Source organism: Arenibacter sp. ARW7G5Y1 (genome assembly GCF_003201775.1).
Lineage (GTDB): Bacteria > Bacteroidota > Bacteroidia > Flavobacteriales > Flavobacteriaceae > Arenibacter.
Genome location: NZ_QJJZ01000001.1, coordinates 647,948 through 705,618 on the forward strand (window position 1 = coordinate 647,948; position 57,671 = coordinate 705,618).

General features: G+C 40.3%; 49 protein-coding genes (2 of these 49 running past the window's edge). 23 read left to right on the forward strand and 26 right to left on the reverse strand.

Annotation, left to right across the window (positions count from 1 at the left end):
• Both C7972_RS02680 and C7972_RS02685 read left to right on the forward strand, forming a co-directional pair.
• Window positions 1–742 carry the 3' portion of a peptide MFS transporter gene (locus C7972_RS02680; RefSeq protein WP_110354642.1) on the forward strand. Its footprint begins 620 nt before the window's first position, so the window shows 742 of its 1,362 coding nt (coding positions 621–1,362); the start codon falls outside the window, past its left edge; it ends in the stop codon at window positions 740–742.
• A gap of 125 nt (window positions 743–867) precedes the next feature.
• A complete protein-coding gene (locus C7972_RS02685) occupies window positions 868–2,652 on the forward strand; it encodes a peptide MFS transporter (protein ID WP_110354643.1) in 1,785 nt (594 codons plus the stop codon).
• On the opposite strand, the gene C7972_RS02690 is transcribed toward C7972_RS02685, so the two are convergent.
• The 5 genes from C7972_RS02690 to surE all read right to left on the reverse strand — a co-directional run bounded on the left by C7972_RS02690 (window position 2,653) and on the right by surE (window position 7,676).
• Window positions 2,653–4,710, reverse strand: coding sequence for a ComEC family competence protein (locus C7972_RS02690; RefSeq protein WP_309148906.1), 2,058 nt, complete (start codon window positions 4,708–4,710; stop codon window positions 2,653–2,655).
• Window positions 4,679–5,239, reverse strand: coding sequence for a C40 family peptidase (locus tag C7972_RS02695; RefSeq protein WP_110354645.1), 561 nt, complete (start codon window positions 5,237–5,239; stop codon window positions 4,679–4,681). Before C7972_RS02695 ends, C7972_RS02690 begins: the two co-directional genes overlap by 32 nt.
• Before the next feature lie 193 nt (window positions 5,240–5,432).
• Window positions 5,433–6,557, reverse strand: a complete 1,125-nt coding sequence (gene lpxB / locus C7972_RS02700) for a lipid-A-disaccharide synthase (protein ID WP_110354809.1) — start codon at window positions 6,555–6,557, stop codon at window positions 5,433–5,435.
• Window positions 6,558–6,622: 65 nt separating this feature from the next.
• On the reverse strand, window positions 6,623–6,904 hold the full coding sequence (locus C7972_RS02705) for a hypothetical protein (protein WP_110354646.1): 282 nt from the start codon (window positions 6,902–6,904) through the stop codon (window positions 6,623–6,625).
• Window positions 6,897–7,676 carry a 5'/3'-nucleotidase SurE gene (gene surE, locus C7972_RS02710; protein ID WP_110354647.1) on the reverse strand — a complete coding sequence of 260 codons (780 nt, stop codon included), beginning with the start codon at window positions 7,674–7,676 and terminating at the stop codon, window positions 6,897–6,899. Before surE ends, C7972_RS02705 begins: the two co-directional genes overlap by 8 nt.
• Window positions 7,677–8,032: 356 nt before the next feature.
• On the opposite strand from surE, the gene C7972_RS02715 reads away from it, so the two are divergent.
• Window positions 8,033–10,201, forward strand: coding sequence for a carboxy terminal-processing peptidase (locus tag C7972_RS02715; RefSeq protein ID WP_110354648.1), 2,169 nt, complete (start codon window positions 8,033–8,035; stop codon window positions 10,199–10,201).
• A gap of 75 nt (window positions 10,202–10,276) precedes the next feature.
• Here C7972_RS02715 and C7972_RS02720 read toward each other — a convergent pair whose 3' ends face one another.
• The 5 genes from C7972_RS02720 to msrB form a co-directional block, all read right to left on the reverse strand.
• Window positions 10,277–10,495 (reverse strand): peptide methionine sulfoxide reductase, encoded by a 219-nt coding sequence (locus C7972_RS02720; protein WP_258364754.1) that lies wholly within the window; start codon window positions 10,493–10,495, stop codon window positions 10,277–10,279.
• 57 nt (window positions 10,496–10,552) lie between these two features.
• A complete protein-coding gene (locus C7972_RS02725; RefSeq protein WP_110354650.1) occupies window positions 10,553–12,121 on the reverse strand; it encodes a YdiU family protein in 1,569 nt (522 codons plus the stop codon).
• Window positions 12,122–12,128: 7 nt separating this feature from the next.
• The gene (locus tag C7972_RS02730) at window positions 12,129–12,425 is read right to left on the reverse strand and encodes a GNAT family N-acetyltransferase (RefSeq protein WP_258364755.1); all 297 of its coding nucleotides are present in this window, start codon (window positions 12,423–12,425) and stop codon (window positions 12,129–12,131) included.
• 172 nt (window positions 12,426–12,597) lie between these two features.
• Window positions 12,598–13,149: a peptide-methionine (S)-S-oxide reductase MsrA gene (msrA, locus tag C7972_RS02735; protein ID WP_110354651.1), complete on the reverse strand. Its 552-nt coding sequence runs from the start codon at window positions 13,147–13,149 to the stop codon at window positions 12,598–12,600.
• Window positions 13,139–13,603 (reverse strand): peptide-methionine (R)-S-oxide reductase MsrB, encoded by a 465-nt coding sequence (gene msrB, locus C7972_RS02740; protein WP_110354652.1) that lies wholly within the window; start codon window positions 13,601–13,603, stop codon window positions 13,139–13,141. The genes msrA and msrB overlap by 11 nt, the downstream gene beginning before the upstream one ends.
• Window positions 13,604–13,792: 189 nt before the next feature.
• On the opposite strand from msrB, the gene C7972_RS02745 reads away from it, so the two are divergent.
• On the forward strand, window positions 13,793–14,605 hold the full coding sequence (locus C7972_RS02745; RefSeq protein ID WP_110354653.1) for a DNA/RNA non-specific endonuclease: 813 nt from the start codon (window positions 13,793–13,795) through the stop codon (window positions 14,603–14,605).
• On the opposite strand, the gene rodA is transcribed toward C7972_RS02745, so the two are convergent.
• From rodA to C7972_RS02780, 7 genes are all read right to left on the reverse strand, one after another.
• Window positions 14,602–15,885 carry a rod shape-determining protein RodA gene (rodA, locus tag C7972_RS02750; RefSeq protein WP_110354811.1) on the reverse strand — a complete coding sequence of 428 codons (1,284 nt, stop codon included), beginning with the start codon at window positions 15,883–15,885 and terminating at the stop codon, window positions 14,602–14,604. The genes C7972_RS02745 and rodA overlap by 4 nt on opposite strands.
• Window positions 15,875–17,743: a penicillin-binding protein 2 gene (locus C7972_RS02755; protein ID WP_110354654.1), complete on the reverse strand. Its 1,869-nt coding sequence runs from the start codon at window positions 17,741–17,743 to the stop codon at window positions 15,875–15,877. Before C7972_RS02755 ends, rodA begins: the two co-directional genes overlap by 11 nt.
• Complete coding sequence (gene mreD / locus C7972_RS02760) at window positions 17,740–18,249, reverse strand: rod shape-determining protein MreD (protein WP_110354655.1); 510 nt, start codon at window positions 18,247–18,249, stop codon at window positions 17,740–17,742. Before mreD ends, C7972_RS02755 begins: the two co-directional genes overlap by 4 nt.
• Complete coding sequence (gene mreC, locus C7972_RS02765; RefSeq protein ID WP_110354656.1) at window positions 18,236–19,057, reverse strand: rod shape-determining protein MreC; 822 nt, start codon at window positions 19,055–19,057, stop codon at window positions 18,236–18,238. The genes mreD and mreC overlap by 14 nt, the downstream gene beginning before the upstream one ends.
• A 115-nt stretch (window positions 19,058–19,172) precedes the next feature.
• Window positions 19,173–20,201, reverse strand: coding sequence for a rod shape-determining protein (locus tag C7972_RS02770; protein ID WP_069858480.1), 1,029 nt, complete (start codon window positions 20,199–20,201; stop codon window positions 19,173–19,175).
• Between the two features lie 55 nt (window positions 20,202–20,256).
• Window positions 20,257–21,789 (reverse strand): bifunctional phosphoribosylaminoimidazolecarboxamide formyltransferase/IMP cyclohydrolase, encoded by a 1,533-nt coding sequence (purH, locus tag C7972_RS02775; protein ID WP_110354657.1) that lies wholly within the window; start codon window positions 21,787–21,789, stop codon window positions 20,257–20,259.
• Window positions 21,790–21,882: 93 nt separating this feature from the next.
• Complete coding sequence (locus C7972_RS02780) at window positions 21,883–22,335, reverse strand: GAF domain-containing protein (protein ID WP_110354658.1); 453 nt, start codon at window positions 22,333–22,335, stop codon at window positions 21,883–21,885.
• Between the two features lie 161 nt (window positions 22,336–22,496).
• On the opposite strand from C7972_RS02780, the gene C7972_RS02785 reads away from it, so the two are divergent.
• From C7972_RS02785 to C7972_RS02795, 3 genes are all read left to right on the forward strand, one after another.
• A complete protein-coding gene (locus tag C7972_RS02785; protein ID WP_110354659.1) occupies window positions 22,497–22,913 on the forward strand; it encodes a hypothetical protein in 417 nt (138 codons plus the stop codon).
• Between the two features lie 97 nt (window positions 22,914–23,010).
• Window positions 23,011–25,248, forward strand: coding sequence for a TonB-dependent receptor (locus tag C7972_RS02790; protein WP_258364756.1), 2,238 nt, complete (start codon window positions 23,011–23,013; stop codon window positions 25,246–25,248).
• 40 nt (window positions 25,249–25,288) lie between these two features.
• A complete protein-coding gene (locus C7972_RS02795; protein ID WP_110354660.1) occupies window positions 25,289–25,645 on the forward strand; it encodes a heavy-metal-associated domain-containing protein in 357 nt (118 codons plus the stop codon).
• Between the two features lie 87 nt (window positions 25,646–25,732).
• On the opposite strand, the gene groL is transcribed toward C7972_RS02795, so the two are convergent.
• The 7 genes from groL to miaB all read right to left on the reverse strand — a co-directional run bounded on the left by groL (window position 25,733) and on the right by miaB (window position 32,492).
• Window positions 25,733–27,361: a chaperonin GroEL gene (gene groL / locus C7972_RS02800; RefSeq protein ID WP_110354661.1), complete on the reverse strand. Its 1,629-nt coding sequence runs from the start codon at window positions 27,359–27,361 to the stop codon at window positions 25,733–25,735.
• Window positions 27,362–27,464: 103 nt separating this feature from the next.
• Entirely contained in the window at window positions 27,465–27,743 is a 279-nt protein-coding gene (gene groES, locus C7972_RS02805) for a co-chaperone GroES (RefSeq protein WP_072860635.1), read from the reverse strand.
• A 142-nt stretch (window positions 27,744–27,885) separates the two neighbouring features.
• Window positions 27,886–28,254, reverse strand: coding sequence for a preprotein translocase subunit SecG (secG, locus tag C7972_RS02810; RefSeq protein WP_110354662.1), 369 nt, complete (start codon window positions 28,252–28,254; stop codon window positions 27,886–27,888).
• Window positions 28,255–28,257: 3 nt separating this feature from the next.
• Window positions 28,258–29,187, reverse strand: a complete 930-nt coding sequence (locus C7972_RS02815; protein ID WP_110354663.1) for a hypothetical protein — start codon at window positions 29,185–29,187, stop codon at window positions 28,258–28,260.
• A 3-nt stretch (window positions 29,188–29,190) separates the two neighbouring features.
• Window positions 29,191–29,709 carry an LptE family protein gene (locus tag C7972_RS02820; protein WP_110354664.1) on the reverse strand — a complete coding sequence of 173 codons (519 nt, stop codon included), beginning with the start codon at window positions 29,707–29,709 and terminating at the stop codon, window positions 29,191–29,193.
• Window positions 29,710–29,771: 62 nt separating this feature from the next.
• The gene (locus C7972_RS02825) at window positions 29,772–31,043 is read right to left on the reverse strand and encodes a sigma-54-dependent Fis family transcriptional regulator (protein ID WP_110354665.1); all 1,272 of its coding nucleotides are present in this window, start codon (window positions 31,041–31,043) and stop codon (window positions 29,772–29,774) included.
• A 3-nt stretch (window positions 31,044–31,046) separates the two neighbouring features.
• Window positions 31,047–32,492, reverse strand: coding sequence for a tRNA (N6-isopentenyl adenosine(37)-C2)-methylthiotransferase MiaB (miaB, locus tag C7972_RS02830; RefSeq protein WP_110354813.1), 1,446 nt, complete (start codon window positions 32,490–32,492; stop codon window positions 31,047–31,049).
• A gap of 156 nt (window positions 32,493–32,648) precedes the next feature.
• Here miaB and C7972_RS02835 point away from each other — a divergent pair, with 156 nt between their 5' ends.
• The 8 genes from C7972_RS02835 (at window position 32,649) to C7972_RS02870 (ending at window position 43,750) form a co-directional block, all read left to right on the forward strand.
• Complete coding sequence (locus C7972_RS02835; protein WP_110354666.1) at window positions 32,649–33,896, forward strand: LVIVD repeat-containing protein; 1,248 nt, start codon at window positions 32,649–32,651, stop codon at window positions 33,894–33,896.
• A 117-nt stretch (window positions 33,897–34,013) separates the two neighbouring features.
• On the forward strand, window positions 34,014–36,503 hold the full coding sequence (gene topA / locus C7972_RS02840) for a type I DNA topoisomerase (RefSeq protein ID WP_110354667.1): 2,490 nt from the start codon (window positions 34,014–34,016) through the stop codon (window positions 36,501–36,503).
• 1 nt (window position 36,504) lies between these two features.
• On the forward strand, window positions 36,505–37,662 hold the full coding sequence (locus C7972_RS02845; RefSeq protein WP_110354814.1) for a formimidoylglutamase: 1,158 nt from the start codon (window positions 36,505–36,507) through the stop codon (window positions 37,660–37,662).
• Window positions 37,663–37,778: 116 nt separating this feature from the next.
• Window positions 37,779–39,134, forward strand: a complete 1,356-nt coding sequence (gene gldK / locus C7972_RS02850) for a gliding motility lipoprotein GldK (RefSeq protein ID WP_110354668.1) — start codon at window positions 37,779–37,781, stop codon at window positions 39,132–39,134.
• Window positions 39,135–39,220: 86 nt separating this feature from the next.
• On the forward strand, window positions 39,221–39,871 hold the full coding sequence (gene gldL, locus C7972_RS02855) for a gliding motility protein GldL (protein ID WP_110354669.1): 651 nt from the start codon (window positions 39,221–39,223) through the stop codon (window positions 39,869–39,871).
• A 58-nt stretch (window positions 39,872–39,929) separates the two neighbouring features.
• Window positions 39,930–41,498, forward strand: a complete 1,569-nt coding sequence (gene gldM / locus C7972_RS02860; protein WP_110354670.1) for a gliding motility protein GldM — start codon at window positions 39,930–39,932, stop codon at window positions 41,496–41,498.
• Window positions 41,499–41,601: 103 nt separating this feature from the next.
• Entirely contained in the window at window positions 41,602–42,504 is a 903-nt protein-coding gene (gene gldN / locus C7972_RS02865; protein ID WP_110354671.1) for a gliding motility protein GldN, read from the forward strand.
• Window positions 42,505–42,688: 184 nt separating this feature from the next.
• On the forward strand, window positions 42,689–43,750 hold the full coding sequence (locus C7972_RS02870) for an FAD-binding oxidoreductase (RefSeq protein ID WP_110354672.1): 1,062 nt from the start codon (window positions 42,689–42,691) through the stop codon (window positions 43,748–43,750).
• On the opposite strand, the gene C7972_RS02875 is transcribed toward C7972_RS02870, so the two are convergent.
• Window positions 43,734–44,126, reverse strand: coding sequence for a DUF983 domain-containing protein (locus C7972_RS02875; RefSeq protein ID WP_110354673.1), 393 nt, complete (start codon window positions 44,124–44,126; stop codon window positions 43,734–43,736). The two genes, C7972_RS02870 and C7972_RS02875, sit on opposite strands and share 17 nt — an antisense overlap.
• Before the next feature lie 65 nt (window positions 44,127–44,191).
• On the opposite strand from C7972_RS02875, the gene C7972_RS02880 reads away from it, so the two are divergent.
• The 7 genes from C7972_RS02880 (at window position 44,192) to C7972_RS02910 (ending at window position 54,299) form a co-directional block, all read left to right on the forward strand.
• Entirely contained in the window at window positions 44,192–46,108 is a 1,917-nt protein-coding gene (locus C7972_RS02880; protein ID WP_110354674.1) for an ABC-F family ATP-binding cassette domain-containing protein, read from the forward strand.
• 168 nt (window positions 46,109–46,276) lie between these two features.
• On the forward strand, window positions 46,277–47,155 hold the full coding sequence (locus tag C7972_RS02885; RefSeq protein ID WP_110354675.1) for a hypothetical protein: 879 nt from the start codon (window positions 46,277–46,279) through the stop codon (window positions 47,153–47,155).
• Between the two features lie 12 nt (window positions 47,156–47,167).
• Window positions 47,168–48,073 carry a hypothetical protein gene (locus C7972_RS02890; protein ID WP_110354815.1) on the forward strand — a complete coding sequence of 302 codons (906 nt, stop codon included), beginning with the start codon at window positions 47,168–47,170 and terminating at the stop codon, window positions 48,071–48,073.
• A gap of 165 nt (window positions 48,074–48,238) precedes the next feature.
• A complete protein-coding gene (locus tag C7972_RS02895) occupies window positions 48,239–49,378 on the forward strand; it encodes an efflux RND transporter periplasmic adaptor subunit (protein WP_110354676.1) in 1,140 nt (379 codons plus the stop codon).
• Complete coding sequence (locus C7972_RS02900; protein ID WP_110354677.1) at window positions 49,375–52,671, forward strand: efflux RND transporter permease subunit; 3,297 nt, start codon at window positions 49,375–49,377, stop codon at window positions 52,669–52,671. Before C7972_RS02895 ends, C7972_RS02900 begins: the two co-directional genes overlap by 4 nt.
• A 4-nt stretch (window positions 52,672–52,675) precedes the next feature.
• The gene (locus C7972_RS02905) at window positions 52,676–54,040 is read left to right on the forward strand and encodes a TolC family protein (protein WP_110354678.1); all 1,365 of its coding nucleotides are present in this window, start codon (window positions 52,676–52,678) and stop codon (window positions 54,038–54,040) included.
• Window positions 54,041–54,116: 76 nt separating this feature from the next.
• Window positions 54,117–54,299, forward strand: a complete 183-nt coding sequence (locus tag C7972_RS02910) for a CPXCG motif-containing cysteine-rich protein (RefSeq protein ID WP_110354679.1) — start codon at window positions 54,117–54,119, stop codon at window positions 54,297–54,299.
• Between the two features lie 212 nt (window positions 54,300–54,511).
• Here the strand turns inward: C7972_RS02910 and C7972_RS02915 are convergent, their stop codons facing one another.
• Window positions 54,512–57,226, reverse strand: coding sequence for a pitrilysin family protein (locus C7972_RS02915; RefSeq protein ID WP_110354680.1), 2,715 nt, complete (start codon window positions 57,224–57,226; stop codon window positions 54,512–54,514).
• 163 nt (window positions 57,227–57,389) lie between these two features.
• On the opposite strand from C7972_RS02915, the gene C7972_RS02920 reads away from it, so the two are divergent.
• Window positions 57,390–57,671: the beginning of an SUMF1/EgtB/PvdO family nonheme iron enzyme gene (locus C7972_RS02920; protein WP_110354681.1), read on the forward strand. 750 nt of this gene lie beyond the right edge of the window; 282 of the gene's 1,032 nt are visible here — the first part of the coding sequence; the start codon lies at window positions 57,390–57,392; the stop codon falls past the right edge of the window.

A 57,671-nucleotide genomic window follows, 5' to 3' on the forward strand; every position in this document is an offset into this window, starting at 1 on the left:
GGGTGTGGGCGACTTTCTTGGGAAATCTGCCAATGTGGAAGATCAAGAGGCTTTAACGAGACCACTTAATAAAACAGAAAAGGACAGGGTAATTGTTTTGATCCTCTCTTTCTTAATGGTAATCGTATTTTTTGGAGCGTTTGAACAAGCAGGTGGATTAATGAATATCTATGCTTCGGAGAAAACCAATAGAATGTTGATGGGTTGGGAGGTGCCTGCTTCATGGTTCCAATCTCTTAACGCCTTCTTTATTATTGTGTTAGGAGCCCTGGTGGCCAATTTCTGGGCGGGTCGTAAATTGAAGGGAAAGGAAGCGTCTTCCCTTTTTAAAATGATCGTTGGACTGATTATTATGGGCACTGGATTTTTATTTATGACGGCGGCAACTGCCCAGTTTGAAAGTTCTGGATCTTCTGCCATGTATTGGTTGGTGCTGGCGTATTTGTTCCATACTGTGGGCGAGTTGAGCCTGTCTCCAGTTTCGCTGTCGTTTGTAACCAAATTGGCTCCTGCCAAATATGCTTCCTTGATGATGGGCCTATATTTTGCAACAACAGGTTTTGGAAATAAATTGGCGGGATTGCTGGGAGAATCCGCTTCACATCTTGGAGAGTATACGGTATTTACAGGAATTGCCATTTTCTGTATTCTTTTCGGATTGCTTATTAGGGTTTTCTTGAAAAAATTGAAGGCGTTGACACATGGTGCAGAAGATAATGAGAAGAGAATTGTACACGAATAACATAAATCGCCAAATTGTATTTTGATCTTTTGGGTTTTTGAATAGAGGGATAAGGTTGTTGTATTGTTCAATACAGCTGTAAGTTGTCATTAATCCTAAATTAATAATTTGTAATACAGTGGTATATGAATACCGATATTGAAAATTTATTTAAGGACAAAGTTCTGGGGCATCCAACAGGACTATTTGTGTTGTTTTTTACCGAAATGTGGGAGCGTTTCTCCTTTTACGGGATGCGTATTTTATTGGTGTTATTTTTAACAGCACCCATTGTAAGTGACAATCCTGGGTGGGAATGGCCAAGGGAACACGCTCTGGCCTTAATTGGAACCTACGCTTCCCTTTTGTATTTAACACCTATAATTGGTGGATGGGTAGCGGATAAAATAACAGGTTACAGGGTGGCAGTCGTCATAGGATGTTTAATTATGACTTTGGGCCATGTTGCCATGACCATTGAAACTACGGCCGCTTTGTATCTTGGCCTTGCCCTGTTGGTTGTTGGTACAGGGTTCTTTAAGCCCAATATAACATCCATTATTTCTGAAATGTACCATGGTAAGGAATCTAAAAAGGATGGTGCCTATACCATATTTTATATGGGTGTTAACGCCGGTGCCTTTTTTGGAATGATGCTTTGTGGGTATTTGGCCGAGAATTATGGATGGTCATGGGGCTTCGGGCTAGCTGGGATTTTTATGATGCTTGGAATGCTCCAATTTTGGCTGGCCAAGGATTTGTTCGGGAATATTGGTGCTAAGCCCCTAAAGAAGGAGGAAATCTCGATATCTACAAATGCAGCAGAGAACGCGGGAAAGGAAGATGGGAATCATGAAATTGAAACCAAGTTGAACCCTTTTAGTCTTTTTGATAAGATTTTGATCGTTTTATCCTCTATTGGTGGATTACTCTATTTATTTAATGATCCCTTGGAAAAAATACAAGGTACCAATTTGGCGCCTTTTAACATAGGAGGCCTTAGTGGTACCAATGTAATTATCCTATCTTCCCTACTCCTGTTTTTAATCTTATTGGTTACCAGAATTGCCAGATATCTTCCTGTGGTAAGGGATAGAATTATAGCCGTATCAATTTTTGGGTTTTTTACGGTTTTCTTTTTCGCTTTTTTTGAACAGTCCTTGGGGTCTATGACCATTTTCGCTAGGGATTATACCAATAGGGAACTCGTTGGTCAATCGGCCATGGTCTTTAAGGTGGTAGATGCGTTGTTGACAACAGTACCACTGGCAATAATTAGTTGGGTGTTGATTTTATTGGCAAAAAAGACCTTTACCCGTATTGGCTTGTCCAATATTGTATTGGCCATCGCCTTTCTTGGCCTTTGGATACTAGTGATCTTTAGATTAACGGATAAATTTTCCCAAGAAGGCAATCAAGTAGATGCAACTTGGTTCGGGATTCTCAATTCATTTTTTATTATAACCCTGGCACCATTTTTTTCCAGATGGTGGGAAAGTAAATATAACCCTAGTGCTGCTATGAAATATGGAATAGGTCTTATTTTATTGGGGTTGGGCTTTGCCGTATTGTCATTTGGAGCATCGGGAATACCTTCTGGGGCGCAGACAGCTTCTGTTAGCATGATATTTTTAATTTTGGCGTATTTGCTGCATACCATGGGTGAACTGTGCATTTCCCCGGTTGGACTTTCCTATTTAAGCAAGCTTGTCCCGGCACGTATGATCGGTTTTATGTTCGGAATTTGGTATTTGGCCATTGCAATCGGGCAAAAGGCTGCAGGCACCATGGGAGGAATGATCGATAGGATATCCGAACAATATTCCATAGGGACCTTCTTTTTGATCTTCACCCTAGTTCCCGTGGGTGTTGGACTTATTTCAATTGTTTTAAACCCGCTTTTAAAGAAATTAATGCACGGTATTAGATAACTATTTCAAAGCGTAGTGAAAGGCACCATTTTCTCCCGTATAGTGAAAGGCTAGCTTTTTTTTGTGGCATGTAGCCTTCCATCGATGTATATAACTTCTATAGTTGCTGCCGTCTGCTATAACAATATTGGGCGCCATCGAATCCAAAAGCCTTTCCAAATTAATTTTAGGGGATTGGGTAAGTACTAAGGTAGAAACATCATGATTTATTGGAAGGGCTATAGTGGTACTATCCAATACAACCATTCTTTTCCCCTCTATGAGATAGCTGTTTTTTAATGGTAGATGTTCCATCGCCAAGATGTTATGGGCAGTGGCATAATCGTTGACCAGTCTTGTCGTGGCTTTGGGGTTGGTGGTATATACGGTTAGTTTTTGTCCTGTTCGGTGGATAATGGCACTATTGCGGGCAATATGGCCTATAACTAAAGTTACCTCGTTCCGAGCAAGATATCTTAAGCCAAAAACATAGGTTTGAAAACAAAGGATGAAGAACAAGGATACCATGACCCTTTTATAGGTTGCTTTCATAAAGACCGTTACCATTGTTATGATAATACCATAACTTAGGATCAATTGAATGCCATCAAAAGAAATATTTTTAAAAAGAAAGTTTTCCTGCTGTGCAAGAAGACCAATAATCCAATTCATCGCACCTATTAAAGTGTCGTACATAGTTACGAGAACTGATGGTAAACCGTTGGTCAGGGAGAGTGCTATTATCAATATTCCAAATCCCAAAACAAAGGTCAAAAATGGAAGGATCAATAGGCTTGAAATTAAAAACAAACCTGGAAATTGATGAAAGTAATATAGACTTATTGGGAATACACCCAGTTGAGCGGCAATGCTTACGGAAACCAGTTCCCATCCCTTTTTGACTATCCAATATTGGGGAATCCAAAGCTTTTGTAATAAGGGGTATATCCAGACTATGGCAAAAACAGCGGCATAACTTAATTGAAACCCCACCTGAAATAATAGTAGGGGATCCAGCAACAATAAAATAAAGAACAGTGACAATGCCAGGATATTAAAATGACTTGTAGGTCTGTTCAAGTACAGGGCATAGGCAACAAAAGTAAACATGGTTGTTGCCCTTAGGATAGAGGCGGAGAGTCCCGCCAAGAGGGCAAATGCCCATAAAAGTAATACGATGACAACCAATTTTATGGTTCTTCCTTTTGGAAGGATTTCCACTGGCCCCAATATAAAGTGGAGCAATCCCAAAAGAATTCCGATATGTAAACCGGACAATGCCAAGATATGATAGGCTCCCGCCTCTTTGTAATCGGTATCGATTTCTGAGGTAATTTCATTTCGCTGGCCAAGAAGAAGGGCCTGGATGACACCCAATTCTTCCGTGCCAAACTCCTCTTTTTTTAAATTTCTAATAATGTGCTCCCTTATCTTATAGGCTATTCCATTGATGGTAGCGGAGGCCTTGGGTTTTAGGTAGAAATTCTCCCCTTTAAGTTTTGCCTGATGCGCTATTCCAATATTGGACAGGTATTTTTGGTAATCGAATTGATGCGGGTTTAAGGGAGGGTTAATGGGATGGAGGGTAGTGAAGGCCAGTATTTCGTCATCGACCATAAGGGGGCGGATCGATGAATCAACAGCTATATTTAAAAGTATTTTGCCGGAAACCTTTAAGCTGTCCATACCGTTAACATGGGCCACGTACCTATCCGAAAAGCTATTGGGCTTTAATACTTCCCGAATTTTTAGGGTGTAGACCCTATCTTTGTCAAGATTATGTTGACTGTAGTGCCTGTCAAGATTCCTGGAATCATTAAGGGTTATGCTTAATATACCAATAGCAATGGTCAAAAGCCCAGCGAAAATTGCGAAAAGGGATACGGGCAATTTACGGTAGTATACAAATACAACTCCTAAAAGGATCAATGAAGCCACAGCTAGGAAAAAAGATATTGAAAGGGACGGACGTAGGTAATATCCAGTTAATATTCCAAAGATCAGGCATATAGTAAGCTTTACGGTTGTAAACTGCAGCAGGCGCATCCTACAGGACCCTGGTAGCCTTGATAAAGGCATAGTTCCAATAACCCTCCTGCAAAGAGGAAACGATAACACCTCGGGATGAGGTGGAATGAATGAATTTTATATCATCCCCATCTACCTGGACCACTAGGCCTACATGGTTTATGTTGTTTTTTCTTCTAGAGGTTCCAAAAAAAAGCAAGTCGCCCTTGCTTACCTCCTTTAAATTTATTTTTTGCCCTTCCTCAGCCATTTGATACGAGGCTCTTGGCAATTGAATATCGTGCTCCCCAAAGGCAACATAAAGCAATCCGGAGCAATCCATACCCTTTTTGGTGGTGCCACCAAATTTATAGCGCGTGCCCGAAAATGTCAGGGCGCTATTTATGATCCGTTCGGTTATTCTGCTCGCTGGTTTGTTTATGGATTCACCGCCTCTGGGTGTTTTACCTTTTATTTCGGTTGGTTTTTCTGAAGCTTCCACCGTTATTTTTCTTTCTACACGAGAGGTATTTTTCTTCTTGGCCGCACCGCATCCAACCAGTGAAACAATTAAGAATAAAGAAAGAAATCTTTGAATCATCCAAGTAAAGGTTAGTGCTCTTGGATATCAAATTTAAATAATTAATTTAAAATCCGTCATTTTTTTCAGAAAACCCTTATAGTTGCCTCAGGGTAAATCAACAATAAGTGCTTTTTTTAACCATAGGGTTATGGGTTGCTTTATGGTAAATAATAAAGTTTATAGTTGCTGTTCCACCGACCATTAAAATTTTTCAATGATCCAATTGGGCACTTTCCATAATTAGGGATGCCGCTTTTTCACTGGCACCCTTGCCCCCAAGTTTCTTTTCCAATTCGTAATAGGCCTCAAACTGTTTCTTTCTTTCGGGTCCGTTCAGGATTTTATCGAGCTCCTCGATCAGATTTTTGGTATTCAAGTCGCCTTGGATTAGTTCTTTTACAACCTCTTTGTCCATTATAAGATTTACCAAGGAAATAAACTTCAGGGTAATGATTCTTTTTGCAATTTGATAGGATATCCAATTGGCACGGTAACAAACTACCTGGGGTATTTTAAAAAGGGCCGTTTCCAAGGTGGCGGTTCCGCTGGTCACTAGGGCTGCATAGGACAGGCTTAATAGATCATAGGTCTTGTTGGAAATTAGACTTACTTGGGACGATTTTAGAAAAGGCTGGTAAAACTCCAAATCCAAACTGGGTGCCCCGGCAATTACAAATTGAAATTTTGGGAAAGATTTGGTAACCGATAACATTAGGGAAAGCATTTTTTGAACCTCTTGTTTTCTACTACCGGGTAAAAGCGCAATAATAGGTCTTTTCAAATCCAAATTATGCTCTTCCCTAAATTCCTGATCACTGGCCCTTGGAATATCCCCAATGGCATCTATAAGGGGGTGACCAACAAAATTAACGGGATAATGGTGTTTTTTTTCATAAAATTCCTTTTCAAAAGGAAGAATGACATGCATGGCATCTATATCCCTTTTTATTTTGTGTATCCGACCTTCCCGAGAGGCCCATATTTGTGGTGATATATAATAATTGGTCTTAAAATTATTCTTTTTTGCCCAAGAAGCTATTCTAAGGTTGAAGCCGGAATAATCTATAAAGACAATTACATCTGGATTAAAATTGCTTATGTCATCTTTGCAAAAGGCGATATTTTTGAAAATTTGATTGATATTCGATATCACTTCCAAAAAGCCCATAAAGGCCATTTCTTTGTAATGTTTTACCAAGTGCCCTCCTGCTGCTTTCATTAAATCGCCGCCCCAACAACGTATGTCGGCATCCGAATCCTTTTTTTTAAGGGCTTTTATGAGGTTGGACCCATGTAGGTCGCCCGATGCCTCGCCGGCTATGATATAGTATTTCATCCGTTTAGTTTCTGTGGTTTGTTGGTAATGCTGCCGTTGGTCGTTGGGTGGCCCCATCCCGCGGCCTAAAAGACTTTATAATACAATATTAGCATTGCGGTCAATAGGGTGGCGATCATTACACCCCTTGCCCTATAATCCCTACGAATTTTTAAAAAACCAAAAAAAGCAACCAAATTTAGAATGGCCCCTAGCGCCAATAAACTGCCTACATGTCCCTGTTGTACGGCGGCTTGGTACGTTTCCACTATTCCAAAGTCCGAGAAGAGCAATATATACAGTAAAGTTCCGATGGTATTGGCAATGATGCCAACGGTTATTCCGATTAATATTTCTTTTTTAATCATTTAGCTTCCAATTGTTAATATGTTGAATGGCATGGTGGGCCGTTAGGTCAAATTGGGTGGGGACTACCGAAACGTAATCTTGGGACAGGGCATATTCATCCGTATCCTCTCCCTTGTCCAAAAGTTCAAATTCTCCTGTAAGCCAGTAATATTCCTTGCCATTGGGATTGGTTCTTTTGTCAAATTTCTCTTTCCAGTTGGCCCTTGCCTGCCTGCAAATTTTTATGCCCTTGGGTGTTTTCTTGTCGGTTTTGGGAATGTTAACGTTGAGCACAACCCCCTTGGGGATACCATTTTTTAAGGCTTCCCGGACTATTTTTTGAATAGCTTCCTTGCTGGCTTCAAAGTTGGCGTTCCAGGAATAATCGCAAAGGGAAAAGCCTATTGCCGGTATTCCTTCAATCCCAGCTTCAATAGCGGCACTCATAGTGCCAGAGTAAATGACGTTGATAGACGAGTTGGATCCATGGTTTATGCCGCTAACACATAGGTCCGGTTTTCTGTCCAAGAGTTCCTGCAAGCCAAGCTTAACACAGTCGGCCGGTGTTCCGCTACAACTGTATTCTTCGTTTGCGCCGTTTTCCAGATCTACTTTAATCTTTTTTATATACAGGGTGTTGTCTATGGTTATTGCATGTCCCATTCCCGATTGTGGACTGTCCGGGGCCACTACGATTACCTCTCCCAATTCCTTCATAAATTCAATCAACGCCCTTAATCCGGGAGCTGTAATTCCGTCATCGTTGGTGACAAGGATCAAAGGTTTCGCCATGGTATATAATTTATACTGCAAAAATACGTTTTTAATCTATTATGGCTTTTCGAATTAAGCCGAGCGGACACCGAAATTTTACGTTTAAATTGTGAAAATGATAAATTACATCCCAGCTTTGCCACCTGTCCTTGGCAATTGGGATATTAACAAAAGATTAATGGCATATTGGTATAATATGGCACGATTTTTTCGTTATCTTAAGGTAAATGGCATAATAGACCACTTTTAAAAGTCAAAACTTGGATTGCAGTGGTGGTTTGATTAATTTTAGATGATTGTAAGAGTACAAAAAGGAGGGGTGATTACGGTTTTAGAAATTACTCCAAATGTGGAAAAAAAATAAAAAAGAATAGATGAAAAGAAATTTAGCCTACGCATTGATTGTCATGCTTGTTGCAGTAGCTTCATGCAGTTTTACCAACAAATCATTTGAAACCGATGATAAGGACAAATTGTTGTTGGATCTAATTACCTATGTATTGGAACGTGGCCATTACCAGCCAAAGGACATTGACGATGATTTTTCCATTAGTGTTTTTGAAGGATTTTTGGATATTTTGGATCCCACAAAGCGTTATTTTTTGGAAAGTGACATTCAGGAATTTGAAAAATATAAGTTTCAGTTGGATGATCAGATAAAGAATACCGATATAACTTTTTTCGATATGGTCTACCAGCGCCTATTGGAGCGAATGGATGACGCCAAAGAAATTTATAAAGAGGTTTTGGATGAACCTTTTGATTACTCAGTGGATGAATCCATAGAGATCAATTACGATGAACAAGGATATGTGGCTTCTCGCAAAGACTTGAAAGAGCGGTGGAGAAAACAATTGAAATATGCCACTTTGGGAACGTACGATTCCAAATTGAATTTGAACAAGGAATCAGACAAGGCCGGTACAGAAGGGGATATGGCTGATGCCTTTGAAGATGACAACAGTACAACCGGACCATTAAGTCCGGAGCAGGCTGAAAAGGCGGCAAGGGAATCTACCAAAAATACCTTGGATGATTATTTCGATTTCGTGGATGATTTGGAACGCAAGGATTGGTTTGTGCAATACCTGAATACCATAGTGGAAGTATTTGACCCACATACATTCTATTTTGCTCCGGATGACAAAGAAAAATTTGATACCAGTATGTCTGGTAAATTTGAAGGTATTGGCGCCCGACTTCAAAAGAAAAAGGATCAGACCAAAATAGTGGAGATTATATCTGGCGGCCCCGTATGGAGAGATCAGCAATTGGAAGTTGGGGATGAGATATTAAAAGTTGGGCAAAACGGGGAAACACCAGTGGATATTGTGGGTATGCGTTTGGATGATGCCATTAAGTTTATTAAAGGTCCCAAAGGTACCGTCGTAGATTTGACTGTTAGAAAAGTGGATGGTTCCCTCGTGGTAATTTCCCTTACCAGGGATGTTGTGGAATTGGAAGAGTCCTATGCCAAATCTGCAGCCGTAATAAAGGGCAACCAAAAATTTGGACTTATCAATCTACCCAAGTTTTATGTGGATTTTGAAGACTATAATGAGAGAAACGCAGCTACGGATGTGGCAAAAGAAGTAGAAAGACTAAAACAGGCCGGAGCTGAAGGCCTAATCCTGGATCTTCGTGATAATGGGGGTGGATCCCTTAAAACAGTTGTTGAAATGGCTGGATTATTTATTAAGGACGGACCCATTGTACAGGTAAGGTCTACCGATAAAAAACCAGAAGTTTATAACGATAAGGACGAGCGTATTCAGTGGGATGGACCTTTGGTGATTTTGGTAAATGAATTATCGGCTTCTGCATCCGAGATTTTGGCCGCGGCCATGCAGGATTATAAAAGGGGAGTGGTGATTGGTAGCAAACAAACCTTCGGTAAGGGGACAGTTCAAAATGTAATCCCCTTGGAGAATATTGTAAGAGGAAATGAGCACGGAGATTTGGGAGCTATAAAACTTACTACCCAAAAATTCTATAGAATTAATGGTGGTTCTACCCAATTGGAAGGGGTTAAGAGCGATGTTGTTGTTCCGGACCGTTACAGTTATATTGATCTAGGGGAGAGGGATCAGGAAAATCCTTTGACCTGGGATAAGATTTCCCCAGCGGAGTATACCCCTTGGGATGGCTATATTGACTATGAGGCCACTATAGCCAATAGTACTAAAAGAATGGCCCAGAACAATCAAATAAAATTGATTGAGGAAAATGCGCAATGGATCAAAAAAGCACAGGATGAAACCGTGGTTTCATTGAAATACGAGGAATATAAGAAAGGATTGGAATTGGATAAGGAAAAGGCCAAGTACTTTAAAACCATTTCGGATTATGATTCCCACCTAACATTTGAATCCTTGCAATATGAAAAGGAATTATTTACCCAGGATTCCGTTTTAAGGGAAAAGCGTGACCGTTGGCACAAGGATTTGGCCAAGGATGTGTATGTGGAGGAAGCGGTCAATGTCTTGCAGGATCTAAAATTGAATAATATAAAGAATTCCAAATTGGCCAGCGTTAAAGGTTAATTATAACTTAATCATAATATAAAAAACCTGCTCTTAGAGCAGGTTTTTTTATGAATTCCCATAGTGTGCTGCCGATTAAATTGGCATATAATTGTTTAAAAAGTCGATTACCTTGTCTCTCGGCATTTCACAGGGCCTTAGTTGCCCTCCCTTTTCCGAAATATAAAAGTTAAAACTGATGTAATCGTTACCTCCCAACGCTTCGGCATATACTTTAGTACTCCTACCTTCATTAAAATCGGTTCGGGTAACGCCATATTTCTTATTTTGAAACAGAACTGTAGAGTAGCCCAAAGGGATGGATTTAATTTGTTTTAAGAGCACGTTGTCTGGAGGATAATGTTTCTGGGGCTATGAACTGCAGGAGAGCATGGAGCATCCCACTTTGTGCCTGGCCCATTCGGGCCGCTTGGCAAACCATTTTTCGGCTTGCGTTTGTTCTTGGTACGGATGTTTTAATAATTGAAATAACTCATCCAACAAGGAGTAATCCCCTTGGTCCGCAGCATCTATCGCCAATTGTGCCATGTAATTTCTTAAAACATATTTTGGGTTTACATTATTCATTTTTTCTGCTCTCTTCCTGTCGTCGATACTTTCCTTTAGCAATCTATTTTTGTAGTGGATAAACCACTGCTTCCATTTTTCAAGGGTGTCGCCCTTAACTTCCTCTTGTGCGTAAAAGGCATCGAACACCGGGGACAAAAAGTCCTCATTTGTGGGACTATCCTTTGTGATACGGCTTAGATTTCTAAAAAAGATGGTCATATCGGTTTCGGTCAATTGTAAGTTGTCCTCCAGCCTAGACAAAAGCTCCGCGTCATTTTCGTCGGATTTGAAAAGACCAATTTTAGATTTCATCATCGAGAGATATTTTGTGGAATAATTGTTACGGTATTCCATTAAGATGTCTTCAAGTTCTTTAACATCCTCTATTAAAGGGAAGAGCGCATTTGCCAATTGATATAGGTTCCAAAGACCAATATTTATTTGATTCCCATATCTATAACGTTTATACTGTCGGTCGGTGGTATTGGGGGTCCAACCTTCCTCGTAACCTTCGAGCCATCCATAGGGGCCGTAATCTATAGTGAGGCCAAGGATGGACATATTGTCCGTGTTCATTACGCCATGTACAAAACCTACCCGCTGCCAGTGTATGAGCATGTCCAGCGTCTTGTTGGTAACCTCCCTAAAAAAATGAAGATAGCCTTCCTTGGTACCCTCCTTTACATGGGGAAAGAAATGTCTTATGGTATAATCCGTGAGTGTTTTTAAAGTTTTTGTGTCCTGTCTTGAAGAAAAAATTTCAAAATTTCCAAAGCGCAAAAAAGTGGGTGCTACCCTGCACACTACAGCTCCCTTTTCGTATTCCGGGTTACCATTGTATAGTACGTCCCTTAGCACTTGGTCTCCTGTTAGGCCTATCGATAGTGCTCTGGTAGTGGGTACTCCCAGGTGGTACATGGCTTCGCTGCAAAGGTATTCCCTAATGGAGGAACGCAGTACTGCAAGGCCATCTGCAGTTCTGGAATAAGGAGTTTCCCCAGCGCCCTTAAGTTGGAGTGCCCACTGTGTATTGTTGTGGTTAACTTCAAATAAATTAATGGCACGGCCATCTCCCAGTTGTCCGGCCCAATTGCCAAATTGGTGTCCTCCGTAGCACATGGCATAAGGATGGGTGCCGGACAAAACGGCGTTTCCTGTAAATATATTTTTGAACTCTTCGGAGGTCAGATCATCCTGGGTCAATCCTAAATCCATGGCCAATTCAGCGGATGTATGGATCATACTGGGCTTTGTCGTGGATTTTGGCCTTACAAAGGAATAGCATGCCTGCATAACCTGTCTTCTTGTATTTTCTTGGACGGGGTCGGCGGGGAGTTCGGTATTAAAGGTATCCTTAACAGTAAGGTTCATAGGATATTTATTCAATTATCGAGTTCCAATTTTCATTTCTTCTGGCAACAGCCTTTATATAGGAGCATACAGCTACCGCCTTATATCCTTCTTTGGTTAATTGTTCAAAGGTGCGTTCCACTAATTCCTTGCCATATCCTTTGCCCCTGAGATTATGGGGAACCTCCGAATAGGTCAAATACATTTTATCATCCCGTAACTCGTATTCTATTTTGGCAATTTCATCGTTAATGGCCATGGTGAATCTCTTATTCTCTTTGTCGTGCTGTATCGTCAAATTATCTGTATTTATGTTGTTGTACATTTTTTGTTCCATTTAAAAATTAATGGGAGTAAATACCACAGTGGGTACAATTAGTATTCAATGCCCACAGTCTTGAATGAATTCTGTTAACCTTCTATATAGTCCTTTTACAAGCAGCCTATACAGTTTATTGAAATGTATCCTAAACCGGACTATTGTAAACTAGGAGTGCTTAGACCTTTGTTTTTCTGATTTTATCGGCATGCATTTTTCTTAGCTTACCTAGTTTTGGGGAAATAACCGCGTTGCAGTAGCCCTGCGATTGATTATTTCTATAATAATCCTGGTGATATTCCTCTGCTTCATAAAAGGTTTCCAAAGGACTTATTTCAGTAACAATGGCCTGCTCGTAATATGGTGCCACTTCTTTTATTACCAAGCCAGCAATTTCTCTTTGGGTGTCATTGTGATAATATATTACAGATCGATATTGGGTCCCTACATCTGCTCCCTGTCTATTTAAGGTGGTAGGGTCATGGGTGGTCATGAATATGACCAAAATATCCTCATAGGAGATAATGTTGGCGTCATATAGTATTTGTACTACCTCTGCATGACCGGTAAGTCCTGAACAAACTTCCCTATACGTGGGTCTGCCAGGTGCATTTCCACCAGTATATCCCGAAATTACTTTATGTACACCATTAACTTCCTGAAAAATGGCTTCCACACACCAAAAACATCCACCACCCACGGTGGCGGTCTCCAACTTTTTATTGTTCATCCAATATACTTTCTTTAACTATTTTCATAGATTCCGAATTAATGCAATAACGCAAGCCGCTGGGTTCCGGTCCGTCCGGAAATACATGTCCCAAATGGGCATCACAGGTATTGCACATTACTTCTACCCTTACCATACCAAAAGATGTGTCCTTGTGGTATTTAATGGCGTTTTCTTTTATGGGCTGTGTAAAACTGGGCCAGCCGGTACCCGAATTAAATTTTATGGTGGAATCAAATAAGGGACTTTCGCAACATATACAACTGTATTTCCCTGCCTCATGTGTACTACAGAGCGCACCACTATGTGGTGCTTCTGTTCCTTTGTTTCTTGTAATCCTAAATTGTTCGGGAGTTAATAGGTCTCGCCATTCCTTTTCTGTCTTATCCACTCTTTTGTCGGGTACCGGGTTTCCCTTAACACTGTAATTAATGATGTCTTTCCAAGTTAGCATGAATATTTTCCTTTCTTTTTAATGTTTATATAGTAATCAGTAATATACAACGTATGCGTTTTTAGTGGCATTGGGGTGTTGAGAATGATTTGGCCAACTACATAATGTTACATGAGGTTGGTCGTAAAATAAGGCCATTACTTACACTTATGGAAACTCCCGAATGGTAGTTTTATCTATATTTACACTATGAATAAATATAGGAAAAATAGGATAATATATACCACCCTGATGCTGGTTTGTGTAGTCTTGTTTTGGATATTCGATAATTTTTATACTCCCGCCCCCTATTCCTTACCTGAAGGGGAGGGCCAAAGGACAGAAATACCTGAATGGCTATGGCCCAGTTCCAGCACAGGTGAAATAGTACGGCATGCCCATTTTTCCCTATCCTATAATGAAGCTTATGAACAGGCAGAGTGGGTAGCCTATGTTTTGGAGAAGTCCCACTTAACCAATGATGATAGGAAAAGGCCATTTTTTGTAGAGGACCCCAAGGTGAGCAGTAAATCGGCAGATTGGAGGAACTATAAGGGTTCGGGATATGATAGAGGTCATTTGTGTCCTGCTGGTGATCGTAGATTTTCCGAAAACGCCTATAATGAAACCTTTTATACGAGCAATATTACACCACAGAACAGGGAATTTAACGCAGGAGTCTGGAATAGATTGGAGCAGCAGGTGAGGTATTGGGCCAGAAGGGACGGACCTTTATTTGTAGTTACTGCGGGAGTTTTGGATAAGGGCTTGGCAAGTATAGGGGAGGAGGATGTGGCCGTTCCAAAATATTTTTATAAAATAGTAGCTAAAGGTGAGGGTGAAAACCTAAAAATCATAGGATTTCTTTTCAAAAATAGGGAGGATACCAGAAACTTGGATCAATTTATGGTTCCTGTGGATACCCTTGAAAAATTGACGGGGATCGATTTCTTTTTTGGTTTGCCTGATGAACAAGAGTCAAGGTTGGAAGCCGGTATCAACAGCGGCAGTTGGAGATTTTAAGTGAGTTCGTTTAGTCTGTTGGCATCCAATTTTAGAAAGATAAACAACAGCGCCGTAAAAAATAATAAACCGGAACCCCCATAACTAAAAAAGGGCAGTGGTATTCCAATGGTGGGCAGAACTCCTATGACCATACCTATGTTTATGAAATAATGTACAAACAAAATGGAGATGACCCCATACCCATACATACGACTAAAGTCATTTTTCTGTCGCTCGGCCAAATATACCAGCCGTAGTAGTAAGGTGGTAAAAAGAATTACCACGGAGGCAGTACCTACAAATCCCCATTCCTCGCCTACGGTGCTAAATATGTAATCTGTATGTTGTTCCGGGACAAAATCGCCCTTGGTCCTTGTTCCTTCCAAAAACCCTTTACCGTATTTTCCGCCCGATTCAATGGCTTTTTCAGATTGATAGGTGTTGTAACCTATGTCCCTACGGATTTCCTCCAATTTTTTGGGATCCTTTTCCAAACGAAGCCAAAGACTGAAACGATCCCTATGCCTTTGTTCAAAAACGGAATTAAAAACAAAATTGACCGAAAGGGAAAAGAGAACAATGGCTACGTATATAAGGCCAACCGGAATTATAGGTACTTTGAAGGATGGTTTTTTTAATAATAGGAATAGCGCCAATAGTAGCCCTAGGATTATGCTTACCCATATGGTACCGAACATCAGCGTTAAAATAAAAATAAGAATTACCATAAACCCTATTCCAAGGTAATAGAGCGGGAGACCTTCCCTAAAAATCACAAAGATCAGGGCAAAAAAGACGAGGGCACTTCCTGGATCTGGCTGGGGAATGATCAGGAATGCAGGAATCAATAAAATGAGAATTGCGATTATTTGGTCTTTCTGCCGCTTAATATCCGTCTGTATATCACTTAAATATTTGGCCAGGGCAAGTGCGGTGGCAACTTTAGCAAATTCCGAGGGTTGTAGGTTGAAAAAGCCAAGGTCGTACCAAGAAGTTGCCCCGGCAATTGTTTTGCCAAATACAAAAAGTCCCAAGAGCAGTGCTGTGGATATTATATAAAATAGGCTGGAGAATCGTTCATAGAAATTGGCTTCCAATGCCAATATAATAACTATGGCCACGGCACTTGTCCCTATAAAGAACAATTGTTTTCCATGTAAGGAGGCAAAATTGAAAATAGACGGGTTGTCGTCAGTGAAGGTGCTGGAATAAATATTTATCCAACCAATAAAAACTAGGGAAATGTAAATTAGAACGCTAAACCAATCCAAGCGTTTAAGGACACTTTTACCAGACACGCTCATTTATTTTAAAGGGTTGTCCGCTATAGGGTTTTGCATATTCATCTTCCAAGGTTTTTTCCAACATTCTTTTCTCCAAGTCTACACGGGTTATTTCGCCTTTAAGATATTTTTCAATCATTAGGGAGGCAATATGTCCTGCATAACGCGATCCAAAATATCCATTCTCAATGTAAACGGCAATGGCAATTTTAGGGTTGTCAACGGGTGCAAAGGCAACAAAAACGGAGTTGTCCGTTAGTTGCGTCCGTACACCATTGATTCTTGTGAAGTTCTCTACAGTACCGGTTTTACCGGCAATTTCTATTCCTTCTATTTGCAGCCTCGCTGCCGTACCTTTTTTGTACACTTCGGCCATTCCCTGTACAACCGGTTCAAAATATTTTCTATCAATAGTGGTGTGTTTGGCCTCTGTGAATTCAGGGATACTGATATCGTCAGCTCCAATTTTTTTAAGTACATGAGGCGTAAAATAATGCCCTCTATTGGCAATGGCAGCGGTCATGTTGGCCAGTTGAATAGGAGTAACCTCTACCTCGCCCTGTCCTATGGAATTGGATATTATGGTAGAAGAGGACCATCTGTTGTCCCCATAAATGCGGTTGTAATATTCCTTGTTGGGTATTCGTCCAGGTCTTCCAGTGGGAAGGTCATACCCCAAAAAAGTTCCTAGTCCAAAACTTTTTACGTGTTTTTCCCAAACATCCATGCCTTCGGCCGATGTTGGAAATTGGTCGTAAATTTTACGAAAGGCACCTGCAAAATAGGCATTACAGGAGAGGTAAATGCCGGAATTCAAATTTCGGGTACCTCCTCCGCAATGACATCCTCTTTTCCTTTTGCCTACGTAGAAACCATTGTAGCAATGAAAGGTGGTTTCTGGTGTAATGGCACCTTCTTGAAGGGCTACTAGGGCGTTTATGGTTTTAAATGGCGATCCGGGGGATTGGGAAGCTAAGATGGAACGGTCAAAGGTGGGTTTTGAAATGGTATCATAGTGTAATTTGCTGTAATTCTTTGATCTTTCCCTACCTACCAATAAGGCTGGGTCATAGGTTGGACCGGAAATTAATGCCAAAATCTCTCCGGAGGCCGGTTCCAGGGCAACTATACCCCCGTGTTTCCCGATCATCAGCTTTTCACCGTATTCCTGAAGAATTTTGTCTATAGTGACGGTTATTTGTTTTCCCTGCTCTGGAAGGGTATCCAAAGTACCGGATTTATAAGGGCCAATATCCCTGTTAAACCTATCTTTCTGGATATATTTCACGCCTTTTCGACCCCTTAGGATGGTCTCGTATTCTTTTTCGATACCCGTAGTTCCCTTTAATTCCCCGGCAGCGTAGGATGGGTTTCGTTCCAGATCCCATTCGTTGACTTCACTGATGTATCCCAAAACATTGGCACCGCTATTGGTATCGTAATAGCGCAATGATCTTTTTTGAATATAGAAGCCTTCAAATCGCCTCATTTTTTCCTGAAGCCTGCCGTAGTCCTCTTTGGATAGTTGTGGAACCAAAACAGAGGGAAGCCTTGGGGAATAGACCCTGGCTTTCTTTAATTGGGACACAAACCTTTCTTTATCTATTCCCAAGAGCTTACAAAATTCAAGGGTGTCCAATGGTTTTACCTCCCTTGGTATAACCATTACATCATAGGCCGGTTGGTTTGCTACGAGAAGTTTCCCATTTCTATCATATATATAGCCCCTTTCCGGATAATCATATACTGCTTTTATGGCCGGATCTTCCAATATCTGATTGGGGGAAAAACTAAATATCTGGAGATAGGACAATCTGCCGATAAAAGTTATTCCGACCAATAGTATAATGGAAGATAATAGAATTTTTCTCATTCTTTTTCAACACTAAAAAGTGAACTTAATAGTAAGCACAATATTAAGGTGGCTATACTGATAGTTAAAACTTTCTTCAAAATTAACAGCGTATTTTCAAAACTGAAAATTTCTAGGGTAAAGAAAACCAAATGGTGTATTATAATTAATAACGTTAAAAATGTAATTTGTTGTGCCCTAGTGGTGTTGGTTAGTTTAAAATTTTGAAATTCATAATTCACCCCAAAACAAAACCGCATTATGGTCGGTCTTAAATAAGCAATGGTTACGGTGGCTGCTGCATGAATGGCTACGGTGTCCGAAAATAAATCTATTAAGAAGCCAAGTAGAAAACTTAACAATAGAAACAATTGCCTTTTTTCCTTAATGGGATACCAGTAGAGAAATAGAATATACACCATTGGGTTTATATATCCAAAAAAATTGAGCTTATTAAAAACCAATACCTGTACCAAAATTAATAGTACAAATCTAATTATGTTGATAAAGTAGCTATTGCGAATCATTATTGGTCTTGGCTTCTAATTCTATTATTTCCTCCCTTTGAATGTTTTCTATTATGTAAATGCTCCTAACTGCGGCCATATTGTTAAAGAGCTTAATGTCTATGCTATATGAGCTTTGGGAATTGTTTAGATCAAAATTTTTGACGATACCTATGGGAATGTTTTCTGGAAAGATGCTGGAACTGGCACCGGTAACAATAGTGTCCCCAATTTTTAAGGGTACCAATCTTTCAACGTCGGCAAGTTGTACTGTGTTATAGTCTTTTGTGTCCCAAACCAATGATCCGTAATGGTTGGTGTTCTTGATTTTTGCGTTGATCCTGGATTTGGTGTTCAGAATGCTCTGTACCGTTGCAAAATTTTGGGATGTATTCTCCACTATTCCAAGGATGCCGTTGGCTGTGATAACGCCCATATCGGGTTTTATTCCCTGTGCCATTCCTTTTTTGATCGTAATATAGTTTCTCGGCAGGCTATAACTGTTCTTGATTACCTGGGAAGCTATGACCCTGTATGTAACATTGGTCGTGTCCAATTGCATGGAATCTTCCTTTTTTTGGTTGAACAGGAGGTTCCGCAATCGTTTATTTTCCTCTACCAATTTTTTATTCTCCTCCCCAAGACCAAAATAGGTGGTGATACTGCTTGTGGTCTCATAAATATTTCCGGTAAGCCAGTTAGAGGAATTAAAGTATTTGGAACGATGGTATGAATGGGATTGTACTGTAAGGGCCAGGGATATAATCAACAGGAAAAGATAGAGCAAGAAATTTTTATATCTTAATATAAAGTTGATAATCTGCTGCATTCACTTAAATTGTTTTATAAAACCTTATTTGGGCAATTGCCCAGTAAGGCATTAAGGCCTGTTTACTAATTATAACCTTCCAAAAGGTAGTGCCGATTGTAGGGGGTTGAATAGGCTATTTAATTAAAATACTCTTATATCGCTCCAAGTTTTTTAAAGCAATACCGGTACCCCTTACAACCGCCCTTAGTGGATCTTCAGCTATATAGACCGGGAGATCCGTTTTTTGGGACAAACGTCTATCAAGTCCCCTGAGCATAGACCCGCCGCCAGCTAGATAAATACCCGTATTATAAATGTCAGCTGCCAGTTCTGGTGGTGTTTGGGATAGTGTTTCCATAACGGCATCCTCTACCCTTAAAATGGATTTATCCAAGGCTTTGGCTATTTCACGGTAGGAAATGGATACTTGTTTTGGTTTACCGGTCAATAGATCCCTACCCTGCACGGACATTTCATCCGGAGGGGTCTGTAAGTCTTCCGTAGCGGATCCAATGGTAATTTTAATATTTTCAGCGGTACTCTCCCCAACATAAAGGTTGTGTTGCGTACGCATGTAATAAATAATGTCGTTAGTGAAAACGTCCCCCGCTATCTTGACCGATTTGTCGCAAACAATCCCGCCCAGGGCAATTACCGCAATTTCTGTTGTTCCACCTCCTATATCAACGATCATGTTCCCTTTGGGTTGCATAATGTCCAGGCCGATACCTATGGCAGCTGCCATTGGCTCGTGAATTAGATAGACCTCCTTGCCGTTAACACGTTCAGCAGACTCCTTAACGGCACGCATTTCTACCTCTGTAATTCCCGAAGGGATACAGATAACCATTCTCAAGGCTGGCGGAAACCACTTTTTCTTTAAAGCGGGTATGTTCTTAATGAACATATTGATCATCTTTTCGGAGGCGTCAAAATCGGCGATAACCCCATCCTTTAAAGGACGTATTGTCTTTATATTTTCATGGGTCTTTCCTTGCATCATGTTGGCTTCCTTGCCAACAGCAATGATTTTGCCACTTATTCTGTCCCTAGCTACAATAGATGGACTGTCTACCACCACTTTGTCGTTGTGAATGATGAGGGTGTTGGCAGTACCTAAGTCTATTGCAATCTCCTCGGTTAAGAAATCAAAGAATCCCATTATGTGTTGTTATATTTCGGTTTAAATGTCAGTTTGATCGTTAAAAGTAATAAAATTAATGTTTAAAATGACGTGTGCCAGTCATAACCATTGCAATTCCATTTTCATTACAATAATCGATACTAAGTTGATCCTTTATGGAGCCTCCAGGTTGTATAACGCTGGTTACCCCACTTTTATGCGCAATTTCCACACAATCTGGAAACGGAAAGAAGGCATCACTGGCCAATACCGCTCCATTTAGGTCAAAATTGAAGGATTGGGCTTTGTGGATGGCTTGGTTTAGGGCATCTACACGGGAGGTTTGGCCGGTTCCACTGGCGCACAATTGTTTGTTTTTAGCAAGTACAATGGTGTTACTTTTGGTGTGTTTGCACAATTTTGAAGCGAAGATTAAATCTTCCAGTTCCCTATCCGTAGGCTTTTTATTGGTAGCATTGGTAAGGTCGGAAATTTTATCGGTCTTTTCATCTTTTTCCTGCACTAAAACTCCGTTTAAACATGTTCTTACCGTCATTTTTGGAAGGTCAACTTCGTTCTGTACCAAAATTATTCTGTTTTTCTTGCCTTTTAAGATATCCAGGGCCACTGGGGTATAGCTAGGGGCAATTACCACTTCGCAGAATAGATTGTGTATTTCTTCGGCGGTTGGTTTGTCTATTTCTACGTTGCTGATCAATATTCCACCAAAAGCTGAAACAGGGTCTCCTGCCAAGGCATCAACATAGGCCTGGTGAATTGTTGGTCTGGTGGCGAGACCACAGGCATTATTGTGCTTTAATATGGCAAAGGTGGGGGCATCGTTCTTAAATTCTTGGATAAGGTTTACAGCTGCATCCACGTCCAACAAATTGTTATAGGAAAGTTCCTTTCCATGAAGTTTATTGAACATTGCGTCAAAATCCCCAAAGTAAAATCCTTTTTGATGGGGGTTTTCTCCATAACGCAGTACTTGCCCGTTGGTTTCACTTAATTTAAACGCAGCTTCTTCGTGGTTTTGGTTGAAATAATTAAAAATGGCCGAATCATAATGCGATGAAACATTGAAAGATTTGGTAGCAAAACGTCTACGGTCTTCCAAAGTGGTGCTGCCGTTACCGTTGGTAATCATTTCCAAAACTTCGTCATAATCGTTCATGGAGGACACGCAAAGTGTATCCTTGTAATTTTTGGCCGCGGCGCGTATCAATGAAATACCGCCTATATCTATTTTTTCAATGATATCCTGTTCGGAGGCCCCACTGGCAACAGTTTTTTCAAATGGGTAAAGATCTACAATTACGATATCCAATTGGGGGATTTCAAATTCCTTCAATTGTTCCTGATCGCTCTTATTGTCCTGACGGTTCAAAATACCACCAAATACCTTAGGGTGCAATGTCTTAACCCTGCCGCCCAAAATGGACGGATAGCTGGTAACGTCCTCTACAGGTACTACATCGATTCCCAAATCCTTAATGAATGTTTCCGTACCGCCTGTAGAATAGATGGTAATTCCCAATTCATTAAACTTTTTTACCAAGGGCTCTAGGCCATCTTTATGAAAAACGGATATTAAGGCTGACGAAGCTTTTTTAGTGGTACTCATTTTGTTGTGATTGTTGTTATGGATTATAAGGACACAAAAGTAATTTTTTTGTGCTTAAAAATCAGCACGTTTATTAACAATCGCCCTAAAGTTTTAAAGAATCTTGGACACCTCTTGGTTTACGTATTCCAAAAAGTGCTCATCCTCCTTTGAAAATGGGTCGGGAGTATTGGAGTCGATGTCTATTTGACCAATATTTACGCCATTTAAAAATAACGGAACTACAATTTCCGCCTTAACGGTTATGCTGCATGCTATGTAGTTGTCCTGGGCTTTTACATCCGGAACCACAAAGTTTTGATTGGAGACGGCTACCTGTCCGCAAATTCCTTTGCCAAAAGGAATTATGGTGTGGTCTGTAGGGGCGCCGGCATATGGACCCAATTTGAGCTCTTCCCTATCTCCATTTTTGAAATAGAAGCCTACCCAATCGTAATGGGGGACATTCTCTTTTAACAATTCGCATATGGCCTGCATTTTTTCGGTTGCAGTTTTCTGGGTACTGTTCGTAATTTCCGAAATCTTTGGTCTTAAAATAGTAAGCATGTGATAAATTTTCACAAAAATAAGGCTATTTGCAAATTCTTTGATCCATAACCTCTTTAAACTTCCTAACTGTTATTGATAAGGACAATTTTTCCCCTAAATTTTAGTTAATGTTGCAATAGGGAAATATAGAGTAATAACTTTTGATTATTTTTGCCTTGATGAAAGTAATGATCCATAAAATACTGGCCGTGTTGATGGCATTTTTTATGCTGGTCTCCACCGTTTCCTGGACCGTTGAGAAGCATTTTTGCTTTGGATCTTTGGTAGACGTCGCTTTTTTTCATGAAGCGGATACCTGTGGTATGGATTTGGGGTTGGAGGAAGAGAATTTGTCCCCTAAGAAAAAATCAGATACTTGCTGCAGTGATGAGACCATTTTGGTAGTGGGGCAGGATAACCTAAGTATTTCCTATGACGATCTTGGTGTGGTCCAGCAGCTTTTCTTGGTGGCCTATACTTCCTATTATGAAAATTTATTTCAGCCAAGGGAGCAGCACCGTGTTCCCCATGCCGATTACCCACCTCCCATACTGGTCAAAGATATCCATATTTTGGACCAAGTTTTCCTCATTTGATTTTTTATTGGTAGTAAGCTCGGGTTCCCTTTTTTTGGATTTGGAGGATCCGATGTTTTATTGATTTCAATTATCTACTAATATTAAAATATATCAAGTGAAGAATTTTTTTGTAAGTATATTTTTATGGATTCCGTTATTGGCAATCTCCCAGAACACTATTGAGGGTATGGTGATGGAGGACAATCCTGAAAATAAGCACCTAGGTTTGGCCGGAGCCAATGTTTATTGGTTAAATTCCCAGACAGGGACCATAACGAAGACCGATGGTAGCTTTTCAATCCCATTTAAGAAGGAGTATAATCGGCTTGTCATTAGTTATGTGGGATTTGAGTCGGATACCTTGATCATTGATTCCCCTGGAAAGGTAAATCACTGGCTAAAACCTTCCAATGCGTTAAATGAGGTGGTGGTTCAAAAGAAAAGGGACGCCGTACAGAAATCCTATTTCAGCCCACAGAATGTGGTCACCATAAATAGCGCCGAATTACTAAAAGCGGCGTGCTGTAACCTCTCTGAGAGCTTTGAAACCAACCCGGCCATAGATGTCAATTTTTCAGATGCTTTGACCGGTACCAAGCAAATACAAATGTTGGGACTTACCAGTCCTTATTTGTTAATAACCCAAGAGAATATCCCTATGGTAAGGGGTGCCTCCCAGGCCTATGGACTTACCTTCACCCCTGGGACTTGGGTGGAGAGTATACAGATTACGAAGGGGGCGGGCAGTGTGGTAAATGGTTATGAGAGTATTTCAGGCCAGATAAATACGGAATTGGTAAAACCTTTGACGGATAATGCCCTATTTGTTAATGGATATGGCAATTTGAATGGCAGGCTGGAGTTGAATACCCATTTCAATAAACAGTTGACCGATAAGTGGAGTACGGGGCTTTATCTCCATACCAATAGAAGGGATGTGAAGGAGGATGATAATGGGGACGGATTTTTGGATGCCCCCTTGGGCAATCAAATAAATGTTTTGAATAGGTGGCAATACCAAAACCCAAGTACCGGATGGGTCAGCTTTATCAATCTTCGTTTCTTAAACGACGACAAACAGCTGGGACAGACAAATTTTGTCCCGAGTATCGATAAATTCACTGCCAATTCGTGGGGAGGTGAAATAAATACCAGGAGGTTTGATACTTCGCTGAAATTAGGTTATGTATTTCCAGAGCTACCTTTTCAAAGTCTTGGTTTTCAAACGGCCTACAATATTCATAAACAGGATTCTTATTTTGGGTTTAATGAATATAATATTGATCACGAAAGCATCTATTCCAACCTGCTGTTCAACTCCATAATAGGGGATACCAAGAGCAAGTATAAAACGGGCCTCACCTTTGCTTATGATGGATATGGCGAAATGGTGAACACGCAAGATTATTCTAGGGTGGACAAATCTATTGGGGCCTTTTTTGAATATAGCTATGACAATTTAAAGGAATGGAGTTTAACTGCGGGCATAAGAGTGGACACCCACAATAATTTGGGGACTTTTGTTACGCCTAGATTACACCTGCGGTATATGCCATGGGATAGAGGGAGCTTTAGGGGGTCTTTGGGCCGTGGAAAACGGGCAGCCAACATCTTTGCCGAAAACCAACAATTATTTGCCTCCTCAAGACGGATAAGGGTTCTTGGGGATGGTAGTAGTATTTATGGGTTGGATCCAGAAGATGCCTGGAATTATGGAACTAGTTTTATACAGGGGTTTAGTTGGTTTGGCAGAAAGGGTAATGTAACCTTGGATTATTACGTTACCAATTTTAAAAATCAAGTGGTGGTGGATTGGGAGAACCCATTGGAGGTGTCATTTTATAACTTGGAGGGAGAAAGTGTGGCCAAAAGCTTTCAATTTGAAATAAATTATAATGTTCTAAAGAATCTTGAGTTAAGGACGGCTTATAAATATTATGATGTGGAAACCGATTATCGCAGCGGTACCCTTCAAAAGCCTTTACAGGCCCAACATCGATTTTTTGCCAACCTTGGTTATACTTCAGTACCTAAGACAAATGGTTCCTTATGGCGTATGGATTATACGGTCCATTCGCTGGGAAAACAGCGATTGCCAAATACCTCCAATAATCCAGAAGCGTATAGATTGGCAGAATTTTCCCCATCCCACAGTATGATGATTGCTCAAATAACGAGAGTGTTCAACGATAATTTTGAAATATATATAGGAGGCGAGAATTTGGCCGATTACACCCAGGATGACCCTGTGTTGAGTGCGGACGACCCATTTGGTCCAAATTTTGATACTACCATAGTACATGGCCCTATAATGGGCAGAATGTTTTATGCGGGATTTAGATATAAATTATAAATTTATTCAATATTAATTATTCAACTTAAAAAGTGGAGATATGAGAAATATAGTATTAGGAGCGGTGTTTGTTTTTTTGACGGCAGTTGGCTATGGCCAAGAGAAAAATAAAAAAATGAGCTTCGAGGTGAATGGTAAATGTGCCATGTGCAAAGAGAGGATAGAGGAAGCCGCCTTGGCCGTAAAAGGGGTTAAATACGCTTTATGGGACATCCCGACCCATCAATTATCGTTGATCATCGATGAGCGAAAAACAAATTCCATGTTGGTAAAAACGGCCATAGTCGAGGTAGGTCATGATACCAAGGAATTAAAGGCTACGGAGGAAGCTTATGAAAGTGTTCACCCTTGTTGCAGGTATCGCGAGGATAATAGCGACGATGGACAGCATCATTAAAGTTTGGTCTTTATAAGCCTGGTAAAAACAAAAAACCGCATTTGGATTTCCAAATGCGGTTTTTTTTGTTGCTGTAAATTTTAAAACTTACATCATTCCTGGCATTCCACCACCCATTGGTGGGCCTGCAGGAGCATCTTCTTTGATGTCTATCAGGGCACATTCGGTAGTTAAGATCATTCCGGCAACAGAAGCGGCATTTTCCAATGCAATTCTGGTTACCTTCTTAGGGTCTATGATACCCGCTTTGATCATTTCCACATATTTCTCCGATTTGGCATCATAACCAAAATCGCCTTTGCCTTCCAAAACTTTGGCAACTACTACAGATCCTTCCCCACCGGCATTTTCAACGATGGTTCTCAAAGGTGACTCTATTGCTCTGGCAACGATTTGTACACCTGTTTCCTCATCTGCATTTTCAGTCTTGATTTTGGAAAGTACGGATTTTGCTCTAACCAGGGCAACACCCCCACCGGCAACGATTCCTTCTTCAACCGCAGCTCTTGTAGCGTGAAGGGCATCATCTACCCTATCTTTTTTCTCTTTCATTTCTACTTCGGAAGCAGCGCCAACATAAAGAACAGCAACCCCACCGGCCAATTTGGCCAAACGTTCCTGTAATTTTTCCTTGTCGTAATCCGAGGTGGTAGATTCTATTTGGGATTTGATTTGGTTAACCCTTGTTTTAATGGTTTTTGGATCCCCTGAACCGTTTACAATAGTTGTATTGTCCTTGTCAATAGTGATTTTTTCACAGGTACCAAGCATATCCAAGGTGGCATTTTCCATTGTAAAGCCTCTTTCCTCAGCTATTACGGTTCCACCTGTAAGGATAGCGATATCTTCCAACATAGCCTTTCTTCTATCTCCAAATCCTGGTGCCTTAACTGCGGCAATCTTTAAGGATCCCCTTAATTTGTTTACCACCAATGTGGCCAAAGCTTCTCCATCCACATCTTCTGCAATGATCAAAAGAGGTTTTCCGGATTGTGCTACAGGCTCCAATACTGGTAACAAATCCTTCATGGAAGAAATCTTCTTATCATATAGTAATATGTAAGGATTTTCCAAGTCGGCTGTCATTTTTTCAGAATCGGTAACAAAGTATGGAGAAAGGTATCCCCTGTCGAATTGCATACCTTCCACAACATCAACATAAGTATCTGTTCCTTTGGCCTCCTCAACAGTAATAACTCCTTCTTTTCCAACTTTTCCGAAAGCTTGGGCAATAAGATCACCAATGGTTTCATCGTTATTGGAGGAAATGGCGGCTACTTGTTTGATTTTTTCTGAAGAGTCGCCTACTTTTTTGGTCTGCTTGGCCAAATCTTCAACAATAGCCTCTACAGCTTTGTCTATACCTCTTTTTAGGTCCATTGGATTGGCACCTGCCGCTACGTTCTTTAAGCCTTCTTTTACGATAGCTTGTGCAAGAACGGTGGCAGTAGTAGTACCATCACCTGCCAAATCATTGGTTTTGGATGCAACTTCCTTTACCATTTGGGCCCCCATATTCTCTAGTGGATCCGCTAATTCAATTTCTTTGGCTACGGTAACACCATCCTTGGTAATGTTTGGTGCTCCAAACGATTTACTGATGATTACATTTCTACCTTTAGGTCCCAAAGTAACTTTTACTGCGTTAGCCAATGCATCGACACCTCTCTTCAGGCCATCTCTTGCATCGATATCAAATTTTATATCTTTTGCCATAATTTAATTTCATTTGTCATTCCAAATAAAACGGAATGAAATTAGTTATACTCTTTAGTTTGTAGTTTGGAATTTTCCCAGTATGCGGGGAAAAAGTGCAATATTATATAATTGCTAAAATGTCGCTCTCGCGCATCATAAGATATTCGGTACCTTCAAGCTTTAGCTCAGTACCGGCATACTTGCCGTATAGCACCGTATCTCCAACTTTAACTGTCACTTTTTCATCTTTTGTACCAGGTCCAACGGCAACTACCTTGCCTTTTTGTGGTTTTTCCTTTGCGGTATCAGGGATGTAAAGACCAGATGCAGTCTTTGTTTCAGCAGCCATAGGTTCTATTAGAACTCTATCTGCTAATGGTTTAATGCTAACTTTAGCCATATTATTTAGATTTTATGTTTTTAAGTTTGATTTTAATAGGCAGAAATTATGCCATTGCCTAAAAACTGACACTTTGTTAAATAAAAATGCCAGCTTGTCACTTAAGCTGGCATTTTTTATATTTTAAAGTCGTTTTCTCCTGTTATTGGTCACCTTCAGTGGTGTTTGTACCATTAGTGGCAGGTGCAGAAATTGGAGTTTCTGGCAAAGCATCCGGCGCAGTTGTTTCAATAGGGTCGCCATTAAGCAATTTTGAATCGGAATCACTGAAACTTCCCTTTAATGCTACATTGGAAAGCAATATTAAGACAACCAGTATGGTCGCCAACGTCCAAGTACTCTTATCCAAAAAGTCCCCTGTTTTCTTTACGCCCCCTACAACTTGGTTGCCGCTGCCACCAAAGGATGAGGACAATCCTCCACCTTTAGGGTTTTGCACCATAATAACAAGCATCAATAGGATGCAAACTAGGATGATCAGGACCAAGAATATTGTAAATGTTGTATTCATTATTTAATTATTTTCTTGTTGTATCTTTTCTACCGCTTTTATTCGGTCTGCAAAGAAACTACTTTTTTCTGGATATTTCAAACTTAAAATTTTGTAGGCCTGAATAGCCTTTTTGTACTTCTTTTGTTCTAAATAGACTTTGGCCAAAGTGGCTGTCATCAATTCATTTTTGTCGAAGCTAAGGGAATCCTTGATGGTCACTTTGACCGTATTTTCCTTGGGTACAATTTTTGGGTTGGCTTCGATGAATTTATCAATTAGATCAAATTTTTTCTTTTTTAATTTATTTTCTTTTGGAATTGGTTTCGCCTCGGTCTTAGCGGCCCCTTTTTTGGGGGTATCGGGTTCGGGTTTTTTCTTTTCTACCTTATTTGAGGTTAATTGAAGCCATTCCCCAAAGGAATATTTTTCTTTCTTGGTGAAATTTAACGGTTTCCCGATTTCCAGTGTTTCCTCAGCTTTTTTTTTATCGTCCGAAATGGACTTGTCTATTTTGGGGTCTTTGGAAGAAAACAGTGAGGGGTCCAAAATGTTGTCGGCATCCTTTACAGTCCTTGGTAAGGGTTCGTCATCCGATTCTTCTATCAGTGAACTTTCTTTTTTAAAATCGGAAACGATCTCTTCGGATATGGTGGGTGTATCGTTTAAAGTGGTGGACTTGCCCAGAATTGAATCGGCAATGGTATTTTGTAAAAAGTCAACGGAGGTGATGAAATCAAAAAGAATATCCCTATCCGCTGTATAGGCGGCGGTCAATTTAAGGGCATTGTTGTATTTAAAACTGTTGAGGTTCTTAAGGCCTTTAAGGTGCATGGCCCTTGCTGCTTGAAAGTATGGGTACTCTGCCAATACATCTTCCAGTTGGTTGGTCTGCACAGGGGAAACCACTTCATCCGGATTTTGTAATAAATATGTAAAGTCCTGTACGTTCATAAATTACCAATCTGCCAATGATTTATTAAAAATGTCCTGGGTAATACGTTCAAATATTACCTGGTGGGCCTCATCCTTAACACTGGCCAATTGGGAATTGGCCGGATAATCGTAAAAGAAGGAGAATCGTTGTTCAAAGTCTACATCTTCCTTGGTGTTGTTGAAAAACCTTACGTTTACACCAATACTCAGTCTGTTCTGTGCTGCGGTTTGTTGTGAGGTGGCCGACATGGGGGATATTCTATATTCCACGATCTCGCCTTCGTAGAGCAAATCCCCGTTGGATTTAACAAGGTCCAAACTGGTCTGGTTCAATATTAGATCCTGTAGGGCAAGTGTAAAATCCCTATCCATTCCGGGCTCGAAAGTAGACCCTGGGTTCTGGGATGCATAGTTTTGAAAATAATTGACCTGAAAGGTTTTCGCCGTCCCTACATCGCCCCCGGTAAAGTTATATATGCCACAACCAGCAACACAGCTGGTTAATACCAATAGAATTATAAGATTTTTTGCTTTAATCATTCATTCGTTTTTTTCTAAATTCTTTTATTTTTTGCCTACTGCCTACTGCCTACTGCCTACCGTTAAAGGTCGTACTGTTTTATTTTTCTGTACAGGGTGCGTTCCGAGATGCCCAATTCTGCGGAAGCAGCTTTTCTTTTGCCTTTGTTGCGTTCCAAGGATTTTTTAATGAGTTCTATTTCCTTGTCCTGTAAAGATAGGGTTTCTTCCTCTTGTATTTCCTCTGCAAAATGATACTTGTCCTCTTGTTGGGGAGATTTAATTATCGGTTTTTCTATATAGGGTTCGGGAAGTTGTAAAATTTCACTGGGACTTTCCTCTTGCTCGGCATATTCCTCCTCGTCATCCCCGTAGATTTTGCGGATAAGATTTTCATTTTCTTCCTGTACTTTCTCGCTGTCGTTGTGTTTGAGCAGCTCCAGTGTTAATTTCTTAAGATCGTTAAGGTCGCCTTTCATGTCAAAAAGCACCTTGTACAATATCTCCCTTTCCGTGCTAAAGTCGCTCTCTTTTTTTTCCTTTCCAACAATGGCGGGTAAATTGCTATTGCTGGAATTGGGCAGGTAACTGTTTAGAGTGGCCAAGGTAATAAGTCTGCTTTCCTCCAAGACGGAAACCTGTTCGGCAATATTCCTCAATTGTCTAATGTTTCCCGGCCATCTATATTTTAATAGCAATTGTACGGCATCGTCCTCCAGGCGGATCGTTGGCATTTTATATTTCTGCCCAAAATCCGATGCAAATTTCCGAAATAATAGATGGATGTCCTCCTTGCGCTCCCGCAATGGGGGAATGTTGATTTCTACCGTACTTAACCTGTAATACAGGTCTTCCCTAAACTTTTCCTTTTTTATGGCCTCGAACATATTAACATTGGTGGCGGCCACAATTCTGACATCGGTTTTTTGGACCTGTGAAGAACCTACTTTTAAAAATTCCCCGTTTTCCAAAACCCTCAAGAGACGTACTTGGGTGGTTAGGGGAAGTTCCCCTACCTCATCCAAAAAAATGGTACCGCCATCGGCTACCTCAAAATAACCACTTCTGGTAGCTGTTGCGCCTGTAAAAGCCCCTTTTTCATGACCAAATAGTTCGCTGTCTATAGTGCCTTCCGGTATGGCCCCACAGTTGACCGCAATGTATTTGGCGTGTTTTCTATGGGAAAGGGAGTGTATAATTTTTGGAATAGCCTCTTTACCAACACCGCTTTCCCCTGTAACCAACACGGAGATGTCCGTAGGGGCCACTTGAATGGCCTTTTCAATGGCACGATTAAGTTTTACATCGTTGCCAATGATTTCAAACCGCTGTTTTATTGATTGAATCGATTCCATTGTTTAATTGTTATTGGATAGTCCCAATGGCCTTCCTATTAAGGTGCCGGAGGTGCAATCGGTAATTTCGACATTCACAAAATCTCCTATTTTGTAGTTTTCCTTTGGAAAAACCACTACAAAACTTTGGGAATTCCTTCCCATCCAATCCAAATCCGATTTTTTGGAGGAACCCTCGATCAGGACTTCAACTGTTTTTCCTAGCTGTTGTTTGCTTCTATAATGGCTATGCTCCCTTTGAAGGGCAATGATTTCAGTTAGTCTTCTGTTTTTCACCTCTTGTGGCACATCATCTTCCATATTCCTTGCCGCAGCCGTCCCAGGCCTTTCGGAATAGGCATACATATAACCATAATCATACTTAATCTCTTTCATTAAGGAAAGGGTGTCCTGATGATCTTCTTCTGTTTCGGTCGGAAATCCTGTGATCATGTCTTGTGAGACGGTGCAATCTGGAATTATTTCCTTAATGTTCCTCACCAGTTCCAGGTATTCCTCCCTAGTGTGCAATCTGTTCATTGCCTTTAGGATCCTATTACTGCCACTTTGCACAGGTAAATGTATATAGTTGCAGATATTTGGATATTTTGCTACTACCCGAACCACATCCAAGGTCATGTCCTGTGGATTGGAAGTGGAAAATCGAATGCGCAATTTTGGTTGTGCCAAGGCCACCATTTCCAATAAGTTCGAGAAATTTACGGCTGTGGCTTTTTGCATTTCGGAGGCTTTTTCGAATCCCTTTTTTAATCCGCCACCATACCAAAGGTAGCTGTCCACATTTTGCCCCAAAAGGGTAATCTCCTTAAATCCCTTATGGGCAAGGTCGTTTACTTCTTCCAGTATGGATTGTGGATCCCTGCTGCGTTCCCTGCCCCGTGTAAAGGGTACTACGCAAAAGGTGCACATATTGTCGCAACCACGGGTAATGGATACAAAGGCAGTAACGCCATTGGAGTTGAGACGTACAGGGGAAATATCCCCATAAGTTTCTTCTTTGGATAGGAGTACGTTTACTGCATTTCTGCCATCATCTATTTCTTGGATAAGATTGGGCAGGTCCTTGTAGGCATCCGGGCCTACTACCATGTCCACAATTTTTTCTTCTTCCAGTAACTTGGTTTTTAGCCTTTCGGCCATGCACCCAAGGACCCCCACTTTCATATGTGGCCTATGCCGTTTTACGGCATTAAATTTTTCCAGTCTCTTGCGTATGGTAAGCTCTGCCTTTTCGCGAATGGAACAGGTATTGACCAATACCAGGTCGGCGTCTTCCAGTACATGGGTAGTACTAAACCCTTCGTTGGACAATATGGAGGCTACAATTTCACTATCCGAAAAATTCATGGCGCAGCCATAGCTTTCTATGTATAATTTTCTAGTGCTATTTTCTTTTCCCTCAAGGGTTATGGCAGTTCCTTGTACGGATTCATCTATAATCTTCTCCATTTTATTGTGCATTCAACCTCATCTTTAAGAGTGTGCAAAGATAGTACTATATGCCTAAATATGACATATTGACAGTTAAATATTTGTCAAAAATCAACGCAACTTTATGGGTTACAGGGTATCTAGTAAAAAACGACCCCATAAAATTATATAGGTATGCAAAGGATGAATCTGTTTTTATTTATGTTGGCTGCATTAGCGCTGGTTTCTTGCAATGATGGGGATGATGGCAAATATGCGGAGTACTTGGTGGCCAAGCCCTTAACGATGGGCAAGGCCGAATTTAAACAGGCTATAGATATCATTGCTCCAATTCCCTTGGAGGAATCCGGTAAAATTTATGTCTATGGGGAATATATATTTGTCAACGAGAAATACAAAGGGGTGCATGTAATTGATAATTCGGATCCAAGGGCTCCCAAAAAGATTGCATTTATAAAAATACCCGGCAACGTAGATGTTTCCGTAAAAGGCAATTACCTCTATGCCGATAGCATTATGGATTTGATCGTTCTGGATATTTCGGATATCAACAATATCAAAACAGTCAACCGCTTGGAAAATGTACTGAGGGACAATGTGGTTTTTCCTTTCGAGGCAGATATTTATGCGTGGCAGGATATAGATTATGAAAATGATATTGTGATAGGATGGGAAACTGTTAAGGAAAGAAGGTTGATAGAGGAAGTGCAGGTGGATTTTTCACGTGAATTTGATGTAATGCTTTCCAATGCCGCCCAAAATACGACCTCTACAGGCCAGGGAGGGTCCTTGGCGCGTTTTAAGATCGTAAATGACTATTTATATGCCGTAGACAGTCACACTATCAATGTATTCAACATTCAGGATCTGGAAAACCCTAAGGATTTGGAAGACGTGTACGCCGGTTTCGATATTGAAACTATTTTTAACAGGGGGGATCAATTGTTTTTGGGGAGTATGAGGGGGATGTATATATATGATATTTCCGCTCCGGCCACGCCTACATTGATTTCTGAATTTGAGCATGGTACGGCCTGTGATCCCGTGGTTGTTGATGGGGATTATGCCTATGTAACCTTGAGGGGCGGCAATATGTGCGGTGCTACGGAAAGTGGACTTTTTATAGTGGACATTTCAGATATCACCAAGCCCGAGTTGGTAAAGACCTATCCGATGGATGGCCCCTACGGCCTGGGGGTAAAGGATGAAAAATTATTTGTGTGCGATGGGGCTTCTGGACTAAAGGTCTATGACAAGACCAATGTTCGGGACTTGGTACAGCTTAACCATTTTAAGGATGTAGAGACCTTTGACGTTATTCCTATGGAGGATAATTTATTGATGATAGGGAAGGAAATTATATATCAATATGAATATTTGGAAAATAAAATAAAGCTGATCAGCACATTTAAGCTTAATTAATGCTACCGAAATACTTTAAAACACCCCTTAAATTAGGGGTGTTTTTTTATGGTGGCACAAATGAAAGCCCATTAAATAAAAAAATTGGTATACTTTTGTGTCACCAAAAACTAGTTAATGGCAAAGAATTTAGTAATCGTAGAGTCCCCGGCTAAAGCAAAAACAATTGAAAAATTTTTAGGAAAGGATTATAAGGTAGAGTCCAGTTTTGGACATATTGCCGATTTGCCTTCCAAGGAATTAGGAGTGGATGTGGAGAATAATTTTGCCCCTAAATATATTGTTGACAAAGATAAAAAGGCCCTTGTTAAAAAACTCAAGGATTTGGCGGACAAGGCAGATACCATATGGTTGGCCAGTGATGAGGACCGCGAAGGGGAGGCAATTTCCTGGCATTTGGCAGAGGAGTTGAAATTGGACAAGAATAAAACGAAGCGGATAGTTTTTAACTCTATAACCAAATCGGCCATTCAGAAGGCTATTGAGAATCCTAGGGAAATTAATTATGATTTGGTGAACGCCCAACAAGCAAGGAGGGTTTTGGATAGATTGGTGGGGTATGAACTTTCTCCAGTCTTATGGAAAAAGATTAAACCTGGATTATCTGCAGGTAGGGTTCAATCCGTTGCGGTGAGATTGATTGTGGAAAGGGAGCGGGAAATAGAAGCTTTTAAGCCGGAAGCGGCTTTTAGGATATCGGCCGAGTTCAAAACCAATGAAGGGAGTATATTCACGGCCAAATTAAATAAGACCTATGCCAGCCAGAAGGAGGCGGAAGCTTTCTTAAAGGAAAATATAGGAGCTAATTTTTCCGTTGCTTCCCTGGATAAGAAACCGGCCAAAAAATCGCCGGCGGCCCCATTTACAACTTCAACACTACAGCAGGAAGCTTCAAGGAAATTGTATTTTTCGGTTTCAAGGACCATGCAGGTGGCACAACGCTTGTACGAGGCGGGGTTAATTACCTATATGAGAACGGATAGTGTTAACCTATCCAAGGATGCTATAGATGCGGCAAAGGATGCCATTATTAGTAACTACGGCAAGGAGTACAGTAAGGTTAGGAATTTTACCGGAAAATCCAAAGGAGCGCAGGAGGCCCATGAGGCCATCCGCCCTACGGAAATGACCAATCAGTCCCCTTCATTGGAAAGGGATCAATCCAAACTCTACGAGCTTATCTGGAAGCGTACCCTGGCCTCACAAATGAGTGATGCGGAATTGGAGCGTACCAATGTCAAAATAAAGACCAATACACATAAGGAAGAATTTACCGCTAACGGGGAGGTAATCAAATTTGATGGTTTCCTAAAGGTATATTTGGAAGGCACGGATGAAGAAGATATAAGTGAAGAACAGGAAGGGATGCTTCCCGCAATGAAGGAAGGCGAAAAGCTCATTAACAATTATATAACTGCAACAGAGCGTTTTTCCAGGGCACCTTATAGGTTTACGGAAGCCTCTTTGGTTAAAAAACTGGAGGAGCTTGGAATAGGAAGACCTTCTACCTATGCGCCTACAATTTCCACGATCCAGAATAGAGGCTATGTGGAAAAGGGCACCATAGAAGGCACCGAAAGAAATTATGTACAGCTACTTCTGAAATCCGATAAACTGACCACTAAGGATTTAAAGGAAAATGTAGGCTCCGATAAGGGGAAAATGGTGCCTACGGATATAGGAATTATTGTAACCGATTTTTTGGTAGGACATTTTGAAACAATTTTGGATTATCATTTCACTGCCAAAGTGGAAGAGGATTTTGATGAGATCGCTTCAGGTGATGAGGATTGGCAAAAGGTTTTGAAGGATTTTTATGGGGATTTTCACCCCAAGGTCTTGGATGTGGAGGAAAATGCGGACAGGGCCAGTGGAGAACGTATTTTGGGTACCGACCCTAAGTCGGGAAGACAGGTTTCGGTTAGGTTGGGCCGCTTTGGGCCTATGGTACAGGTGGGTACCGTAGATGATGAGGAAAAACCCTTGTTTGCAAGCCTGTTACCGGACCAGTCCTTAAATACCATTAGCTACGAAGAGGCTATGGACCTGTTTAAATTACCGCGAAAGCTAGGTGTTTATGAAGGGGAGGACGTGGAGGCCAACGTGGGTCGCTTTGGTCCCTATATAAGGTTTGGTAAAAAATTTGTGTCCCTGGGCAAGGACGAAAATGCCATGGAGATAGATATGGATCGGGCCGTGGAACTTATCAAGGAAAAACAAAAGGCCGATGCCCCTATTGCAATTTATGAGGATAAGGAGGTTACCAAAGGGGTTGGAAGATTTGGTCCATTTATAAAATGGAACGGAATGTTTATTAATGTTAGTAAGAAATACGATTTTGATACCCTGTCAAAACAGGATATTGAAGAGATTATAGAGGCCAAAAAACAAAAGGAAATTGATAAGTTGATCCAGGAATGGCCAGAAGAAGGTATACGAATAGAAAAAGCGAGATGGGGAAGGCATACCATAATTAAGGGCAAGGTTAAGGTGGAGGTCTCCAAAGATGTGGATGCCACTAAGATTTCCCTTAAAGCTGCTCAGGAATTAATTGAGAAAAAGACACCTAAGAAAAAAACAAAAGCAAAACCTAAGGCTAAGAAATAATATGGCATTCGATTTTTTAGTACCCGTAAGTGACAGGGTATTGGCCCACTGCGAATTACTTCCGGCCCAAGCATTGGGGAAACACGTTTACATGCACACTGCCCGGCATGGTCTTCCGGTGCTGGCCAATGTAAGTGTAGCTATACTAGGGGTCAATGAATCTAGAAATGCTTTTGAAAAAAAACCGGAGCGCCTGGATATTTCCGAAATAAGGCTACAATTGTATAATTTAATGATGGGGAACTGGAATTCCTCCATCGTGGATTTGGGAGATATAGAGGAAGGAGAGACCGTAGAGGACACTTATTTTGTGGTCAAGGAAATAGTTGCCGGCTTGCTGGAAGAAAATATTATCCCCATTGTCATTGGAGCAACCCAAGACCTTACCTATCCTACATATAGGGCTTTTGACGGACTTAAGAATATGGTTAATCTGGTTTCCATAGATAGTAGGTTCGACTTTGGGATGGATGAAGACCTTATTTCCTCCCATTCCTATATGAGTAAAATAATTACCGACAAGCCCAACAATCTTTTCAATTTCTCCAATATTGGTTATCAAAGTTATTTTAATTCCCAGGAAGAATTGGACCTTATGGAGCGACTTTTCTTTGATTCCTATAGGTTGGGCGAATTAATTTCCAATATTACCCTGGCAGAACCTGTACTAAGAAATGCCCATGTGGTTAGTTTGGATGCCCGTGCCATACGTGCTGCGGATATAGGATATTCCCGAAACTTTTCTCCCAACGGTTTTAATGGAAGGGAAATATGTGCCATCGCAAGATATGCCGGAATTAGCGACAATGTATCCGTATTTGGGATTTACGAATGCGAGAATAGCAATCAGGCCTTTCAACTTGTTGCCCAAATAATATGGTATTTTATAGAGGGCCTAAACTTTAGGATTAAAGAGACTCCCAATAGTAATAGTAACGACTTCACCAAGTATACCGTACCTACAGAAGATGAGTCCCTTGTCTTTTATAAAAGTCATCTCAGCGAAAGATGGTGGGTAGAGGTACCTTCAATTTTAACTTCACATACTAAAACAAATTCACCCGCGTTATTACCATGCACTGAGTTGGATTATCTGGATGCATGTAATCAAAATATTCCTGAGCGGTGGTTTAAAGCCTACAAAAAAGGGTTTAATTGAAATAATAAATTTAGGGTATAAAAACAAATTTTATACAATAAATTATTTAAAAATAAGTTTTAGAGAATAATACTTGTGTTTGCATTTATAATCATAATCGAAATTTAACCTAACGTATGAAGAAGCTATTGTTGTCATCTATAGCATTTGTTTTTTTACTCTCAAGTTGTGGGTCCAAAACAAAAGGAGAGCTGGTCGGAGCTCAAGGAAAAAAGTGGTATCCCGAAAAACCCTATGGTATGGAATTGATCCCTAGAGGAGCATTCATCATGGGTAAGAGTGAGGAAGATCAGGCTAAGGTACTAAATGCCCCGACAAAGACTGTAACTGTTCGATCTTTCTACATGGATGATACCGAAATTACGAATAGTGAATATCGTCAATTTGTAGAATGGGTAAAGGATTCCATTGCAAGAACCCGTTTGGCTATTTTGGCCGATGAGTTGGGATTGGGACCTGAAGATGGTGGTATAGGGGATTATGCCTTTAAGGATGCCGATACTACAAGATTGTCTGCCTACGATAAGTACATGCTGAACAATTATGCAGGTATGGGAGAAACAGGCTACGAAGGCAGGGCATTGGACAGGAAACAAGACCTAATTTGGGATACTTCCAAATATCCGGATGAGTATTATGCCGAGGTAATGGATTCATTGTATATCTCTCAGGAGGAATCCTATAATGGCCAACGTCATATAGATGTAACCAAATTGAAATACAAATATACCTGGATGGATATTGAGGCTGCGGCCCGTGCCAAAAAGGGGAGTAGAAAAGATTTCATAAAACAGGAAGAATTGGAAATATATCCGGATACTACGGTATGGATAAAAGATTTTTCATATTCTTATAATGAACCAATGCACAACGATTACTTCTGGCATGATGCCTATAGTGATTATCCTGTTGTTGGGGTTACGTGGCAACAGGCCCAGGCTTTTTGTAACTGGAGAACAAAATTCAAGAACGACGATCAAAAAAGTAGGGGCAAGCAATTTGTCAACCGCTTTAGATTGCCAACAGAAGCGGAATGGGAATATGCGGCCAGAGGGGGTATAGAAGGTGGTACATACCCATGGGGTGGTCCTTATGTGATCAGCGATACGGGTTGTTTTATGGCCAACTTTAAACCACAGCGTGGGGATTATGCGGCGGATCAAGCGTTGTACACGGTAGAGGCCAAAGCCTATGAGCCCAACGATTATAACCTTTATAATATGGCGGGTAACGTTTCCGAATGGACCAATAGTAGCTATGACCCAAATTCATATGAATATGTGTCTACCATGAACCCAAATGCGGAATCTACCCAAAATGCAAGAAAAGTTATTAGAGGTGGATCTTGGAAAGATGTTGCTTATTTCCTACAGGTAAGTACCAGGGATTATGAATACCAGGATTCGGCACGTAGTTATATCGGTTTTAGAACCGTACAGGATTACATGGGAGAGGAAGACTCTACCAATTAGGATATAAAATAAAGAAGACCTTTATATTTGAATCAAACGATAAACCAAATACTTATTATTAACATTACTTAATTAAATTTAAAATTATGGCACAGTCAAAATCAACTAAGAAATTATTTAACATGGCCTATGGGCTTGGTGCATCTGTAGTAATTATAGGAGCATTATTCAAGATCCTTCACTGGCAATTTGGCCCACTTACGGGAGGATTGTTATTGGCAATCGGACTTATTACCGAGGCATTAATTTTTGCTATCAGTGCATTTGAACCAGTAGATGACGAGTACGATTGGTCATTGGTATACCCAGAATTAAACGGAGGTGCTTCTTCGGGAAAATCAAATTCCAAAGCTGAAATAAAGGAGGCAGAAGCTTCTTTGTCCAAAAAATTGGATGAATTGTTAAAAGAAGCCGGTGTAGATGCCAGCCTTATGGAAAGTCTTGGATCTAGCATTAGAAACTTTGAAGGTGCAGCCAAGGGTATAGCTCCAACTGTTGATGCTATGGAATCTACCAAAAAGTATTCCGATGAAATGGTACAAGCTGCCGCTCAAATGGAATCTTTGAACAGTCTTTACAAAGTACAATTGGAAAGCGCAAGCAGACAAGCATCCATCAATGAGGAAGTAGTACAGAATTCAAGTGCCCTTAAAGAGCAGATGGAGTCTTTGGCAACCAACCTTTCTTCTTTGAACGGAGTATACGGTGGTATGTTATCTGCAATGAATAGAAACTAATTAGTTACCATTCAATAACCAAACCCAAATCAATTAATAATTAAAACTAATTAGAAAAATGGCAGGAGGAAAAGCAACACCACGTCAGAAGATGATCAACCTAATGTACTTGATCTTCATCGCGATGTTGGCCTTAAATATGGGAAAAGAAGTTCTATCGGCTTTCGGTCTTATGAACGAAAAGTTAGAAGCTTCTAACATAAAAACCACGGAAAACAATATGGCTTTCCTAAGTGGTCTTGAAACTAAAGCATCTGAAAATGCTGAAAAATTTGGCCCTCTTTTGGAGGATGCCAAGAAAATAAAGGAATTGTCTGCAGAGTATTACCAATATTTGGAAAACTTGAAAAAGGAGATGATGGCCGATGTTGAGGATCCTAAAGATTATCAAGTAATGGACAAGACCGATTATTTGGATCAGCGTTTTTTCCAGGGAGACCAACTTGGTGCGGATGGAAAAGAGTTTTTGGACCGCTTGGTCAACTATCGTACTCAGATTACCGCTGTAATGCCTAAAGAATTGGAGTCTGTAAAGTCTTCCGTAAAATCTAGGTTCGAAACCGGTGATGAGAATGGCAAGGTTGAAAAGAGGGACGGGACCAAGCAAGATTGGTTAAACTATAACTTTGAAGGATATCCTTTGGTAGCCTCCTTAACCAAGATTACTTCGCTTCAGGCAGACGTAAAAGCTACTGAGGAAGATGCCTTAAAGGCAATGTTGCAAGGTCAGTTGAGCAGTGAGGTTTCCATGACCAATTATACCACTTTGTTGGAGCAGGAAAAATCTGCTTTTTATGCAGGTGAAAAATTTGCAGGAAATATTGTGTTGGGTCGTAAAGATGCCACTACAAAACCTAATGAAGTTAACTTGACCCTAGATGGAAGAAAGTTAAGTGAAGGAACCGATTATGTAATCGAGGACGGTAAGGTAAGGTTGACCGTAAGTGCTGGAAGTGCTGGTGATCATAAGATTGAAGGTAACTTGGTGTTTATGCAGGATGGAGAGCGTACAGAAGTGCCAGTATCCTCTACATTTGCCACTATTACCAAACCAAATGCCGCAGTTATTTCAGCTGATAAGATGAACGTTGTTTATCGTGGTGTTTCCAATCCTATAACCATTTCCATTCCTGGTATTCCGGATAATAATGTTACTGCATCCGCTCCAGGGCTTAGTAAGCAAAGTGGAAGTAAATACGCTATGAATCCTGGTAAAGGAAGAACGGTTTCCATTACTGCTTCAGGTAAGTTGCCCGATGGACAAATGATCAAAACTTCTTCTGAGTTCAGAATTAAGGATATTCCAAGACCTTCGGGATCTGTAAGAGGAGAATCCGGAAGTGCTAGAATGGGTAAAAACAACTTGGAGATCTCTACTATTGGAGCTTTGTTGGAAGACTTTGATTTTGACCTTAACCTTGCGGTTAGTGGATTCAAATTTAAAGTGCCAGGACAGCCAACTGTAGATGTAAAAGGTAACAAATTGGATGCTAGAGCCAAGTCTGCCCTTAAAAGAGCAAGCCGTGGTGATGCCGTTCAGATTTTTGATATCGAAGCTTATATTACAAACAATAAAAGCTATAAGCTTAAAAAGGTATCTCCTGTTGTTGTGGAGATAACAAACTAGTAAAAATGTAGTGAATGGCCGTGGTAAATTGGAATGTTTGCCATGGCCGATTTACCAGTCCGACTTTAGTGGGACTGAAGACTAAAAAAATAAATTTAAACAGATGAATTGGAAAAATGTTTTATTAATTGGAGTAGTGGTCCTGTTGCCATTGTCTATTTCCGCCCAGGCAAATATTTTAAATGCCAAATTACCGGAAGAGATAGGTAAGAAGACCCAGGCGCAGATCGAGAAAGATAATGATGCTCCTTTACCTTACGCCTATGTGGACGACAGGGATATTCTCTGGTCCAAAACCGTTTGGGAGGTAATCGATTTGGACGAGCGTGTTAACTTTCCACTCTATTATCCTTTGGACACCATTGATATAGGCCCGGATAGAAGGTCCTTATACGATGTGTTGATCAAAAACATTAAAAATGGAAAATTGGAGGATGTTTATGTGGACTCCTATTTTACCGAAAAAAGAAAGTTTAGCGATTTGGCTGCAACTTTGCAGAAAGTGGATACAACAGATTACGGATATGAGCAATATAATGCCGGGGAGCCTATTTCTCCAGAATATATTAACCGTAGGAACCTTACCGCTGCCGATTTGGAGGAGTACCTTATTAAAGGAATATGGTATTTCGATAAAAGATTGGGCGAATTAAAATACCGATTGTTGGGTATTGCACCTGTTGCTCCGGATGTTAACTTCATAGATGATGAGTCTATGGATTTGGCAGAGGCAAAAGTTCCATTGTTCTGGGTTTGGTATCCTAGTGCAAGACAAATATTACATGAAGCCAAAGTGTTTAACCAACGTAATTCCGCACAGCCTATTTCTTTTGATATGTTGCTGAACGCAAGAAGATTCAATGCAACGATCTACAAAGAGGATAACGTGCATGGAGACCGTGAGGTTAAGGACTATATAGCTGATAATGCCTTGTTTCAATTATTGGAATCCAAACGAATTAAGGAGGTTATCCGAGATAGGGAACAAGATATGTGGGCCTACTAGCCTTAATAATATTCCAATTCACATATAAAGTTATGCGCCACATCCTAGGATGTGGCGCTTTTTTTTAAATGGTTTTGCGGAAGGTTTTGTCATTTGGCCTTATTGTGTAGTAATATTATTTGGACGATTATGATTATTATTTCAATTTGATGAAGATTCAAAATTCCTTCTCTACTTTTGTAAAATGGTAGATTATCTAATTGTGGGGCTGGGCTTGGCCGGTATTTCCTTTGGTGAGGTATTGGAGAGAAATAAAAAGTCGTTTAAAGTAATCAGTGATGAATCCCAAACTTCTTCCGTGGTAGCAGGGGGGCTATACAACCCCGTTACCCTTAAGCGATTTACAATGGCATGGAATGCCAAAGAACAATTGGACCTGGCCATTCCCTTCTATTCCGAATTGGAAAGTAAATTAAATATCCAATTGGATTACAAGATTCCTATCCTAAGGCGTTTTGCCAGTATCAACGAACAGAATCTTTGGTTCGAGGCTTCGGACAAGCCTAATTTAAGTCGTTTTATGGGGCCAAAATTACTTCCAAATGATAATCCGCACATTGATGCTCCCTTTGGCTATGGGGAAGTGTTGCATACGGGTAGGATAGATACCTCTGTTTTGGTATCGCAGTACAAAAGGTATCTGGCAGAACACAATTTAATACTTCGGGAATCCTTTGATTTTGAAGCGCTGAAACAACAGGGTGGATTTGTGGAATACCGTGGTTTAAAGGCTAAAAATATAGTTTTTGCTACAGGGTATGGCCTAAAAAATAATCCGTATTTCAATTATCTGCCACTCAACGGTACAAAAGGAGAATTGTTGACTATCAAGTCCCCAAGCTTAAAGGAGGAAAGGGTTATAAAATCCTCTGTTTTTATTATTCCTTTAGGTGAGGATCTATATAGGGTAGGAGCAACCTACAAATGGAAGGACAAGAGTAATACGCCCACTGAAGAATGCAAACAGGAGCTCCTGCAAAAATTGGACACCTTTTTAAAATGTCCTTATGAAGTTGTTGACCACGTAGCGGGGATTAGGCCAACGGTAAGTGATAGGAAACCACTTGTAGGCAGGCACCCAGAGTATGAAAACATGTATTTATTTAATGGTTTGGGTTCCCGAGGGGTCATGATCGCACCAATGGCTTCCATGCAGCTATATGCCCTAATTGAAAAAAAAGAGGCGCTAGTGCCCGCAATGGACCTATCCCGTTTTACCAAGAAGCATTTTAGGAACCTATCTTAGTACTGGCCTTGGGATCGTATTTTATAAAGAAATTAATCCATATATTTCGCGAAACCCTAATAATAAAAGGCATAAATACGATCATTGTCACAATAATGGCAATAAAAGTGTTTATCAAAGTGGCTTTGAAAAATAAAAAGGCAATTACGAAAGTGGCTACGGCAAAGGCTACACCTACGCCATAACTAACATACATGGCACCGTAAAAAAAAGAGGGTTCTATTTTGTATTTGGTTCCACAATGGGAACAACGCTCGTTCATTTTAAAGATATTGCCCAGATGATATGGGTTTTTGTCCTGATACATACTCTCTTCATGACATTTAGGACAAGTTCCTGTTAAAATGCTGTAGAGTTTGTTTCCTTTTTTTAACATTTGCAAAAAGTTTCTACAAAATTACATTTTTGTAGCATTAATTAGTGTAACATTAGTCACCAAATATGCTTAATATCCACAATCTCTCCGTTTCTTTTGGAGGAGAATATCTGTTTGAAGAAATATCCTTCCGTTTAAATTCCGGGGATCGGGTTGGTCTAATAGGAAAAAACGGAGCGGGTAAATCTACTCTTTTGAAAATTTTATCGAAAGATATGCCCATAGATTCGGGAACTATTGCCTCGGACAAAGATATTAAAATGGGGTTCCTACGACAGGATATCGATTTTGATTTGGGCAGGACGGTCCTTGAGGAAGCACATCAGGCCTTTGAGGAGATCAAGGCCTTGGAATTGAGGTTGGACGAAATTAACCATCAGCTAGCGGAACGTACCGATTATGAAAGTGAGGCCTATAATCAATTGATCATAGACTTGAATGATGTAACCCACCATTATGAAATATTGGGAGGTTACAATTATCAGGGCGAAACGGAAAAAGTATTATTGGGACTGGGTTTTAAACGCGAGGATTTTGATAGGAAAACCGAAACCTTTTCCGGTGGTTGGCGAATGCGGATAGAATTGGCAAAGCTATTGTTGCAGAGCAATGACGTGCTTTTGTTGGATGAACCAACAAACCACCTGGATATCGAATCAATAATTTGGTTGGAGAATTTCCTGAAGAATTACCCAGGGGGGGTAATGATTGTTTCCCATGATAAAATGTTTTTGGATAATGTTACCAATAGGACTATTGAAATATCCCTGGGAAGAATATATGATTACAATAAACCCTATTCCAAATACCTGGTACTGCGGAACGAAATAAAGCAACAGCAATTAAATGCCCAAAAAAATCAAGAAAAGGAGATTCAGCAGGCCGAAAGATTGATTGAAAAGTTCAGGGCCAAATCCACCAAAGCCTCCATGGCACAATCGCTGATCAAGAAGCTCGATAAAATGGAGCGGATTGAGGTGGACGAGGACGACAATAGCGTAATGAACTTGAGATTTCAAATTTCGGTTACGCCGGGCAAGGTTGTAACCGAAATAGAAGGTTTATCCAAGAGTTATGGGGATAATCATGTGCTAAAGAAAATAGACCTGTTAATAGAACGGGACTCCAAGACCGCTTTCGTAGGACAAAATGGTCAAGGGAAATCCACTCTGGCAAAAATAATAGTGGGAGATTTGGACCATAAGGGGCATCTAAAATTAGGGCATAATGTACAAATTGGTTATTTCGCGCAAAATCAGGCAGAATATTTGGACGGTGAAAAGACTATTTTGGACACCATGATAGATGCAGCCAATGAAAAGAACAGAAGTAAGGTTAGGGATATATTGGGTTCTTTTTTATTCAGGGGCGACGAGGTTGAGAAATATGTGAAGGTACTGTCCGGAGGTGAACGGAACAGATTGGCCCTTGCCAAAATGTTACTACAGCCTTTTAATGTGTTGGTAATGGATGAGCCAACAAACCATTTGGACATCAAATCCAAGAACGTCCTTAAGCAGGCCCTTCAAAATTTTGATGGAACCTTGATATTGGTGAGTCACGACCGGGATTTTTTACAGGGACTGACCAACAAGGTATATGAATTTAAGGATGGTGGCATTAAAGAATATCTTGGGGATATAGATTTCTATTTGGAACAGCGGAAAGTGGAAGATTTCCGAGCCATAGAAAAGAAGCAAACGGTAGTCCAGAAGAAAGAAAAAAAACAGGAGAAACATATCGATTTCGAAGATCAAAAAAGGATTAAATCCCTAAAAAATAAGCTCAGTTCAACGGAAAGCGATATTGCCCGCTTGGAAAAGGAGATAGCCGGAATTGATCATGACCTACTAATGAATTACGATGCAACGATTGCAAAGGCCAATTTTTTCGACTCTTATCAGAAGAAAAAAAAGAACCTGGAAAGCCTAATGAAAACTTGGGAAAATATTACTTTGGAACTGGAAGAATTCTCTTTGTAGGAAAAAAACCAGGGAATTTAAATTTCTTTCACCACAACTTTTTACACTTTCACAACAAATACGGGGGTCTTGAACGTTTTTCATCGATTATTTTTGCTGTTTATCGAACAATAATCTTATTTTGTAAGGTAATTCTTATTCCTTAAATTAGGGTAAAAAGTGAAAATTATGAAAAAAAGCATACTTATGCTATTTGTGGTTTTAATTGGACAACTTTTGTCAGGGCAGGTTACCGACCTGGAAAAGAATGTGCTTATAGACCTTTATAACAATACCAAGGGCGAGTCTTGGATAAAAAGTTGGGATCTAAATGCCCCGGTTTCTACCTGGGAAGGTGTTACCCTGGAGAACAATAAGGTAGTTTCCATTAACCTAATGAACAATAACCTTGGGGGGAGCATACCAAATTCCATAGGAGATCTAAAGAATTTAAAAGTATTGAATCTGGCCCTAAATAATATTGGAGGGTATATTCCGGAAAGTATTACGGATTTGAAAGAATTGGCTGTACTTAGGTTGGGGAAAAATAAGATGACAGGTTCAATTCCCAAAAATATCGGGAGCATGGAAAAGCTACTTGTATTGGATCTTTTTTACAACGACCTTTCTGGCGAATTGCCACAAAGCATGGGCGGGATTAAAGGGTTAAGGGTAATTTTGCTTTCCCATAATGGCTTAAGTGGCTCAATTCCTTTGACCTTTGGAAATTTAAAAAATTTAGAGCGTCTGGAATTGGGTGATAATAATTTTGGTGGTGTGGTGCCAGACAGTCTGGATAATTTGACCAACCTTAAAATGCTTGTTTTGGCGGAAAACAGATTTAGGGGAGAATTCCCTGGCGATATCTTGGATCTTCCCAACCTAAAATTGGTGCAACTTCAAAACAATAGATTCGGTAAAAGTGATTTCAGTGCTGATGCCGGGAGTAGTAAGTTTGCCCTTTTTGATTATGATGGCAGTAATCATAGAAATTTTGATTTTAACAAAATTAATAGTAATAAGGACGTAAGAACGGCCGATACCAGATTTGAGGATAGTTTTAATTAAATGAACGCGTATATGATACTACAGAAATTAACAAGAGCTTGCATTTTATTGGTGTTTGTATTTTGTTTTGTATTTACTGCAACGGTAAATGCCATGGTTCCAAAAAGCGAAAAAAACGTACTATTGGAACTTTATAAAAGTACCCAAGGCCAAAAATGGAATAATACATGGGATGTTGATGCCCCTGTAGACAGTTGGTTTGGAGTAAAAGTGTATAATGGGCATGTTGTGGAGATTAACCTGTTTAGGAACAACCTTGTGGGTAGTATACCCGAAAACATAGGGGATCTAAAGCATTTGGTAAGTCTAAACCTTGCCTTCAACACCATAAGCGGAGAAATTCCGAAAACTATAGCCCAGTTAAGCAAATTGGAGGTGTTGAAACTGGAAATGAATAGGCTGGAAGGTGAGATACCCTCAGAAATAGGGAATATGGAATCATTGGTAAAACTTTCGGCATTCAATAACTTCCTAAGTGGGAAAATACCTGAAAGTCTTGGAAACATTCAAACTTTAAAGGAGCTTAACCTATCCAGTAATAATCTTACGGGTCGTATTCCAAATTCCTTGGGGGAGCTTTCAAGATTGGAGAGTTTGGGACTTTTTGAAAATAAATTGTATGGTTCTATTCCTGGAGAATTGGGAAAATTGGGAAATTTAAAGGAGTTGGTACTGGCGAACAATGAACTTGGCGGGGAAATTCCAAAAGAGTTTGGACAATTGGCAAGCCTTAAAGTACTTCAAATTCAGAATAACAATATCTTTTCTTTCGATAATATGGAAGGCTTGGACTCAGATCAGTTCCTTGTTTTTGATTATGATAGGGAAGAAGTAAAAAAAGACAATCAATACAAAGATTTTGATGCTGTTAAATCAAGGATGGCAGATACGAAGTTTGAGGATGAAATGGAAGACTAGTAATTGTTTAAAAATAAGTTGGTTTGGTTAAAAGGAATACAAATTGTATTCCTTTTTTGTTTTGTTTTTTGATTATCCCCGTATTTCGGAACTTTAAGATACATTTAACAAGAATCCCTTAAACTAATAGATAGTTTTGCAGTCAAACCAACTTATAGACCCTTTATGAATTCTAGAAAAATTGCATTATCTATTATTGGAGCTCTCCTAATAATAGGCTCCTTCTTTGGTGCAAAATATATTATAAATAGCAAGTCCACTCCAAAACCACGGCCGGAAAAAGTGGTAAAAACGGTTATTGTAGAAACTGTCAAGAATGGCAATGTGCCAATTATTGTTCCCGCAAACGGAAATCTCGTGGCTAAAAGAAGGGTGGAACTCTATGCTGAGGTCCAAGGTGTTTTTAAGCCTGGGAACAAATTATTTAAACCAGGACAGGAATATAGGGCAGGTGAAATACTAATAAGAATTGACGCTGCCGAATATTATGCCAACGTTCAATCTTCCAAAAGTAATTTATACAATTTAATCACTTCTATAATGCCCGATCTTCGATTGGACTATCCAGAGGTATTTAATAAATGGCAAACATTTTTGGCCAATTTTGACATCGACAAAAGTGTTCCTTCTCTTCCTGAAATGACTTCGGACAAGGAAAAATATTTTATTTCGGGACGAGGAATTCTGACCAATTATTACACTGTAAAGAATTTGGAGCAGCGATTGGCCAAGTATACTATTGAAGCGCCTTTTAATGGGGTTTTGACCGAGGCATTGGTCACTGAGGGTACCCTGGTCAGATCTGGTCAAAAATTAGGGGAATTTATCAATACCAATGATTATGAGCTCGAAGTTGCCATTAGTAAAACTTACAGCGATTTACTGAGTGTTGGCGAAGTGGTGGAGTTAAAAAGTATTGATAGGAACCTAACCTACCAAGGGAAAGTCACGAGGATAAATGGCCGGGTAGATTTGGCTTCACAGACCATTACGGCTTTTATAGAGGTGAAGGACCCGGACCTTAAGGAAGGGATGTACCTAGAGGCCCACCTTAAGGCCAAGGAAGAGCCAAATGCCATTGAAATAGATAGGAGTTTATTGCTGGAAACCGAAGAGATATTTGTGGTACGGGACTCCGTATTGGATTTGATACCGGTGAAACCGGTTTATTTTTCGGATAACAGCGTAGTTTTAAAAGATGTGCCAGACGGAATAACAATCCTATCCAAACCTGTAATGGGTGCCTATTCCGGTATGTTGGTAAAAGTATTTAAGGACCAAGAAACCAACGATCAGGACCTATGAGGAATATTATAGCCTATTTTATTAAGTACCATGTAGCCGTTAATGTAATAATTTTGGCTTTCCTCATTTTCGGTATTGTTGGGGCATTATCGTTAAAATCTTCATTTTTTCCTTTAACAGATTCTAAAAATATTACTATAAATGTCACCTATCCAGGTGCTTCGCCCCAAGAAGTGGAAGAGGGCATTGTTCTCAAGATAGAAGATAATTTAAAAGGATTGGAAGGGGTAGATAGGGTTACTTCCACTTCAAGGGAAAATAGTGGAGTCATAAATGTGGAGATTGAAAAGGGCAGGGATATAGACTTTATGCTCCTTGAGGTTAAAAATGCGGTAGATAGGGTGCCTTCATTTCCAACGGGTATGGAGCCCTTGGTAGTTTCCAAACTGGAGACGGTGAGGCAAACCATTAGTTTCGCCATCAGTGGTGAGGATATTAGTTTGTCCGCCTTAAAACAAATTGGCAGGCAGGTAGAGAATGATATCAGGGCCATGGAAGGTATCTCCCAAATCAATATTACCGGATATCCTGCAGAAGAAATAGAGATTGCCGTAAATGAAAATAGTCTTTTGGCCTATAATGTTTCATTTGACGAGGTAGCGCAGGCCGTATCCAATGCAAATATCCTGGTTACTGGGGGCAATATTAAGACCAACGCAGAGGAATTCCTTATTAGGGCCAACAATAGGTCCTATTATGGCAATGAATTGTCCAATGTGATCGTCAGGGCCAATGCGTCAGGGCAAACAGTGCGCCTAAAGGATGTAGCGGTTATTAGGGATCGGTTTTCCGAAACGCCCAATGCTACCTACTTTAATGGGAATCTAGCAGTGAATATAGCTATTACCAGTACCAATACAGAGGATTTAATAACCTCATCGGAAAAGGTAAAGGATTATATAGAGCAGTATAATCAAAAGCATAACAATGTAAAGTTGAGCGTAATAAGTGATCAGTCCATAACACTTACGCAACGAACCCAATTGTTGACAGAGAATGCCATAATGGGGATGATACTGGTGCTCATCTTTCTTTCACTGTTTCTAAATACGAGGTTGGCATTTTGGGTGGCCTTCGGCTTACCGGTGGCTTTTTTGGGAATGTTCGTCTTTGCCGGTTTTTTCGATGTAACCATCAATGTTTTGTCGCTTTTTGGAATGATTATCGTTATTGGGATCTTGGTGGATGATGGTATTGTAATAGCCGAAAATATTTATCAGAATTACGAAAAAGGCAAACCCCCCATTCAGGCTGCGGTAGATGGTGTTATGGAGGTGTTGCCTCCAATAATCTCAGCTATCATAACCACGATTTTGGCTTTTTCCATTTTCCTGTTCTTGGATAGTAGGATAGGCGAATTTTTTGGGGAGGTCTCGGTAATTGTAATTTTAACCTTGGTGGTGTCCTTGGTTGAGGCTTTAATAATTTTACCTGCGCATTTGGCCCATTCCAAAGCCCTTCAGCCTTTGGATAACAAACCTAAAGAAGGAATAGCCAAGGTATTTGCAAAATTGAGGGTTATCAATGAATGGGGCGATAGCCTTATGGTATGGATGCGGGATAAATTATATGGTCCAGTACTGCGTTTTTCCCTTCGCTACAAAATATTGATGTTCTCTATTTTCGTAATGTTGCTATTTTTAAGCTTTGGTTCCATTGGGGGTGGAATTATAAGAACTTCATTTTTTCCACGGGTGGCAAGTGACCGAGTTTCCGTAGACTTGTTAATGCCTAACGGGACACATGAAAGGGTAACCGATTCCATTATTAGCTTAATTGAGGAAAAGGCCAAAATCGTGGACCAAGAGCTAACGGAAAAGTACTTAAAGGGCAGTGGTAAAAAGCTTTTTGAAAACATGATCCGGAAGGTGGGGCCTGGCTCCTCCACCGCCTCTTTGGATATTAATCTCTTGCCAGGGGAAGAAAGACCGGACGCGATTAGGTCGGACTTGATTACCAATAGATTACAGGAATTGGTAGGTCCGGTTATTGGAGTTGAAAGTCTGATATATGGTTCTGGCGGCAATTTTGGGGGCAGCCCCGTCTCGGTTTCCCTATTGGGCAATAATATAGGGGAATTGAAAGAGGCGAAAAAAGAGCTTAAGGAAATCTTGCAAAATAATGCCCTTTTGAAGGATGTGGCGGACAATGATCCGGCTGGAATAAAGGAAATAAGATTGGAGCTGAAGGAGAATGCCTATCTGATGGGGTTAGACTTGAGAAGTGTTATGAATCAGGTACGGGCCGGATTTTTTGGAGCCCAAGCGCAACGCTTTCAACGTGGGCAGGATGAAATTCGCGTATGGGTTCGTTACGACCGTTCCGATAGGTCATCCATCAATGATTTGGATAATATGAGAATCAGTACTCCCAATGGAAGTAAGGTTCCGTTAAAGGAAATTGCCAGTTACGTAATAGTTAGGGGGGATGTTGCCATTAATCATTTGGAGGGTCAGCGCGAAATTCAGGTTTCTGCGGATATTAAAGATGATAAGACCACTAGTGCCACCGATATTATGAACGAAATAAGGACCGTTATCATGCCGGATATACATTCTAGATATCCCACTGTAACAGCATCCTATGAAGGTCAGAACAGGGAGACTGCTAAGCTTTTTGGGTCTTTAAAATTTGTTGGCCTATCCGTTTTGCTCTTGATCTATATTACCATAGCCTTTACCTTCAGGAGTTTTAGTCAGCCCCTTATGTTGATTGTTTTGGTGCCCTTTAGTATCACTGCAGTTGCCTGGGGACATTGGATCCATGATTTCCCCATTAATGTTTTGTCCATGCTGGGAATTATAGCCTTGATAGGAATAATGGTAAACGATGGCTTGGTGCTTATTGGAAAATTTAATGGCAATCTTAGGGAAGGGATGAAATTTGATGATGCCATTTATGAAGCTGGTAAATCTAGGTTTAGGGCTATATTTTTAACTTCTATAACGACCATTGCCGGTTTGGCACCCTTGCTTTTGGAAAAAAGTAGACAAGCACAATTTTTGAAGCCAATGGCCATATCCATTGCCTATGGCATTGGGTATGCAACCGTATTGACATTATTGATGTTGCCTTTGTTCCTAGCTTTTAGCAATAAAGTTAAGGTAGGTTCCAAATGGCTGATTACGGGGAAAAAAGTGACGAAGGAGGAGGTAGAACGGGCCATAAAGGAACAAAAGGAAGAAAGTCATATGCAAAGTTTCGAAAAATATGAGCAAAATGGTCATTCTCGGGTAATATCAACAGCTATGGAAGATGAAACCGTAATATCTAACAAATTGGAAGACAAATAAGTAAATGGGGTATAAATATATTATTACAGGCCTGCTAATCGGTTTTTACGGAGTTGTCAGTGCCCAAGAGGGCTTATTGTCTAAGGAGGCTGCCATATCAATGGCTCTGGAAAACAATTTTGGTATTAAGGTGGCCAAGAATCAGGTGGCAATTGCAGATAATAATTCGAGTATCCTCAATTCAGGTTACTTGCCCAGACTCACAGGTACAGCTGGTGCTACCTACAACGAACTGAATAGCAATACCGAGTATCCGGGCCAATTTGAATCCAGTGGTAGCCCAAGGGCTGATTTGGAGATAAATGATGCGGAATCCCAAGCCTATAATGCCGCTCTTAGTTTAAACTATACCTTGTTCGATGGAATGGGCAGGCTCTATAATTTTAAAAGATTAAAGGAGCAGTATCAACTGACAGAGCTGCAAGCAAGGGAAACCATAGAAAATACGATTCTACAATTATTTAGTGTGTATTATGAGATTGCTAGGTTGACCGAAAATGAGAATGTTTTGAGACAGGCTCTTGAAATTTCCAAAGACAGGATCAAAAGAGCGGAATATTCTTTTGAATACGGACAGAATACCAAATTGGACATCCTTAATGCGCAAGTGGATGTTACCAATGATAGTATTAGTTTAATGAACGTGAAACAGAGTTTGGCCAATACAAAAAGGGATTTGAATGTGGTACTCAATCAAAATCTCAATGAAACATTCGTAGTGGATACCTTGGTAAGTTTTATTCCTAAATTGGAGTTGGAGGACTACATTGCCCAGTTCAAAGAAAACAATGTATCCATACTTCAGACAGAACGCAACTTGACCATCAACGAGTATGATATTAAGGTGAACAGATCGGGCTATTTGCCCTCAGTGGGATTAAGCGGTAGCTACGGTTGGAATTTGAACCAAAGTGCTGCAACTTCATTTCTCCCTGGTCAGATTATACCAGGAAGCAATAGGAATAGTTTAAATTTGGCTTTAGGAGCCAACCTTACATGGAATTTATTTGACGGGGGAGGAACAACCGTAAGGTTGAAAAATGCCAAGATAGCCTATGAGAATCAGGAAATATTCAAGGAGCAAGTAATGCTTGAAGTGGATAGGGATATTTTGAATGCCTTGGAAATCTATGAAAACAGATTGCAGATTTTTAAAATCCAGGAACAGAATGTTGTGACCAATCGAAATAATTTTGAACGCTCCAAGGAACAATTTCAATTAGGACGTATAACATCCATAGAGTTCAGGCAGGCACAAATAAACTTGCTCAATGCACAGACCAATAAAAATTTGGCAAAATACGATGCCAAGTTGGCGGAATTACAACTCTTGCAATTAACAGGGCAGTTGTTGTCGGTGGAGTTTTAAGATTTTTATATTCCGTTCAATACGAAGAAAGCAGACTTATACAGCTACTTAGTTGAGCTAATTAAACGTTTGATCCATGTACGAACACTTCTTTCAATGTCCCTATTGTTGGGAAGGGATATCTATGTTATTGGATCCATCCGTTTCCCGGCAGACCTATGTGGAAGATTGTGAGGTTTGTTGTAATCCTATATCCGTAACCCCGGTTTTTATTGAAGGGGAGCTACTTTCTTTTGAGGCTCTGGATATTGGACAATAATATGTTTGGAGAACTTATGTCCCCATAAAAAAGACAGCCTAAATACGATAATTTAAACTGTCTTTTTTGAGGCCCGTATTAGAGTCTAAATTTATTAGTGAAACTCAATTTTGAGAAGTCGGTAAGACGCACTTAAAATTGCGAGTGGAACTAATCCCGCCTTTTTCGGCGGGATCTAGGTTCAATACCTCTACCCTGAGGTTTAATACCTTTTATTTCTTATAATCCCCTGCATTTATTACCGTCCAATTCTCGAAGGGTTTAATGTATTTATGAATGGCATTGTTGATATCGCTTATGGTTAAATTCTTCACTTTTTCTTCCAGGTTTTTTTGGAATTCCATAGTGCGATCGTAATAAATGTTGTTGTTTAATAGATTGGCCAGTTCCGCATCCTTGGCCCTGGAAACATTTTCCTCCTGCACCCAGCCATTTACGGCATTCTTCAATTCTTCCTCTGTAATGCCATCTTTAATGAATCTATCCAATTCCTCTTTAAACCCTAATTGCACCTTTTCATAGTTCTCCGGGGCGTATATGGCGTATAGGTACATGGATGAGTTTTGGTCGTCCACATTGGAATCGGCTTGGAATCCAGCACCGGCACCATAGCTAACACCGTCTTTCTGACGTAGCCTATCCGCTATCCTCGAATTTAGAAAACCGCCGCCCAGGATGGTAACCGCCATATTTAAGGCGGCATAATCTTCATCGTCCTGGCTAATTTTAACCTTAAGGTTTCCAAGAGTCATGGCATTTTTTTTGTCAGGGGTAAGTATGTCTTCATTTACTTTTTGGGAATCAGTAAATGGATCCTCTATTCTGGCGTAAGTATTTTTGCTCTTGAAGTTGGCAAACTCTTTTTCCATGTAGGTTTTTAGTTGTTCTGGTTGCATATCCCCTATACCAACCAGAATGGACTTGCCCAAACCGTAAAACGCCTTGTGGAACTTTTTAATATCTTCTATGTTGATTGCCCTAATAGCCGCTTCCTCTTCTTCAACCGACATGGCGTATAGGGGATGCCCTTTGGGAAAGGTGTTGTTTATCTGGGATAATCTTTTGGAGGCCAAAAATTGTGGTTCCGTCTTATTGCTTTCCAAATAGGCCAAAGACTCGGTTTTTAATTTTTCCAATTCTGCAGCTTCGAAGGATGGGGTTTTGAGCATTTCCGACATCAAGGCCAATGTGGCCATAAGGTTGTCTTCAGTAGAAACTACATTGGCATAGACATTCCCGTTACTGGCCCTGAAGGACACCGAAGATTTTAATTTGCTCAGTTCATCCTCTATCTGTTGTCTGGATTTGGAGCGGGTACCTTTGTTCAGCATACTTGCGGTAAATGAAGGTACAACCCCTTTGTTTTTAAGGGATTCCTCGTTACCATTTCTTATACTGAAACTAAGCCTAACGGTTTTGCCCCGATTATTCTTTTTAATAATACCATATGCAATTCCGTTGGAAAGTTGGCCCTGGTCCAATCTGGATTGAATGGCATCATAGGAAACATCAAAGGCCTCACCCGTACCCATATCTTCTTTACCTTTGTAGTCCGATACAAGGGCGTCGAGATTTTGGGTGTGCTCAATCTCTACTCTTTCAGGTTTTTTGGTAGGATTGAATCTGCCTATGGTTCTATTGGTGGTAATTAGGTATTTTTTGGCCACTTCATTTACTGCTTCAAGACTGGCGTTTTCAATTCTATCCCGTTGTATAAATGCTAAACGCCAATCGCCTCCACCGATAAATTCGCTCATATAAGTTCCCAAATACGAAGAATTCCTAAAGATTTGATCGGTTCGTTTTAAAAGATTGGCTTTGGCACGATCCAATTCCTCCTGGGTGATAGGTGTGGTTTTTACCGCATCCAATGTTTCCTTTAGTACTTTTTCCACTTCGTCCGCATTTTTGTCCGAAGGCACATCTACGTTGATATACAAAAATCCGGGTTCTTTGGTGAATGGGGAAAAAGACCAAAGCGAAGAGGCTTTCTTGGCCTCGATCAAAGCTTTGTAGAGCCTTCCGGAAGGCTCATCGGTAAGGATGTTTTCTATGATGGAAACGGCAGCATAATCCTCATGTGAACCTGCTGGGGTATGGTACATGGCGGAAACTATTTGTAGATCGCCAACACGGTTTAGTTGAACCGTTTTTTCCCCATCCTGTGCCGGCTCTTCGGTATAGGATTCCCTTAGTGGGGTAGAGGGCTTCACAATTTTACCAAATTTTTTTTGGATCAAGTCAAGTGTTTTGGCTTCGTCAAATTTTCCGGTAACCATTAAAACTGCATTGTCCGGGCGGTAGAATTTTTTATAAAATGCCTGTAGGTTTTCTATAGGGACACGTTCTATGTCCGATCTATTCCCAATAGTGCTGTTGCCATAGTTGTGCCATATATAACCGGCATTGATGACGTTCTGCATTAGAACCCTTGAAGGGTCGTTTTCACCACTTTCAAATTCATTCCGTACCACACTGAATTCCGATTCCAAATCTTTTTTGGCAATATATGAATTCACCATACGATCTGCCTCTAGGTCCAAGGCCCAATCCAGATTTTTATCAGTGGCATTAAAGGTTTCAAAGTAGTTGGTCCTGTCGTACCAGGTGGTTCCATTGGGACGGGCTCCATGTGAGCTTAATTCTTTGGGGATATCAGGATGGTTGGGAGTGCCTTTAAAAACCATGTGCTCCAAAAGGTGGGCCATGCCTTTTTCCCCATAACCTTCATGTCTGGAGCCTACCAGATAGGTAATATTAACGGTAATGGTCTGAGAGGAATTATCGGGAAATAACAATACTTTAAGCCCGTTATCCATTTTGTATTCCGTTATTCCCTCTACGGAGGCTACCTTTTGTAATTGCCCAAAGGAAAGACTACTGTATGTCAGGAATAGTAGTATGAGTGATATGCTTTTTATTTTCATGGTAGTGTAGTTTTTTTGATATTCAATAATACAAAAATTAAAAGGTGTTTTATGAGTTGTAACCTTAGAAATTTTGAGTTTTGGATGTATATTGCAAGATAGGGATGGCTCTTTAGAAAAAATGTAATATTTTTAGCCCTTCAACCTAAACTAAATATTTAAAATGCTAAGTATAGCTCCTAGATTATCCAATCTACCACTTTTCAATTTTCTCGCATTGAGTTTATTACTGATTTCCTTGCAGTCCTGTAAATCGGGACAGGCGGTTACGGCCTCCTCGGATAATAAAATTCAGGTTTCAGAAGTGATTACGGAGAAAATTCCGGCTACCGATATTTCTTTTGACATGGTATTGATTCCTGAGGGGACATTCAAAATGGGAAGTCCGGAGAACCAAGTGAACAGAAAGGCAGATGAAGGTCCTATGAAAACTGTTGAACTGGAT

Bases quoted from the DNA above. Each gene is read 5' to 3' on its own strand.
- C7972_RS02845 (WP_110354814.1), top strand. From the start codon at position 36,505: ATGGCATTCGATTTTTTAGTACCCGTAAGTGACAGGGTATTGGCCCAC.
- groL (WP_110354661.1), bottom strand. From the start codon at position 27,361: ATGGCAAAAGATATAAAATTTGATATCGATGCAAGAGATGGCCTGAAG.
- C7972_RS02690 (WP_309148906.1), bottom strand. From the start codon at position 4,710: ATGCCTTTATCAAGGCTACCAGGGTCCTGTAGGATGCGCCTGCTGCAG.
- C7972_RS02880 (WP_110354674.1), top strand. From the start codon at position 44,192: ATGCTTAATATCCACAATCTCTCCGTTTCTTTTGGAGGAGAATATCTG.
- C7972_RS02890 (WP_110354815.1), top strand. From the start codon at position 47,168: ATGATACTACAGAAATTAACAAGAGCTTGCATTTTATTGGTGTTTGTA.
- mreD (WP_110354655.1), bottom strand. From the start codon at position 18,249: ATGATTCGCAATAGCTACTTTATCAACATAATTAGATTTGTACTATTA.
- C7972_RS02785 (WP_110354659.1), top strand. From the start codon at position 22,497: ATGAAAGTAATGATCCATAAAATACTGGCCGTGTTGATGGCATTTTTT.
- C7972_RS02870 (WP_110354672.1), top strand. From the start codon at position 42,689: ATGGTAGATTATCTAATTGTGGGGCTGGGCTTGGCCGGTATTTCCTTT.
- C7972_RS02685 (WP_110354643.1), top strand. From the start codon at position 868: ATGAATACCGATATTGAAAATTTATTTAAGGACAAAGTTCTGGGGCAT.
- topA (WP_110354667.1), top strand. From the start codon at position 34,014: ATGGCAAAGAATTTAGTAATCGTAGAGTCCCCGGCTAAAGCAAAAACA.
- C7972_RS02725 (WP_110354650.1), bottom strand. From the start codon at position 12,121: ATGAACCTTACTGTTAAGGATACCTTTAATACCGAACTCCCCGCCGAC.
- surE (WP_110354647.1), bottom strand. From the start codon at position 7,676: ATGGCGAAACCTTTGATCCTTGTCACCAACGATGACGGAATTACAGCT.
- msrA (WP_110354651.1), bottom strand. From the start codon at position 13,149: ATGAACAATAAAAAGTTGGAGACCGCCACCGTGGGTGGTGGATGTTTT.
- purH (WP_110354657.1), bottom strand. From the start codon at position 21,789: ATGAGTACCACTAAAAAAGCTTCGTCAGCCTTAATATCCGTTTTTCAT.
- C7972_RS02910 (WP_110354679.1), top strand. From the start codon at position 54,117: ATGTACGAACACTTCTTTCAATGTCCCTATTGTTGGGAAGGGATATCT.
- C7972_RS02795 (WP_110354660.1), top strand. From the start codon at position 25,289: ATGAGAAATATAGTATTAGGAGCGGTGTTTGTTTTTTTGACGGCAGTT.
- C7972_RS02730 (WP_258364755.1), bottom strand. From the start codon at position 12,425: ATGTACAACAACATAAATACAGATAATTTGACGATACAGCACGACAAA.
- gldK (WP_110354668.1), top strand. From the start codon at position 37,779: ATGAAGAAGCTATTGTTGTCATCTATAGCATTTGTTTTTTTACTCTCA.
- C7972_RS02905 (WP_110354678.1), top strand. From the start codon at position 52,676: ATGGGGTATAAATATATTATTACAGGCCTGCTAATCGGTTTTTACGGA.
- C7972_RS02745 (WP_110354653.1), top strand. From the start codon at position 13,793: ATGAATAAATATAGGAAAAATAGGATAATATATACCACCCTGATGCTG.
- groES (WP_072860635.1), bottom strand. From the start codon at position 27,743: ATGGCTAAAGTTAGCATTAAACCATTAGCAGATAGAGTTCTAATAGAA.
- secG (WP_110354662.1), bottom strand. From the start codon at position 28,254: ATGAATACAACATTTACAATATTCTTGGTCCTGATCATCCTAGTTTGC.
- C7972_RS02715 (WP_110354648.1), top strand. From the start codon at position 8,033: ATGAAAAGAAATTTAGCCTACGCATTGATTGTCATGCTTGTTGCAGTA.
- C7972_RS02895 (WP_110354676.1), top strand. From the start codon at position 48,239: ATGAATTCTAGAAAAATTGCATTATCTATTATTGGAGCTCTCCTAATA.
- C7972_RS02780 (WP_110354658.1), bottom strand. From the start codon at position 22,335: ATGCTTACTATTTTAAGACCAAAGATTTCGGAAATTACGAACAGTACC.
- mreC (WP_110354656.1), bottom strand. From the start codon at position 19,057: ATGCAGCAGATTATCAACTTTATATTAAGATATAAAAATTTCTTGCTC.
- lpxB (WP_110354809.1), bottom strand. From the start codon at position 6,557: ATGAAATACTATATCATAGCCGGCGAGGCATCGGGCGACCTACATGGG.
- C7972_RS02875 (WP_110354673.1), bottom strand. From the start codon at position 44,126: ATGTTAAAAAAAGGAAACAAACTCTACAGCATTTTAACAGGAACTTGT.
- C7972_RS02705 (WP_110354646.1), bottom strand. From the start codon at position 6,904: ATGATTAAAAAAGAAATATTAATCGGAATAACCGTTGGCATCATTGCC.
- C7972_RS02815 (WP_110354663.1), bottom strand. From the start codon at position 29,187: ATGAACGTACAGGACTTTACATATTTATTACAAAATCCGGATGAAGTG.
- C7972_RS02825 (WP_110354665.1), bottom strand. From the start codon at position 31,043: ATGGAATCGATTCAATCAATAAAACAGCGGTTTGAAATCATTGGCAAC.
- gldN (WP_110354671.1), top strand. From the start codon at position 41,602: ATGAATTGGAAAAATGTTTTATTAATTGGAGTAGTGGTCCTGTTGCCA.
- C7972_RS02885 (WP_110354675.1), top strand. From the start codon at position 46,277: ATGAAAAAAAGCATACTTATGCTATTTGTGGTTTTAATTGGACAACTT.
- C7972_RS02820 (WP_110354664.1), bottom strand. From the start codon at position 29,709: ATGATTAAAGCAAAAAATCTTATAATTCTATTGGTATTAACCAGCTGT.
- miaB (WP_110354813.1), bottom strand. From the start codon at position 32,492: ATGGAGAAGATTATAGATGAATCCGTACAAGGAACTGCCATAACCCTT.
- C7972_RS02695 (WP_110354645.1), bottom strand. From the start codon at position 5,239: ATGATTCAAAGATTTCTTTCTTTATTCTTAATTGTTTCACTGGTTGGA.
- gldM (WP_110354670.1), top strand. From the start codon at position 39,930: ATGGCAGGAGGAAAAGCAACACCACGTCAGAAGATGATCAACCTAATG.
- C7972_RS02755 (WP_110354654.1), bottom strand. From the start codon at position 17,743: ATGAGAAAAATTCTATTATCTTCCATTATACTATTGGTCGGAATAACT.
- gldL (WP_110354669.1), top strand. From the start codon at position 39,221: ATGGCACAGTCAAAATCAACTAAGAAATTATTTAACATGGCCTATGGG.
- C7972_RS02835 (WP_110354666.1), top strand. From the start codon at position 32,649: ATGCAAAGGATGAATCTGTTTTTATTTATGTTGGCTGCATTAGCGCTG.
- C7972_RS02900 (WP_110354677.1), top strand. From the start codon at position 49,375: ATGAGGAATATTATAGCCTATTTTATTAAGTACCATGTAGCCGTTAAT.
- C7972_RS02915 (WP_110354680.1), bottom strand. From the start codon at position 57,226: ATGAAAATAAAAAGCATATCACTCATACTACTATTCCTGACATACAGT.
- msrB (WP_110354652.1), bottom strand. From the start codon at position 13,603: ATGCTAACTTGGAAAGACATCATTAATTACAGTGTTAAGGGAAACCCG.
- C7972_RS02770 (WP_069858480.1), bottom strand. From the start codon at position 20,201: ATGGGATTCTTTGATTTCTTAACCGAGGAGATTGCAATAGACTTAGGT.